The organism is Devosia sp. LC5, from assembly GCF_000735585.1.
Taxonomy (GTDB): Bacteria; Pseudomonadota; Alphaproteobacteria; order Rhizobiales; family Devosiaceae; genus Devosia.
In genome coordinates, this window is record NZ_JNNO01000013.1 from 1 (window position 1) to 56247 (window position 56247).

The 56247-nt window shown below is 63.1% G+C and carries 51 protein-coding genes and 1 tRNA gene (1 of these 52 only partly in view); 26 read left to right on the plus strand and 26 right to left on the minus strand.

Features of this window, described 5'->3' with window-relative positions; all coding sequences use genetic code 11:
* The coding region (locus tag FF80_RS08990; RefSeq protein ID WP_035099504.1) for a hypothetical protein at nt 1–404 on the minus strand (404 nt) is incomplete at its 3' end.
* Nucleotides 405–563: 159 nt separating this feature from the next.
* The gene (locus FF80_RS08995) at nt 564–1772 is read right to left on the minus strand and encodes an ROK family transcriptional regulator (RefSeq protein ID WP_035099506.1); all 1209 of its coding nucleotides are present in this window, start codon (nt 1770–1772) and stop codon (nt 564–566) included.
* 190 nt (nt 1773–1962) lie between these two features.
* Between FF80_RS08995 and FF80_RS09000 the strand changes: the two genes are divergently transcribed.
* Nucleotides 1963–3366, plus strand: a complete 1404-nt coding sequence (locus FF80_RS09000; RefSeq protein WP_035099508.1) for a sigma-54 dependent transcriptional regulator — start codon at nt 1963–1965, stop codon at nt 3364–3366.
* 9 nt (nt 3367–3375) lie between these two features.
* On the opposite strand, the gene FF80_RS09005 is transcribed toward FF80_RS09000, so the two are convergent.
* The 3 genes from FF80_RS09005 to FF80_RS09015 all read right to left on the minus strand — a co-directional run bounded on the left by FF80_RS09005 (nt 3376) and on the right by FF80_RS09015 (nt 5736).
* Entirely contained in the window at nt 3376–3618 is a 243-nt protein-coding gene (locus tag FF80_RS09005; protein WP_035099644.1) for a BrnA antitoxin family protein, read from the minus strand.
* A 135-nt stretch (nt 3619–3753) separates the two neighbouring features.
* The gene (groL, locus tag FF80_RS09010) at nt 3754–5397 is read right to left on the minus strand and encodes a chaperonin GroEL (RefSeq protein WP_035099511.1); all 1644 of its coding nucleotides are present in this window, start codon (nt 5395–5397) and stop codon (nt 3754–3756) included.
* Nucleotides 5398–5445: 48 nt separating this feature from the next.
* Nucleotides 5446–5736, minus strand: coding sequence for a co-chaperone GroES (locus tag FF80_RS09015; RefSeq protein WP_035099513.1), 291 nt, complete (start codon nt 5734–5736; stop codon nt 5446–5448).
* A gap of 331 nt (nt 5737–6067) precedes the next feature.
* Here FF80_RS09015 and FF80_RS09020 point away from each other — a divergent pair, with 331 nt between their 5' ends.
* From FF80_RS09020 to FF80_RS09035, 4 genes are all read left to right on the plus strand, one after another.
* Nucleotides 6068–7873 (plus strand): glycosyltransferase family 39 protein, encoded by a 1806-nt coding sequence (locus FF80_RS09020; protein ID WP_035099516.1) that lies wholly within the window; start codon nt 6068–6070, stop codon nt 7871–7873.
* A 70-nt stretch (nt 7874–7943) separates the two neighbouring features.
* Entirely contained in the window at nt 7944–8306 is a 363-nt protein-coding gene (locus tag FF80_RS09025; RefSeq protein WP_035099519.1) for a DUF427 domain-containing protein, read from the plus strand.
* Between the two features lie 58 nt (nt 8307–8364).
* Entirely contained in the window at nt 8365–8559 is a 195-nt protein-coding gene (locus FF80_RS09030; protein WP_035099521.1) for a hypothetical protein, read from the plus strand.
* Between the two features lie 39 nt (nt 8560–8598).
* The gene (locus FF80_RS09035) at nt 8599–9564 is read left to right on the plus strand and encodes a DMT family transporter (RefSeq protein ID WP_035099523.1); all 966 of its coding nucleotides are present in this window, start codon (nt 8599–8601) and stop codon (nt 9562–9564) included.
* Between the two features lie 92 nt (nt 9565–9656).
* On the opposite strand, the gene FF80_RS09040 is transcribed toward FF80_RS09035, so the two are convergent.
* The 7 genes from FF80_RS09040 to FF80_RS09070 all read right to left on the minus strand — a co-directional run bounded on the left by FF80_RS09040 (nt 9657) and on the right by FF80_RS09070 (nt 15612).
* Nucleotides 9657–10409 (minus strand): TSUP family transporter, encoded by a 753-nt coding sequence (locus FF80_RS09040; protein ID WP_035099526.1) that lies wholly within the window; start codon nt 10407–10409, stop codon nt 9657–9659.
* Nucleotides 10410–10475: 66 nt separating this feature from the next.
* Nucleotides 10476–10721 carry a hypothetical protein gene (locus tag FF80_RS09045; protein ID WP_035099529.1) on the minus strand — a complete coding sequence of 82 codons (246 nt, stop codon included), beginning with the start codon at nt 10719–10721 and terminating at the stop codon, nt 10476–10478.
* A 13-nt stretch (nt 10722–10734) separates the two neighbouring features.
* Nucleotides 10735–11442 (minus strand): ATP phosphoribosyltransferase, encoded by a 708-nt coding sequence (gene hisG, locus FF80_RS09050; RefSeq protein WP_035099531.1) that lies wholly within the window; start codon nt 11440–11442, stop codon nt 10735–10737.
* Complete coding sequence (locus FF80_RS09055; RefSeq protein WP_052153343.1) at nt 11439–12503, minus strand: ATP phosphoribosyltransferase regulatory subunit; 1065 nt, start codon at nt 12501–12503, stop codon at nt 11439–11441. The genes hisG and FF80_RS09055 overlap by 4 nt, the downstream gene beginning before the upstream one ends.
* Nucleotides 12504–12678: 175 nt before the next feature.
* The gene (gene hisS / locus FF80_RS09060) at nt 12679–14175 is read right to left on the minus strand and encodes a histidine--tRNA ligase (RefSeq protein WP_035099533.1); all 1497 of its coding nucleotides are present in this window, start codon (nt 14173–14175) and stop codon (nt 12679–12681) included.
* A 112-nt stretch (nt 14176–14287) separates the two neighbouring features.
* On the minus strand, nt 14288–14554 hold the full coding sequence (locus tag FF80_RS09065) for a hypothetical protein (RefSeq protein WP_035099535.1): 267 nt from the start codon (nt 14552–14554) through the stop codon (nt 14288–14290).
* Between the two features lie 428 nt (nt 14555–14982).
* The gene (locus FF80_RS09070; RefSeq protein WP_035099537.1) at nt 14983–15612 is read right to left on the minus strand and encodes a DNA-3-methyladenine glycosylase I; all 630 of its coding nucleotides are present in this window, start codon (nt 15610–15612) and stop codon (nt 14983–14985) included.
* Between the two features lie 253 nt (nt 15613–15865).
* Between FF80_RS09070 and FF80_RS09075 the strand changes: the two genes are divergently transcribed.
* A complete protein-coding gene (locus FF80_RS09075; RefSeq protein WP_052153344.1) occupies nt 15866–17692 on the plus strand; it encodes a TadE/TadG family type IV pilus assembly protein in 1827 nt (608 codons plus the stop codon).
* 17 nt (nt 17693–17709) lie between these two features.
* Here the strand turns inward: FF80_RS09075 and FF80_RS09080 are convergent.
* Nucleotides 17710–17786: transfer RNA gene (locus FF80_RS09080), tRNA-His, on the minus strand.
* Nucleotides 17787–18119: 333 nt separating this feature from the next.
* Between FF80_RS09080 and FF80_RS09085 the strand changes: the two genes are divergently transcribed.
* The 7 genes from FF80_RS09085 (at nt 18120) to FF80_RS09115 (ending at nt 28809) form a co-directional block, all read left to right on the plus strand.
* Entirely contained in the window at nt 18120–20708 is a 2589-nt protein-coding gene (locus tag FF80_RS09085) for a HAMP domain-containing sensor histidine kinase (RefSeq protein ID WP_035099542.1), read from the plus strand.
* Between the two features lie 214 nt (nt 20709–20922).
* Nucleotides 20923–21969: an extracellular solute-binding protein gene (locus FF80_RS09090; protein WP_035099545.1), complete on the plus strand. Its 1047-nt coding sequence runs from the start codon at nt 20923–20925 to the stop codon at nt 21967–21969.
* Between the two features lie 93 nt (nt 21970–22062).
* Entirely contained in the window at nt 22063–23694 is a 1632-nt protein-coding gene (locus FF80_RS09095; protein WP_035099546.1) for an iron ABC transporter permease, read from the plus strand.
* 128 nt (nt 23695–23822) lie between these two features.
* Nucleotides 23823–25307 (plus strand): ABC transporter substrate-binding protein, encoded by a 1485-nt coding sequence (locus FF80_RS09100; RefSeq protein ID WP_035099548.1) that lies wholly within the window; start codon nt 23823–23825, stop codon nt 25305–25307.
* A gap of 145 nt (nt 25308–25452) precedes the next feature.
* Nucleotides 25453–26406, plus strand: a complete 954-nt coding sequence (locus tag FF80_RS09105; RefSeq protein ID WP_035099549.1) for an ABC transporter permease — start codon at nt 25453–25455, stop codon at nt 26404–26406.
* Nucleotides 26403–27242, plus strand: a complete 840-nt coding sequence (locus FF80_RS09110; RefSeq protein ID WP_035099551.1) for an ABC transporter permease — start codon at nt 26403–26405, stop codon at nt 27240–27242. The genes FF80_RS09105 and FF80_RS09110 overlap by 4 nt, the downstream gene beginning before the upstream one ends.
* Nucleotides 27229–28809: an ABC transporter ATP-binding protein gene (locus FF80_RS09115; protein WP_035099553.1), complete on the plus strand. Its 1581-nt coding sequence runs from the start codon at nt 27229–27231 to the stop codon at nt 28807–28809. Before FF80_RS09110 ends, FF80_RS09115 begins: the two co-directional genes overlap by 14 nt.
* On the opposite strand, the gene FF80_RS09120 is transcribed toward FF80_RS09115, so the two are convergent.
* From FF80_RS09120 to FF80_RS09150, 7 genes are all read right to left on the minus strand, one after another.
* On the minus strand, nt 28789–29760 hold the full coding sequence (locus tag FF80_RS09120) for a tripartite tricarboxylate transporter substrate binding protein (protein WP_035099555.1): 972 nt from the start codon (nt 29758–29760) through the stop codon (nt 28789–28791). The two genes, FF80_RS09115 and FF80_RS09120, sit on opposite strands and share 21 nt — an antisense overlap.
* An 80-nt stretch (nt 29761–29840) precedes the next feature.
* A complete protein-coding gene (locus FF80_RS09125) occupies nt 29841–31514 on the minus strand; it encodes an alpha-glucosidase (RefSeq protein WP_081917342.1) in 1674 nt (557 codons plus the stop codon).
* A gap of 75 nt (nt 31515–31589) precedes the next feature.
* Nucleotides 31590–32666 (minus strand): Mrp/NBP35 family ATP-binding protein, encoded by a 1077-nt coding sequence (locus tag FF80_RS09130; RefSeq protein ID WP_035099557.1) that lies wholly within the window; start codon nt 32664–32666, stop codon nt 31590–31592.
* A 186-nt stretch (nt 32667–32852) separates the two neighbouring features.
* The gene (gene fsa / locus FF80_RS09135) at nt 32853–33506 is read right to left on the minus strand and encodes a fructose-6-phosphate aldolase (protein ID WP_035099559.1); all 654 of its coding nucleotides are present in this window, start codon (nt 33504–33506) and stop codon (nt 32853–32855) included.
* Between the two features lie 72 nt (nt 33507–33578).
* Nucleotides 33579–34763 (minus strand): amino acid aminotransferase, encoded by a 1185-nt coding sequence (locus FF80_RS09140; RefSeq protein ID WP_035099561.1) that lies wholly within the window; start codon nt 34761–34763, stop codon nt 33579–33581.
* Nucleotides 34764–34835: 72 nt separating this feature from the next.
* Nucleotides 34836–35780, minus strand: a complete 945-nt coding sequence (locus tag FF80_RS09145) for an electron transfer flavoprotein subunit alpha/FixB family protein (protein WP_035099563.1) — start codon at nt 35778–35780, stop codon at nt 34836–34838.
* The gene (locus FF80_RS09150) at nt 35780–36538 is read right to left on the minus strand and encodes an electron transfer flavoprotein subunit beta/FixA family protein (protein WP_035099564.1); all 759 of its coding nucleotides are present in this window, start codon (nt 36536–36538) and stop codon (nt 35780–35782) included. Before FF80_RS09150 ends, FF80_RS09145 begins: the two co-directional genes overlap by 1 nt.
* Nucleotides 36539–36906: 368 nt before the next feature.
* Between FF80_RS09150 and FF80_RS21655 the strand changes: the two genes are divergently transcribed.
* From FF80_RS21655 to FF80_RS09165, 4 genes are all read left to right on the plus strand, one after another.
* Complete coding sequence (locus tag FF80_RS21655; protein WP_152558319.1) at nt 36907–37095, plus strand: hypothetical protein; 189 nt, start codon at nt 36907–36909, stop codon at nt 37093–37095.
* Nucleotides 37061–38230, plus strand: a complete 1170-nt coding sequence (locus FF80_RS09155; RefSeq protein WP_035099565.1) for a M20 aminoacylase family protein — start codon at nt 37061–37063, stop codon at nt 38228–38230. Before FF80_RS21655 ends, FF80_RS09155 begins: the two co-directional genes overlap by 35 nt.
* A 253-nt stretch (nt 38231–38483) precedes the next feature.
* Entirely contained in the window at nt 38484–39545 is a 1062-nt protein-coding gene (locus tag FF80_RS09160; protein ID WP_081917343.1) for an AbrB family transcriptional regulator, read from the plus strand.
* A gap of 47 nt (nt 39546–39592) precedes the next feature.
* A complete protein-coding gene (locus FF80_RS09165) occupies nt 39593–39898 on the plus strand; it encodes a hypothetical protein (RefSeq protein WP_035099567.1) in 306 nt (101 codons plus the stop codon).
* 480 nt (nt 39899–40378) lie between these two features.
* Here FF80_RS09165 and FF80_RS09170 read toward each other — a convergent pair whose 3' ends face one another.
* Nucleotides 40379–42004 carry an alpha-glucosidase family protein gene (locus tag FF80_RS09170; protein WP_035099568.1) on the minus strand — a complete coding sequence of 542 codons (1626 nt, stop codon included), beginning with the start codon at nt 42002–42004 and terminating at the stop codon, nt 40379–40381.
* A gap of 149 nt (nt 42005–42153) precedes the next feature.
* Between FF80_RS09170 and FF80_RS09175 the strand changes: the two genes are divergently transcribed.
* Nucleotides 42154–42489, plus strand: a complete 336-nt coding sequence (locus tag FF80_RS09175) for a cupin domain-containing protein (protein ID WP_035099570.1) — start codon at nt 42154–42156, stop codon at nt 42487–42489.
* Nucleotides 42490–42555: 66 nt separating this feature from the next.
* On the opposite strand, the gene FF80_RS09180 is transcribed toward FF80_RS09175, so the two are convergent.
* A complete protein-coding gene (locus FF80_RS09180) occupies nt 42556–43488 on the minus strand; it encodes a 2-hydroxyacid dehydrogenase (RefSeq protein ID WP_035099571.1) in 933 nt (310 codons plus the stop codon).
* Nucleotides 43489–43686: 198 nt separating this feature from the next.
* Between FF80_RS09180 and FF80_RS09185 the strand changes: the two genes are divergently transcribed.
* The 3 genes from FF80_RS09185 to FF80_RS20930 all read left to right on the plus strand — a co-directional run bounded on the left by FF80_RS09185 (nt 43687) and on the right by FF80_RS20930 (nt 47295).
* Nucleotides 43687–45108 carry a circularly permuted type 2 ATP-grasp protein gene (locus FF80_RS09185; protein ID WP_035099573.1) on the plus strand — a complete coding sequence of 474 codons (1422 nt, stop codon included), beginning with the start codon at nt 43687–43689 and terminating at the stop codon, nt 45106–45108.
* A 283-nt stretch (nt 45109–45391) separates the two neighbouring features.
* The gene (locus FF80_RS09190) at nt 45392–46339 is read left to right on the plus strand and encodes an alpha-E domain-containing protein (RefSeq protein ID WP_035099575.1); all 948 of its coding nucleotides are present in this window, start codon (nt 45392–45394) and stop codon (nt 46337–46339) included.
* A gap of 152 nt (nt 46340–46491) precedes the next feature.
* Entirely contained in the window at nt 46492–47295 is an 804-nt protein-coding gene (locus FF80_RS20930; RefSeq protein WP_052153345.1) for a transglutaminase family protein, read from the plus strand.
* On the opposite strand, the gene FF80_RS09200 is transcribed toward FF80_RS20930, so the two are convergent.
* On the minus strand, nt 47292–48227 hold the full coding sequence (locus FF80_RS09200) for an AEC family transporter (RefSeq protein WP_035099577.1): 936 nt from the start codon (nt 48225–48227) through the stop codon (nt 47292–47294). The genes FF80_RS20930 and FF80_RS09200 overlap by 4 nt on opposite strands.
* 280 nt (nt 48228–48507) lie before the next feature.
* Here FF80_RS09200 and glpD point away from each other — a divergent pair, with 280 nt between their 5' ends.
* Nucleotides 48508–50004, plus strand: a complete 1497-nt coding sequence (glpD, locus tag FF80_RS09205; protein ID WP_035099579.1) for a glycerol-3-phosphate dehydrogenase — start codon at nt 48508–48510, stop codon at nt 50002–50004.
* Between the two features lie 172 nt (nt 50005–50176).
* A complete protein-coding gene (gene glpK, locus FF80_RS09210; RefSeq protein ID WP_035099581.1) occupies nt 50177–51664 on the plus strand; it encodes a glycerol kinase GlpK in 1488 nt (495 codons plus the stop codon).
* 363 nt (nt 51665–52027) lie between these two features.
* On the opposite strand, the gene FF80_RS09215 is transcribed toward glpK, so the two are convergent.
* Together FF80_RS09215 and FF80_RS09220 are read right to left on the minus strand one after the other, a co-directional pair.
* On the minus strand, nt 52028–52540 hold the full coding sequence (locus FF80_RS09215; protein ID WP_052153346.1) for a CAP domain-containing protein: 513 nt from the start codon (nt 52538–52540) through the stop codon (nt 52028–52030).
* A gap of 15 nt (nt 52541–52555) precedes the next feature.
* A complete protein-coding gene (locus FF80_RS09220; protein ID WP_052153347.1) occupies nt 52556–53407 on the minus strand; it encodes an aminoglycoside phosphotransferase family protein in 852 nt (283 codons plus the stop codon).
* Nucleotides 53408–53629: 222 nt separating this feature from the next.
* Between FF80_RS09220 and FF80_RS21870 the strand changes: the two genes are divergently transcribed.
* Nucleotides 53630–53803 carry a hypothetical protein gene (locus tag FF80_RS21870; protein ID WP_160172818.1) on the plus strand — a complete coding sequence of 58 codons (174 nt, stop codon included), beginning with the start codon at nt 53630–53632 and terminating at the stop codon, nt 53801–53803.
* A gap of 162 nt (nt 53804–53965) precedes the next feature.
* Here the strand turns inward: FF80_RS21870 and uxaC are convergent, their stop codons facing one another.
* Nucleotides 53966–55381, minus strand: a complete 1416-nt coding sequence (uxaC, locus tag FF80_RS09230; RefSeq protein WP_035099585.1) for a glucuronate isomerase — start codon at nt 55379–55381, stop codon at nt 53966–53968.
* 214 nt (nt 55382–55595) lie between these two features.
* On the opposite strand from uxaC, the gene FF80_RS21875 reads away from it, so the two are divergent.
* Together FF80_RS21875 and FF80_RS09235 are read left to right on the plus strand one after the other, a co-directional pair.
* The gene (locus tag FF80_RS21875) at nt 55596–55748 is read left to right on the plus strand and encodes a hypothetical protein (protein ID WP_160172819.1); all 153 of its coding nucleotides are present in this window, start codon (nt 55596–55598) and stop codon (nt 55746–55748) included.
* Nucleotides 55749–55941: 193 nt separating this feature from the next.
* Nucleotides 55942–56247 carry the beginning of a response regulator transcription factor gene (locus FF80_RS09235; RefSeq protein ID WP_035099587.1) on the plus strand. It continues 366 nt past the right edge of the window, so the window shows 306 of its 672 coding nt (coding positions 1–306); the start codon lies at nt 55942–55944; its stop codon lies beyond the right edge, outside the window.

Genomic DNA, 56247 nt, shown 5'->3' on the forward strand with positions numbered 1-56247 from the left:
GGGCCGATGTGGCGGCGGCCGGGACCGGGGCGGGCGGCGCGTTCCTCGATTTCAGCGACGGCCTCGGCGACCTGGCGGATGACGGTGCCCAGAACGGAAATATCGGCCTCGACGCCTTCAAGGCGCCCCCCGGCATCCAGATCTGTCAGCGCATTGATGCGCTGGCCCAGCACGGCGCCGGCCTGGGCGTCGGTGGCGAGGAGGCGCGAGAGATCTTCAATGGCTTTTTCGAGCCGGCGTTCGGCACGCTGGCGCAGGCTGCGTTCGAGCAGGACCACGCAGACGCAGCCAAAGACCACCGCGGCGAGAATTGCTTCGGCCGGGGTGAACGTCAGGCCGAAATAGGCGATGGCGCCAATGCCGGCCGCTGCAAACCCGATGAATGTGTAAACCAGTGCCTGCACGGGCGGACCTGAACCCTTTCCACGCGCCGGGATTCGGCTTCCCCTTCTAGCATCGCCCTCCCCCGGGCAAAAGCGGCATAGCTAGGTTTTGCAGGGGATACCCCCTCCTAACCTCCCCCTGATAGGGGGAGGGATCTCTCCGCGACCAGGGCCGACGCGTCAGGTAACCAGCAGATGCCAGCTGCGGGAGAAATAGCGGCGGTAGAGGTGGAGCTGGGCGGCGCCGGTGGCGGCGGCAGAACTGGCCTGGACGCCCGGCTCGACACGCGGGCGCGGACGCACCAGATTGGGAATCTGGGACAGATAATGCGTGGTCCGCTCGAGCAGGCGGGTCAGGATGGCGCGGGGAATGACCCCGTCGATCACGGCCTTTTCGATATCGATCATGGCGCGGGTGCTGAGCACGGCGGTGGCCAGGGCCCGGCCGGCCTCATCGATCCAGGCGGAGGCGACGGGCTCGAGCGCAGCCCAATCCCAATCCTGCGGGAAGCCGGGCGGGCGGCGCATTCCGGCCTCGATCAGGCGCCGATCCAGCGCATAGAGCGAGGCCACCATATGGGCATAGGTGGGGGCACCGTCGGGGCCGGCGACGATGACACTGCCCAGATCGGCGGCATTGCCGGAAGGGTCCTCCCACAATGCGCCATTCATGACGATGCCGGCACCGACAAAGGTGCCGACCTGGAAATAGGCAAAGGTGGTGGGGCGCGGCAGCGGCTGGGCCAGAATTTCGGCCCAGCAGGCGGCGCTGCCATCGTTGAACCAATTGGTGGGCAGGCCAGTGGCCGAGGCCAGGCGGGCGGCCGCATCGGTGCTGCGCCAGAGCTCGACCTGTTCGGGGGGACCGCCGATGCGGACGATACTGCCGTGGATGAAGGTGGGCGTGGCAAGGCCGATGCCGACCAGCCGGTCATGGTCCTGGGGGGCCATGGCGTCGCGCATGATTTGTATATCAGCCGCGATATCGGCGAAAATCGTGGTTGCGTCGGGATATTCGTAGCTGGACCGCAGGGTGGCGAGAGTGCGCCCGGCCAGATCGTAGAGCAGGACTTCGCGGTGGTGCCAGCCGATTTCCACGCCAATGCAATAGGCGCCGCGCGGATTGAGAAAAATGGGGGTGGCCGGCTGGCCGCGGCGGCCGCGCAGCACCTCGCCGCGCATCACCATGGAGCGGGCTTCGAGATCGGAGACAATGCGGGAGGTAGTTTGGGGCCCGAGCCCGGTGCGCCGGGCCAGATCGGCATTGGACAGACCGGGGAAAATGGCGACCAGCGTCAGCACCGCCCGTTCATTGGCGATGCGCACCCCGGCCTGGGCAACGCCGCGGCTGATGGGCTCGAACATATCGATGGGAGATTGGTCTTCCATGGCGGCGACTTAACCGTGTGTGCGTGCGGCGATCAAGCACCGAAACGACATGCTCGAATACGGTTTATTTACCCTGTTGACCAACAATCGGGGCAACACCGGAGATGGGCGCCATGCCGGCGCGCAGAAGCCGGGCGGATTTGACGTTTAAAGGACCGGCCGTATGGCGATGCACACTCGAAGCGACAGCATGTCGCAGGGCCGTTTGCTGCTGGTCGAGCGCGACGCGGCCGCCGCGCAGCTCACCGCCGAAGGCCTGGCGCAGAACCTGGTCACGGCACCGCGAATCACCCTGGCCGCATCCGGACGGCAGGCGGCCGAGGCCCTGCGTGAGGGACGTTTCGATATTGTATTGGCAGATCTGTCGAGCCTGGGCGACCTGGATGAGCGGAGCGATGAGGCCGTGGCGCGGATGACGCGGCTGGCCAATGGCGCGCTAATGCTGGCGCTATCGGACGGGGCATCTGTTTCGGCGGCGGTGGGCGCGATGCGTGCCGGGGCGCATGATTACATGGCCAAGCCCGTGACCGGGCCGGCGCTGGCCGCCAAGATCGGCGAATTGGCCGAGCGGCATGGCAAGGGCCGCGCGCTCAGCCTTGAGGCCAATAGTGGCGGGCGAATGGCCGATTATGCCGGATTTATCGGCGCCTCGAGCGCCATGCAGTTCGTTTATGAGCAGATCGGGCGGATCGCCACATCGTCAGCCCCGGTCTTCATCACTGGCGAAAGCGGCACGGGCAAGGATGTGTGCGCCGAGGCGCTGCACGCCGAAGGGCCGCGGGCCGGCAAACGCATGGTGGCGATCAATTGCGCGGCCATTCCGCGCGATCTGATGGAAAGCGAATTGTTCGGCGTGGCGCGGGGCGCCTTTACCGGCGCGCATGAGGACCGCAAGGGCGCGGCCGAACTGGCCGATGGCGGCACGCTGTTTCTCGATGAAATCGGGGAAATGGACCTGTCGTTGCAATCCAAGCTGCTGCGATTCCTGCAAACCGGGACCTTGAGCCGGGTCGGCGAATCGGGCGTGCGGCGGGTGGATGTGCGGGTGATCTGCGCCACCAATCGCAACCCGATGCAGCTGATTTCGGAGAAAAAGTTCCGCGAGGACCTGTTCTACCGGCTGCATGTGCTGCCTATTCATCTGCCGCCACTGCGGCAGCGGCCGACCGATATCATGGTGCTGGCGCGGCATTTCCTCGAGCATTACGGGCGGGAAGAGCACAAGGGCTTTTCGGGCTTTACGAGCGAGGCCGGTGCGGTGCTGGCGGCGGCGAACTGGCCGGGCAATGTGCGGCAATTGCAGAACCTGGTGCGGCGACTGGTGGTGATGTTCGACGGCGGGGAAATCACCGCCGCGATGCTGTCAGCGGCCGATGTGGAATCGCGCGGCACGATGGCCGTATCGACACCCTTGGTAGGGCGGCGGCCGGCGATCCTGCCGATGTGGCAGCAGGAACAGCGCATTATCGAAGACGCGATTGCCAGCTTTGGCGGCAATGTCTCGCTGGCAGCAGCGGCGCTGGAAATCAGCCCATCGACCATCTATCGCAAGCGGCAAGGCTGGGCGGAAATGGGCGTGGCCGGCGCGGCTTAGCGCCAAACGCTATTCCAGCCCAGCGCTCGCCCGCAGGGCGGCGTTGATGCGGTCTTGCCAGCCGGGACCGTCTTCCTGGAAATGCTCCAGCACATCGCGGTCGAGGCGCAGCGAGACCAGTTCCTTGCCGCTGGGCGGGGTTATCGTCTTTGGCGCGGGCGCGGCTTTGGCCGGCTTGCTGGTTACCGCCTTGAAGGCGGCTTCGGCCTGATCGAGGGCGCTGCCGCCGCGGCGCATGGGTGGTCGTGTCATGATCGGCTCCCTTTTCTCCGTTTTGCCATCGGGCGGCATTGCCGACAACGAAAAAGGCGCGGTGTTTCCACCGCGCCTCCTGCAAAGTCCGTGACTGGGAAGTAACGAGACTTCGTAGCTCGGGATGAGGCTGGATTAGAAATCCATGCCACCCATGCCGCCCATGCCGCCGCCGCCACCCGGCATTGCCGGTGCTGCGTCCTTGGGGGCTTCAACGATGAGCGCTTCGGTGGTGATCAGGAGCGACGCAACCGAAGCTGCGTCCTGGAGCGCGGTGCGAACCACCTTGACCGGATCGATAACGCCGAGGGCAACGAGATCACCATATTCGCCGGTCGCGGCATTGTAGCCGAAGGTCAGCGAGGCATTCTCGAGGATCTTGCCGACGACGACGGAGCCTTCGGCACCGGCATTGTTGGCGATCGTGCGCACGGGCTCCTGCAGAGCGCGCTTGACGATGGCGATACCAGCAGCCTGATCGGCATTGGCGCCCTTGACGGTCATGGCGTTCGAAGCACGCAGCAGCGCAACGCCACCACCAGCAACAATGCCTTCTTCAACGGCAGCGCGGGTGGCGTTCAGCGCATCGTCGACGCGGTCCTTGCGCTCCTTGACTTCGACTTCCGTCGAGCCGCCAACCTTGATCACTGCAACGCCACCGGCGAGCTTGGCCAGGCGTTCCTGCAGCTTTTCCTTGTCGTAGTCCGAAGTGGTTTCTTCGATCTGCGCCTTGATCTGGCCAACGCGACCCTGGATGTCTTCCTTGGTGCCGGCACCATCGACGATGGTGGTGTTTTCCTTGGTGATTTCAACGCGCTTGGCAGTGCCCAGCATGTCGATGGTCACGTTCTCGAGCTTGATGCCGAGATCTTCGGAAATCACCTGGCCACCGGTCAGGATGGCAATGTCTTCCAGCATGGCCTTGCGGCGATCGCCGAAACCCGGAGCCTTGACGGCAGCAACCTTGAGGCCGCCACGCAGACGGTTGACGACGAGGGTCGCAAGAGCCTCACCTTCAATGTCTTCGGCAATGATCAGCAGCGGGCGCTGGCTCTGCACAACCGATTCGAGGATCGGCAGGATGGCCTGGAGATTGCTCAGCTTCTTCTCGTGCAGAAGGATCACGGGATCTTCGAGAACCGCGGTCATCTTCTCGGCATTGGTCACGAAGTAGGGGCTGAGGTAGCCGCGGTCGAACTGCATGCCTTCAACGACATCGAGCTCGGTCTCGGCGGTCTTGGCTTCCTCGACGGTGATCACACCCTCGTTGCCGACCTTTTGCATGGCTTCGGCAATCATGTCGCCGATGGCGGATTCGCCGTTAGCCGAGATGGTGCCGACCTGAGCGACTTCCGAAGACGACTTGATCTTGGAGGAAGCAGCCTTGAGCGAAGCCACGACTTCGTCAACAGCCAGATCGATACCGCGCTTGAGGTCCATCGGGTTGAAGCCGGCGGCAACAGCCTTGACGCCTTCGACAACGATGGCCTGACCCAGAACGGTCGCGGTGGTGGTGCCGTCGCCGGCAATGTCATTGGTCTTGGAAGCGACCGAACGCAGCAGCTGGGCGCCCAGGTTTTCGAACTTGTCTTCCAGTTCGATTTCCTTGGCGACGGTCACGCCGTCCTTGGTGATGCGCGGGGCGCCGAAGGACTTTTCGATAACGACGTTACGACCCTTGGGGCCGAGCGTTACCTTGACGGCATTTGCCAGGATGTTGACGCCGCGCAGCATCTTGTCGCGGGCATCGGTCGAGAATTTGACTTCTTTAGCGGCCATGTGAGGCGCTCCTTAAATTCGGACAAAAAGAATGGGCAACAGAAGGGATTAGCCTTCGATGATGCCCATGATGTCGGATTCTTTCATGATCAGCAGGTCTTCGCCGTCGACCTTGACCTCGGTGCCGCTCCACTTGCCGAACAGCACGCGGTCGCCGGCCTTGACGTCGAGCGCCACGGTCTTGCCAGCGTCGTCACGGGCGCCGGGGCCTACGGAGACGATCACGCCCTCGGAGGGCTTTTCCTTGGCGGTGTCGGGGATGATGATCCCGCCTTTAGTCTTTTCTTCGCTGTCGAGGCGACGGACGACCACGCGGTCGTGCAGAGGACGGAAGCTCATGATTGCTCCTATGGCATCAATTTCAATGCAATATCGGACCTGTTAGCACTCGATATCGGAGAGTGCTAACAGGGTGCCGTGGATATAGGAGGGGGGCTTTGCGGAGTCAAGACAAACGCACCCGGCCGAAAGCAAACTTTGCCTAGTCCGCGACAGTGAATTTATCACGACAGCCATCCCAAAACTCGAAGTCACCCCGGCGCAGGCCGGGGTGACACCGTGGGCGTGTGAAATGTGGCCGTCAGCTCTGCCACCCTAAAATCAAACCATTGCCGCCTAGCCATCGCCGCTATACCACAAGGGCCGATTTTCCCAGGTATTTGGACGCGTCATGGCCAGCACCGATGTTTCTCCCCGCTCGTCCGCCAATCCAGCGGTTTGGGCGCTTGTTCTAATCGGCGTTGCGCTGGTGCTGCGGCTGTGGGGGGCGACGACCATCGGGCTGGGCACGGGGGAGGCCTATTATGTCAGCAGCGCCCGCGAGCTGCATCTGAGCTATTTCGACCAACCGCCGCTGTCGCTGTGGATCATCTGGGCGACCATGCAACTGACCGGCTCGGAAGCGGTGTGGGTGCTGCGGCTGCCGTTTGTGCTGATGTTCGTGGTGACCTCGTGGCTGGTGTACCGGCTGGGCGAGCGGGTGCATTCGGGCTGGGCAGGCTTTTATGCCGTGCTGATCCTGAATGCCTCGGCGATCTTTTCGCTCTCGGTGGGCAGCTGGCTGCAACCAGATGCGCCGATGATGCTGTTCTGGGCGGCCACGTGTCTGGTGCTGGTCGATATTTTCTGCGGGCAAGGTGGAGAGCGGCCCTGGCGCAGTTGGCTGCTGGCCGGGCTATGGCTGGGGCTGACGCTGCTGTCGAAATATCATGGCGCCTTTATCGGGCTGGGCGCGGCTATTTTCATGCTGGCCAACGCCAATGCGCGCCGCTGGTTTGCCCATCCGGCGCCCTATGCCGCAGCGCTCCTGGCGCTGGTCATCTTCCTGCCGGTGCCGATCTGGAATGCACAGAACCACTGGGTGTCCTTCGCCTTCCAGGGCGGGCGGGCGCTGGCCGAGGAAGGCTGGGACTGGGCGCGGCTGATCCGCATGATCGTGGGGCAATTGCTGTATATCGTGCCATGGCTGGCGCTGCCGGCTATCTGGGTTGGGCTGCGCGCCATTTTTGCCGGACCACGTGCGCAATATCCGGAAGGCAGTGTACCGGGCGCTGCCGCGCTGCTGGCCTATATCGGTGTGCCGCCGGTGATCTTCTTCACGCTCGTCGCCCTGTGGTCGGATACCCAGTTCCATTTTCACTGGCAGGCGCCAGGCTATATGTCGCTGTTCATCATCCTCGCAGCCGCCACCGCCGTCATCGCGCGCCGCCACGCATGGCTGATCCGCTCGTGGCTGGGCGCGACCGTGGCTGTTACCGTGCTGCTGATCGGGGCGCTGCTGAGCCATGCGGCGACGGGCTGGGCGCGGCAGGCATTTCCGGGCCAATGGGAGGACCCCACCGTGCCGCAAATGGCCTGGACCGAGGTGGGCGAAGCGCTCGACCGGCTCGGTGCCTTTGCCAATCCCGCTACGTTTGTGGGCAGCCTCAACTGGATCGATTGCGGGTATCTGGACGCGCAGACCGCCGGCCGCGTGCCGCTGCCCTGCATTGGCGAGGATCCGCGCAATATCGCCTTCAATGTGGACCTGGCGGACCTGGCCGGGCGGAGCGGCTATTTCGTCACCCGCACCAGTGATCCGCAGGCGGCGATTGCGTATCTGTCGCCATTGTTCGACAGCGTGACACTGGCCGAGAAGGTCGATATCCACCGCAATGGACTGGTGGAAATTCCCGACCTGCAAATCCTGGCGGCGACCAATTTCCATTTCGAGGGGCCAGTGCCCGGGGTTTCGGGCCGGAGTGTTTCGCTGCTGGAACTGCCACGTACCGCCATTACCCATGTCGAGGGGGAGTTGAGCGGCTCGGGCAATGTGGAGCTGTGGTTTGATGGCGCGCTGCTGGGCTCGGCCCAGGGCTCCGCGCCCTTCGCCTTCGACACCACTGCTGGCTGGAATGTCGGGGCGCGCAATGTGACGCTGGAAATCCGTGGTGACGAGGGTGTGCAATTCACCAACGTCTCGATCACCCGGCAGTAGGCCGGGGTGGTGCTTCTATCGCAACCCAGGCCAAATTGCTGCGTTGGGATAGGGTAACAGGAGACGCCTCATGGCAAGCCAATGCCTCGACAAGGATATCAAGATCAGACCGGCACAGGGCCGGGTGCATGTCATTTATGACGGCGCCGAGATTGCCAGTTCGCTCAATGCGCTTGAACTGGACGAGCCGGGTGCGCCGCTGCGGATCTATCTGCCGCGCGAGGATGTGCAGCCGGGGATTCTGGAAGCCTCGGAAACCAAGACGGTGTGCCCCTATAAGGGGGAAGCGTCCTATTATACGCTCAAGACACTGACCGCGACCGGGCCGGACCAAGCCTGGTATTATCCCGACCCTTGCCCGCTGGTCGAACCGATCCGCGACTATCTGGCCTTTTGGGGCGATCGCATCGAATACAGGCGCAGCGACGTGTAGAGGCCAAATCGCCAAAAACCCTCTTCCCCCTCGCCGCCACCTGCTGCATAAGACGGCCATGACCCAATTCACCGCACCCCTCGCCATCAAGCTGCGCCTCAAGGGCGGCAGCGGCCCCAATGCAAACTGGCACTGGGAGATTCACGACGCCGACGCCAAGGTCATCAAGACCGGTAGCGCTGTGGGCCCCGAGCACAAGGCTTTCGCTACCGCGCGTATCGCCAAGGAAAAGCTAGAGCAGACCGCCGGCTAAAAGGCCGGCCCAACGCTGCCCTGGCAGCACGAGAGTTTCGTGACCGTTCCGAAAGCCGCCAGTGCCCCTTCCGCTCACGCCGGTGGCACACGTCCGCTGCGCGGCATCGGGCTCAAGATCGCTTCGGTCTGCATTTTTGTCATCATGGCCACCTGCCTGAAGGCGGCCGAAGGCATTCCGGCCGGCCAGCTGGTGTTCTATCGCTCGCTCTTTGCCATTATTCCGGTGATCGGCTGGCTGGTGTGGAAACGCCAGCTCGTTGCCGGCCTCAAGACCGCCAATCCGCTGGGGCATGTGCTGCGGGGGCTGATCGGGGTGGCCTCGATGGGGCTGGGCTTTTTCGGGCTGACCAAGCTGCCGCTGCCCGAATCCACTGCCATTGGCTATGCCTCGCCGCTGCTGCTGGTCATTTTGGGCGCGCTGCTGCTCAAGGAACGCGTGTTCATCTATCGCTGGACGGCGGTCATTGTCGGGCTCGCGGGCGTCGGCATCATGCTGTGGCCGCGGCTGACGCTGTTGACCCATCCCGCAGGCCTGGGCGCCGAGGAAACGCTGGGTGTCATCGCGGCCCTCGGCGCGGCATTTCTCAGCGCCTTTGCCATGCTGCAGGTGCGCCGCCTGGTGCAGACCGAGCGCACCGAAGCCATTGTGCTATATTTCTTCGTCACGGCGAGCCTGCTCTCGCTGCTGACCGCGCCCTTTGGCTGGGTCTGGCCCAATCCGCAGCAGGCGGCATTGCTGGTCACGGCCGGGATAGCGGGCGGTATCGCACAGATTCTGCTCACGGCCTGCTATCGCTATGCGGACCTGTCGGTCATCGCGCCGTTTGAATATACCTCGCTGCTGCTGAGCCTGATTATCGGCTATGTGATTTTTGGTGATATTCCCACGCTGATGATGATGATCGGCGCCTCGATCGTGGTTTGCTCGGGCATATTCGTGGTGCTGCGCGAGCACTATCTGGGGCTCGACCGGATCAAGTCGCGCGAAGCTAATACACCTTAGGACCGGTCAATATTCAGGTGATGCTTGGCATGGGAAAGGCCCCCTCACCCGGCCAAAGGGGCCGACCTCTCCCCCAAAGGGAGAGGTGAAGATCAGCGGAAAAAGATCAGCTTCAGCGCCAGGGCGATCGACACTATTGCGACGACGGGCCGGATGACCTTGGCGCCGTAGCGGATGCCGGTGCGGGCGCCGATATAGCCGCCGGCCAATTGGCCGATCGCCATGGCGATGGCGGCGGGCCAGACCACGTCACCGGCCGGGATGAAAATGACCAGCGCCGCAAGATTGGACACCAGGTTCAGCGCCTTGGTGTGGCCCGAGGCGCGGGTGAGCCCGAGGCCGAACAGGGTGACGAAGCCGATAGTGAAGAACGAACCGGTGCCGGGGCCGAAAATGCCGTCGTAAAAGCCGATGACCAGGCCCATGAGCGGCACGAAGCGGGCAAAGGGCAGGCGCGCGGCCTTATCGGCATCGGACAGGTTTGGCGCGAAGACGAAGTAGAGCGCGATGCCGATCAGCGCGATGGGCACAGCCAGGGTCAGCAGGCTGGTATCGAGCTGCTTGACCGCCAAGGCGCCGCAGAAGCTGCCGGCGAAGGTGAGCGCGATGGCGGGGAGCAGCGTCTTGAACGCGATGAAGCCGCGGCGCCAATAGGTGAAGGTGGCCATGGCGGTGCCGACCACGCCCTGCAGCTTGTTGGTGGCAAGGGCCGCGACCGGCGGCAGGCCGGCTGCCAGGAGCGCGGGAATGCCGACCATGCCGCCGCCGCCGGCAATGGCATCGACAAAACCGGCCAGCATGCCGACCGCAGCCAGCGCGAGGAGAATCAGTGGGTCGGAAATCATGTCGGGCCTGGTGGGTCGGGAGCGGCGGCGTGTTGTGGGGCAAATAGCGGCAGCCGGCAAGCTGGCTTAGTCGCCGCCGCCCCCGCCATCTCCACCGCCACCACTATCTCCGCCGCTGTCGTAGCTGGAATGACCATCGCCGTGGTGGCGATCGCTGCCATCGGGGCTGGCTCCATTGTCGCCATAGCTTGAGCCGGAATCGCCGGAACTGCGCGAGAGGCGGCGCCGGTTGATACGGCCACGGCGCTTCCGGACGACGGACCAGGCCGAGAGGCCAATCAGGGCGAGCGGGAGGAGAAAGAGCCAATCCATCTGCCTGCCCCGATCAGAAACTGGTTTCCGCCGATAGGCGAGTCAGCAGCGATTGCATGCTGGCGCGGCGCTCGGGCGACCAGCCGGCAGTGCGCGAGACGATCAGGCAGGCCTGGCTTTGCAGCATGACGCCATCTTCGAGGACGCGCAGATTGTTGGCGGCCAGGGTCGAGCCGGTGGTGGTGATATCGACCACGATATCGGCAACGCCCGAAGCGGGGGCCGCTTCGGTGGCGCCCAGGCTTTCGACGGTACGATATTCGGCAATGCCGGCCTTGGCGAAATGCTGGCGGGTGATGGTGATATATTTGGTGGCAATGCGCAGCCAGCGGCCGTGGCGCGAGCGGAAATCGGACGCCACATCGGCCAGATCGTGCAGATGAGTGACATCGATCCAGGCATCGGGCACGGCGACGACGACATCGGCATGGCCGAAATCGAGCGTCTTGGCGAAGGCGACCGATTGGGGACCGGTTTCGCTGGTTTCGTGGATGAGATCGCGCCCGGTGACACCGATATCGATATTGCCGCGGATCAGTTCGCGGGCGATTTCGGAGGCGGGGAAGAAACGCACGGTGACGTCGGGCAGCCCCTCAATGGCCCCGAGATAGGAGCGCGCGCCGCCAGGGCGGGAAATGGTCAGGCCGTTTTGAGCGAACCAATCGCGGGTGAGTTCTTCAAGGCGGCCCTTGGAGGGGACGGCGAGGGTGATGCCGGTCATGAGCGGACCTCCTGCTCGAGGCGATCGACCCAGACGGCGCAGCCGGAAGCGGCGATGGGGGCTTTGGCGCCGAGGCGTTCGAGCAGGCGGTCATATTGGCCGCCCGAGGCCAGCACGTCGCCATTGGGCCCGGTCATTTCGAAAACGATGCCGGTGTAATAATCGAGCCGCGGGGAAAAGCTGGCATCGAAGCTGACGCGCGCTTCGCCCAGGCCATTGAGATGACGGCGAATGGCGCGGATGGGGGCCCCGAGCATGAGGCGGTGTTCAGCGGCAAGACCCTCAATGCGGGTTAGCGCCTGCAGGACCGGGCCAGAAATGGCCAGGTAATCGCGCAGCAATTTGAGCGTGCTGGCGGGCACGTGGGCGGCGTCCAGCGCCTGTTGTTCGAGATAGCGGTCGGCGATTTCTTCGGGGGTACGGCCCTCGGAAAGGCTGAGGCCGGCGGCAACCATTTGCTCGGTAACATCGGCCACGAGCGCGTCGCGGGACAGCTGCTGTTCGCGCGGAAGGTCGGGGGCCAGTTCGAGCCGGGTCAGCAGGCGATCGAGCGCTTCGGTATGGCCGAAACGGTGACGGATGCGCGAGCGCCATGGATCGGGCATGTCGGCCTGGGCCAGGAGCGCTTCGAAGAGCCCTACCCCGCCCAGACGGACGACGGGGCTGACGCCGAAAATGGAGAGCGCGGCGCGGGCGAAGGTGAGCACCTGATCGAGCGCCACATCGCCATCGCGCTGGGCGAGCAATTCAATGCCGCCCTGATCGAATTCGGCAGCGCCGGTTTCGCGCTGGCGGAAGATGGCACCGAGATAGGAGAAGGCCGCCGGTTCGCCCACGCCATTGGCGATGTAATCGGCCACGATGGGGAGGGTAAAATCGGGGCGCAGGCAATATTCGGCGCCGGAGGCATCCGTGGTGAGCAAGAGGCGGCGGCCGAATTCCTCGCCGGCGAGATCGAAATAGGGATCGGCCGAGAGCAGCAATGGCGGAGTGGCGCGGGTGGCGCCCTGGGCTTCGACCAGGGATTCGAGGTTAGCGCGGCGGAGGGCGGCGCCGGTCATGATGTGGCTCCCCTTGCCTCTCCCTGGGGGGAGAGGTCGGCGCAACGCGCCGGGTGAGGGGGCCTCCCGCGATCAGCGAACCAAGAAAAGGCCCCCTCACCCGACCCTGACGGGTCGACCTCTCCCCCAAAGGGAGAGGTGAAGGAGCGCAACGCCAGCGATAGAGTGATGAGCATCATTGTTCGCTCAGCAGTTTCTGGATGGCGGCCACCAAGTCACCGCGCTTGACTTCGAACTGGCCAGGCCTTGCGGCTTTCCATTCGGCGTTGTCGGTGATGGCGGCGGCGGCTTCTTTCCCGGCGATCAAATCCTTGATCTGGATGATGCCCTGGTCGCGCTCCTGGCTGCCTTCGATGATGACGGCGGGCGAATTGCGCTTATCGGCATAGGAGACCTGTTTGCCGAAATTCTTGGTATTGCCGAGGAACATTTCGGCGCGGATGCCGGCATTGCGCAACTCGGCCACCATGGCCTGGTAGGAGGGCGTCTGGTCCTTGTCCATGACGAGGACGACGACGGGGCCGACCGGCTCGCTCGAGGCGATATTGCCGGTGAGCTTGAGCGCGTTGAACAGGCGCGAGACGCCGACGGAAAAGCCGGTGGCGGGCACGGGTTCGCGACGGAAGCGGGAGACCAGGCCATCATAACGGCCACCGCCGCCCACCGAGCCGAAGACCACGTCCTGGCCCTTTTCGTTCTGGACCTTGAAGGTCAGTTCGATCTCGAAGACCGGGCCGGTGTAATATTCGAGGCCGCGCACGACGGAGGGGTCGAGAATGACGCGGCCACCAAAGCCGGCGGCACTGACCAGGCCAAAAATGGCGGCCAGTTCCTGCACGCCTTGCAGGCCCGTTTCCGAGCCGCCGATCAGGCCAGCAAGGGCATTGATAGTGGCGATGACATGGGCATTGCTGCCCTTTTCCACGCCATCGGCGGGTACGCCGCTTTCGATATAGCCGACAAGGGTCGCGATCTGGGCTTCGGTGAGGCCGGCACCTTTGGTGAAGTCGCCGCTTTCGTCCTTGCGCCCGGCCCCGAGCAGCAGCTTGACGCCATTGGTGCCGAACTTATCGAGCTTGTCGATGGCGCGGAGCACGGTGAGCTTTTGCTCGTCGGTGGTGACGCCGGCGGCGTCAAGCACGCCATCGAGCACTTTGCGATTGTTGACGCGGACCACGTATTTGCCGGCCAGGCCGAGCGCATCCATGACATCGGCCATCATCATGCACATTTCGGCATCGGCCTCGGGGCCACCGGCGCCGACCGTATCGGCATCGAATTGCATGAATTGACGGAAGCGGCCGGGGCCGGGCTTTTCGTTGCGGAAAACATAGCCCTGGCGATAGGAGCGGTAGGGCTTGGGCAGGGTTTCGAAATTTTCGGCAAAATAACGGGCGAGCGGCGCAGTGAGATCATAGCGCAGGCTCATCCACTGCTCGTCATCGTCCTGCAAGGAGAAGACGCCGGCATTGGGCCGGTCGGTATCGGGCAGGAACTTGCCGAGGGTTTCGGTGAGTTCGAGCAACGGGGTTTCGACCGGGTCGAAGCCATAACGCTCATAGACTTTCCTGATCGTGTCGATCATGGCGCCAACGGCAGCGATTTCGCCGGGCGTACGGTCCTCGAAGCCACGCGGCAGGCGCGGGGCGATGAGCTTGGCTTTTTCGGTCATTTTGGGCAGTCCTTCGGGAACGGGCCGTTGTTAGCGGATCGGGCATGGAGGGGCAACAGCAGAGCGGGGGAATGTGCCCCCTCGCTTTCGGGTAAAAGCGAGGGGGCTGGGGCTACAAGCCAGGCCTCCACAGGGGCGGTGGGATCTGGGGGCTGTCCCCAGGCTGCAGCCATTGGTCAAAGCCGTCGGCAGGCGGCAGGCCCACATCGGCCCGCAGGCGAGCGGGCAGATGGTCAGCCCGTGCGATGCGGGGCCGGTTCCACCAGGCCACAATTGCAGCGCGCAGAACGGAGAACAGGCCACGTTGATGGACGGCATCGGCGATGGAGAATTCAAGGCGCAGCACGACGCTGCCCTCATTGAGTGCATTGTAGGACATGGTTTTGTCCGGCAGCGCTGTTACGCGGACCGGCCTTCTGGGGTTGAGGAGCATCGGAGGGGGCGGAATCAGAGAGTCGGAAAGACCCTGGGCTTCAACCGATTACGATGCTGGTCTGGGGGGAAGTGTCCGCGACGGCAGAACCGGCGGAGGTGACAACAAGGAGGCGTTAACCTCGGGCCATTGGCCACGCATGTTCGCCCAGATGGAGATCACATACAGTATTCATGTAGCGCCTCCCTCTGGTCTGGCGTTGTTGGACAATTTGCTTCTAGCTCACGGCCCTGTGAGCCGCAATATGGGGTGTGGCGGGTTGTCGCAGAAAGTGTCGGGTGTTGCCGATGGGCAACAGGGTCGAGCGCAGCATTCACCGACGCGGGGCCATATCGTCCCCTCGCCCCTCAGGGGAGAGGTGAGACCGTCCGGTGCTATCTGACCGGGCGCTGCAAAGCCGCCCGCGCGGCTTCCACTTCGGGGCGGCAGAAGCAGGTTTCGATGTGGTCGTTGACCATGCCCATGGACTGCATGAAGGCATAACAGGTGGTAGGGCCGACAAAGTTGAAGCCGCGCTTGCGCAAATCCTTGGAGAGGGCGCGGGAGGCGTCGGTCTGGGCGACGGCGCTGAGGGCGGACCAGGAATAGTCATCGGCGCGATGGCCCGGCTGGGGCTCGAAGCGCCAGATATAGGCGGCGAGCGAGCCGAATTCCTGCTGGATTTCCAGCGTGCGCCGGGCATTGTTGATGGCAGCAGCGATCTTGCCGCGATGGCGGATGATGCCGGCATCAAGCAGGAGGTGCTCGATATCGGCCTGGGTCATGGCGGCGACCTTGGCGATATCGAAGCCATGGAAAACCTCGCGGAATCGGTCGCGCTTGCGCAGGATGGTGATCCAGGAGAGGCCCGACTGGAAGCCTTCGAGGCAGATCTTTTCGAAGAGGCGCGTGTCCGAGGTGACCGGGCGGCCCCATTCGTTGTCGTGATAATGGCGGTAGAGCGCGTCATCGCCCGGCCAGGGGCAACGCGGCAGGCCATCCTGGGGCGAGATTTCGGTGGGCATGGCGGGCTCCGCTGATCGAGGATGATTGGCGCATAGGGGTAGCGGGGTGGCGCGATTCGGGGAATTGGATGGATGGAATTCCATAGCGCCGAGTTATTTAGAGTATTGGGCAGGCGCGTAACTAACGCGATTGTGAGCGGTGCTTGCCGCCGGGTAAAACTTTATTGGCTCCTGGTGGTCTTTTAATAAGGAATATCACCGATATTCCGGCCTGCTCCGCTGTGGGGCGACAGATCCCACGGGTGCTTGCGTCATGCGTCCTTTCCTTCGGCTTGTCGCGCGATTTGGCCGCGACGAGAGCGGTGTGTTCGCAATCATGTTCGGCCTGATGGCCGTGGTGCTGATCGCCATGGGCGGCGCCGTGGTCGACTATGTGCGGCTGGAGCAGACGCGCAACCGGGCACAGATCGCACTGGATGCGGCGGCGCTGGCTTTGCACCACGAGATTTTCGAGGACGCTACGGAAGCGACGATCAAGAAGCTGGCGGGGGCACTGGTTGTCGAGCGCGTCGGCGACAGTGCGGTTTTTGCAAATGTCGATGTGGCCCACATCGATCTTGAAAAGGGATCGCTCTATCTCGAGGCCGAGATGAAAATGCCGACCTTGTTCGTGGGACTGGTCGGCGTAAACGAGCTTGGCGCGCGCATTGTCTCGGAATCGACCCGGCGCAGAAGCGAACTCGAAGTGGTCATGGTGCTCGATAATTCGGGCTCGATGGAGGACTATTTTCAGGGCCTGGACCAATTCCGCATGACCAATCTGGTCAATGCCGCGCAGAACGCCGTCAGTATCCTATATGGCGATGACGCGGCGCAGGCTCAGAAAAACGTCAAGATCGGCATCGTGCCGTTTACCCAGTTCGTCAATGTGGGTACGGCAAACGCCAACAAGCCATGGCTCAACCGCTCCGGCACCAATGCCATCATGCGCGACAATTTCGACAATGACGGCAATCCGGCAACCAGCTTCATCGACAGCTTCGACCGAATTGCCCTGTTTGATCAATTATCGGGAACATATAGCTGGGGCGGATGCGTCGAGGCCAGGCAGAGCCCGTACGATACCAACGACACGGCACCAACGACGCCCGAAACCAAATTCGTGCCGCTGTTCGCGCCGGATGAGCCTGACGCACAAGGCTTTGGCAACAATTACCTCAGCGACACGGGCGGTACTTGCACAGCCGCTGCGACCTGCACTGCTGTAACGACGTATAATAGCTGCAATTCCTGGAGGCAAACCTGCTCTGGGGAAATATCAACGAAGTACAGCTTCAAAGCGGCTAACGGCACCGTGACCAACAATCTCACCGCCTGTCCGCAGATGGCCGGTGAGCCCTGGGTAGCCCAGAGAAGTGAGATAAATTTTAGTGCACGCACCAAAACGACGCCCCAGGTGCTGGGACGGGCAATGCAGGAGCGCATCTGCAAATATGATGGTGGCGTGGTAACCAAAGCCAGCCGCACCCAAGCAACTGGCCCCAATGCGGACTGTCCCATTCACCCCGTCGTGCCACTGACGCTCACCAAGCAAACCGTTGTCGATGCCATCGAGGCGATGAGGCCACTGGACGAAGACAGCAACCAGCCTGAGGGTGGCACCAATATCGCGCAGGGCGCGGTGTGGGGGCTGCATGCCCTGACATCAGGCGAGCCACTTACCGAAGCCGCCCAACCGTCGCCCTATCTGCAAAAGGTGATGATCCTGATGACGGACGGCGATAACTTTCACAGGCCGAGCGACAATATGAATGGCTCGGCCTTCTTCCCGGCCTACGGTTATCCATACAATAATACCCGCATGAATGCAGGGCGACTGGGCACGCCCGGCCAGACCGAAGTAGAGCTGATGGACGAAATGAACCGGCGCACCCTGGCGACCTGTGCGGCGGCAAAAGCGGAACCGAACAATATCCAGATCTACACGATCGGGCTCTATTCGACTAACGAGACCACTATCCAGATGCTCAAAGATTGCTCAAGCGGGTCAGGATACTACTATCCGGCGACTGCAACCAATCTGTCGGCCGTGTTCCAGTCGATTGCTCAAAGGCTGCAAGCGCTCCGGGTGAGCCAGTGACCTGTGCCTGGAAAGAATGGTACCACCTCTCGGGATCGAACCGAGGACCTCTAGATCCACAATCTAGCGCTCTAACCAACTGAGCTAAGGCGGCAGGGGCCTGTCAAGGGACACCATCAAGGTCGTCCCGAAAGCGGGCGGAACATAGGTCGAGAATTTCTCGATGACAAGCACCCATTTTGCCTCATTCCACCGCTGAAGGCTGCGCATTTCCACAACAAGTGCATGACGGGCACGCAAACGTGACCATTCGTAAGGTTTTTGCACTTAACCATGGCGATCAAAGCGTACGGAAGCGTGTGCCACCCGCTCTGGACCATGCGACACGCGCACTATATTGAAGAAACCGTAAGGACTTTGGGCACATTTGTGCCGATCTGGCACAGCGCGGCGGAGCCCGCCCCTTCTCGACGGAATTTGGCTGTATATGGATGCCGACTGGATCACATCGCCGAGCGCCCGTCGCGTGCTGCAGCATGCCGATGATGCTCGTCCGGCCTGGCTGTGGTCGCGCGAGGGCGACCAGCTGATCTGGCAGAATGCCGCCGCCGGGCTATTCCTCGCCAAAATCAAGAAACATGGGCTCAAGCGCGCCCCGCTCGCCGCCCCGATCAAAGGGCAGGTGGCGCGCAATATCCGGCTCGGCTCGACCGGGCGGACCAGCCTGGCGCGAGTTCAGTTTCTGGCAGGCGACAAGCCGGCCTCGAGCACCTGTGCGACGACGCCACTGATCTGGCAGGACGGGCAGCCGGTTCTGCTGATTGTGGGGGTGGACCCGATCGCGGCGGAAATTCTGGCGGCAGGTGCGGCAGAGGATGATGCGGCGGAAGCGGAGGCCATGCGGCAGGACGATTCTGTCGCAGGATCCGTAACTGCCGATGGCGACGCGGATGCACCACCCGAATCTGTCACTGAGGTTCAGAGCAGCGACGCGCCGGATGAGGAGATGATCGCAAACGACGTGGTTGGCGATCTCATCGTCGCGGATGAACAGGCCTATGAGCAGGAATTAGCCAATTGGCACGCGGCCGAACAGGATACCGCGCCGGCCACCGAAACTGCGGGCGGAGAGCCTGAGGGGCCGGCAGCGTTTCGGGATGGGCCGGGGGCTGAATGGCACGAGAACGAGGATGATGTGGCGGCCGAATCGGTTAGCCGGCTCGCGGCGCTGGTCGATCGGCTGGCGGCGGATGAGGCGCTGTTTACCCCGCTGACGGCGGATGATGACGTAATGTATGCGGCGCAGGATCCGGATGAGCCTGAAGCGCCCGTACCAGAGCAGCTTTTCCGGGTGACGGGGCGCGGATTTGTGGCCAATGCAGGCGATGATGATGCGGAAGACGCAGAAGCGGCGGTGACAGAGCTGGCAGGCACGGATCCGGAAAGCGTGGCGGCGGCGGTGGCCGAGATTGCGCCGACCTTGCCAGAGGATCCCGAAGCTGTCGAGCGGGTGTCGCGCTATAATTTTGATGAATTGTCGCGGATTTTGAATGATCGGGTGGGTGCGGGCGAACCTGCCCAGCCGGCGACGCCGACCGCGGCGGGACCGCCAATGCCAGCGCCGCAGCCGCAGCGAGCGGCCGGGGCGCTGATCAATCTGGGCGGGGAAACGCTGGTACTCAACCGGCTGCCGCTGGGCATATTGGTGTTTCGCGACCAGCAGGTGCTGTTTGCCAATCGGGCCATTACCGAAATGGTGGGCTATGATTCGGTGGAGCAATTGCGCGCGGCGGGGCTGGCCTCGGTGTTTCCCTCGGCGGGACCGGATGAGCAGGAAGCCGGGCCGGTCAACCATTTGATGCAGCGTGACGGCACGCTGGTGCCGGTGACGGCGCGGCTGCAATCGATCTCCTGGCAGGGGCGCCCTGCCCTGATGCTGTCGGCCAGCGCCACCGAAGTGCGCACCGGGCACGAGGCGGCGGTGCGCGCCTTTGCCGAATCGTTTGCCGAGCTGCGCGGCGACGGCTTTTTCGACGCCAACCGGGCCGGGGTGATCAATCTGGCCAGTCCGCACGCCGTGACGCTATTGGCGGAACCGGGCGCGGGCCTGGCCGGTCGGCCGCTGAGCGGGCTGGTGGCGGAAGACGAATTGCCGGCTTTGCGCGAATTTCTGGAGCGGCCGGCCCGCTTTGCCGAGACGGCGCGTCCCTGCCTCGTGCTGGCCAGCGATGGCGGCAAGGCGGAAATGACGATTTTCGCGCAGGGCCAGGCGGGGATCGTCACCGGCTATTTCGGCTTTGTCAAAGAGCGCGGCACGGCTCCGGTCCGGCTGCCGGGTGCCGGCGAACCCGATCCGGCGCTGCTGGCACGGATCAGCCGCGGCGTGCGGCGGCCGCTCAATACGATTGTCGGATTCTCCGAACTGATCCGCTCGGAAGCCTTCGGGGCGCTGGGCAATGAGCGCTATGAAGAATATGCGCAGGACATTGCGGCGGCGGGGCAGGAAATCGCCGCGCTGGTCGATGAGCTGGACGATTATGCGCGGCTGCGCGACGGGCGCTATATGCCGCAGCGCGCCAGCATCGAGCTGACAAGCCTGCTGGAAAGCTGCGTGATGCGCATTCGCCAGCAGGCGAGCAATGCCCGCGTCATCGTGCGCAATGCGATTTCGGAGAGCCTGCCGCGGGTGACGGCGGATCGCGCGTCGCTGGCGCAGGCGGTGCTCAACCTGTTGGCTTCGGCGATCGACCAGACACCGACCGGTGGCGCGGTGGTGATTTCGGCGCAGCGCGAAGATGATGGCGGCATTGCCATTCATGTGCGCGATAGCTCGACCGCCCCGGTGGACATGGCGGAGCGCTTCGTGGTGTTTCGCGACGGGCTGAGCCGGGAGGGCCGCGCGCTGGCGCCGGTGCGCTCCAGCGTGGGCCTGGCGCTGACGCGTTCGCTGCTGGCGGTCAATGGCTTTGCGCTGTCGGTGGACCCGGCGGGGGCGACGGGCATGCTGTTTACGCTGGTGATCCCGTCGGACCTGGTGGACCGGCCCGCCCTGAAATCGGACCAGCCGAGCAGTTAAGCGCCTGCCTGCAGATCGGGCTGCGATGCCGCAGATTTTAATATGAATTCCGCGCTCAGCTAACGGCTTGTTTTCGCACCGGATTTGACACCTGAATTTGAATGATTCTAAGGTGCAAGCCTTTGTTATTATTGTATTTTATTGACATGGCGGAGCGCTGCCGACACAACGCCTCCATTAGCGGGCCTTTAACGCTCCGCCTTGGGAGAGAACCATGACAAAGACGACGCGCCTTGCCTTTGCCCTGCTGAGTTCAACATTCCTGTTGGGCCTGGGCACCCCCAGCTTTGCCCAGAGCGGCGAAGTCAATATTTACAGCTATCGCGAACAGGGTCTGCTGCAGCCGCTGCTGGACAAGTTCACCGCCGAGACCGGTATCGAGGCCAATGTGCTCTATGCCGGCGATGGCCTGCTGGAACGCGTGGCGGCCGAGGGCGAGCTGTCGCCCGCCGACGTGGTGCTGACCGTCGATATCGGCAATCTGGTGGGTGCCGAAGAGCAAGGCCTGACCCAGCCCATCACCACCGCCGCGCTGGCAGAGCGCGTGCCCGAAGCATTCCGCGATGACGATGCCAATTGGACTGCGCTGTCGCTGCGCGCCCGCGTGTTCTACGTCTCCAAGGATCGCGTCACCGAGACGGCGCTGACCTATGAGGACATCGCTGGACCCGAATGGAAGGGCCGCCTTTGCACCCGCCCGGGCGATCATGCTTACAATATCGGGCTGATCGCGCAGCGCATCGCCGCCACTGGGCTTGATGCGACCCGCACCTGGCTGGCCGCCGTGCGCGACAACATGGCCTATGCGCCATCGGGCAATGACCGTGAAGGCGTCAAGAATATCATGGCGGGGACGTGTGATCTGTCGATCACCAACACCTATTATATGGGCGCCATGCTGAACAACGAGGCTGAGCCGGAGCAGAAGGAATGGGCCAATTCGGCACGGATCATCTATCCCGATGCCGAGGGTGAAGGCACCCAGGTCAATGTCGCCGGCGGATTCATTGCCAAGCATGCGCCCAATGCTGAAAATGCCAATGCGCTGATCGCGTTCCTCTTGTCAGACGAAGCCCAGCAGATCTATGCCGACACCAATTACGAATTCCCGGTGGTGGCGTCGGTAGCGCCGGCCGAATTGACCCTGTCCTGGGGTGCGCTCAACCCGGTGGACACCCCGCTGGTCGAGGTCGCAGCGAACCGTGCGGCGGCGGCGGCACTTGTCGATGAGCTCAAGTTCAACGAAGGTGCGCAGAACTAGGCGCTGTCCAGCCCCGATGCCGCTGCAGCCTTTCAGCATGGATTCCGGCCTGCGCCGGAATGACACGGTGGTTGTTTGACGGCTCTGAAACGCGTGACCAAGAATCAGACCGGTGGGGTGAAAGCCCTGCCGGTCGTCGCGTTTGTGCTGGCCGTGGCGGCGGGGCTGCCGATTCTGTGGCTGGGCTGGGCGGCACTGGCGAGCGGCAGCAATGGGCTGACCGCAAACATGCTGCCGGCTGCGCTGCGGGAAACCGGCATTTTGATGGGATCGGTGGGGGTATTGACCGGCGTCGTGGGCCTGACCGCGGCGTGGCTGGTAACGCATTACGATTTTCCGCTGCGCCGGGTGTTCGACTGGATGCTGGTATTGCCACTGGCGGTGCCGACGTATCTGGCGGCCTATGGCTATGTGGAATTTCTGGGTTTTACCGGGCCGCTACAGACCGCCTTGCGCGGGGTGAGCGGGGCGCGGACGCTGCGGGATTACTGGTTTCCTGACATTCGCAGCCATTGGGGCGCGGCGATCGTGCTGTCCTCGGTGCTGTATCCATACGTCTATGTGGCCTGCCGCGGCTTTTTCCTGATGCAGTCAGCCTCGCTCAATATTGCGGCGCGTACACTGGGCGCGGGCGGCATGCGCACGTTTTTTGCCATCATCCTGCCGACCTCGCGGCCGGCGCTCGTCGTTGGCGTGACGCTGGCGATGATGGAAGTGGTCAACGATCTGGGGGCGGTGCAGTATTTCGGCGTCAATGCCATTACCGCCATCATCTATTCGACCTGGATCAACCGCTCGGACTTTGGCGGGGCAGCGCAATTGGCGGTGACAGTGGTGCTGGTCATTGGCCTCTTGATCGCGGCCGAACAGCGGGCGCGGCATAATCGGGTTTATCTGGCCAATCGGGATAGCCGGGTGCCGCCGGCGCGCGAGCAATTGAGCGGGGGGCGGGCCTGGGCGGCATTTGGATTCTGCGTGGTGCTGCTGGGCATGGGCTTTGGCATTCCGGTGGGAGAATTGAGCTATCTGGCGTTCCGGCTGGTGTTGCCTGAAACGATCAAGATGACGTTGGCGGCGCTGTGGCCGACGCTGATCCTGGCGTCAGCGGGAGCGGTCATCACGGTGATCCTGGGGCTGGTGGCGGCCAAGATCGGCCAGCATGCCGGCAGTATTTCGCGCGGCGCGATCCGGCTGGCGACTTTAGGCTATGCCATTCCCGGCACGGTGCTGGCGCTGGGGCTGCTGCAGCCGCTGGGACAGGCCGATCTATGGTTCAACCGCATGACAATGGCGCTGGCGGGCTGGCGGCCGGGGTTGATCCTGTCGGGCTCGATGGCGGCGCTGCTTTATGTCTATGCGATCCGGTTTCTGGCGGTGAGCCATTCAACGCTGGACGCTGCGATCAAGAAGCGCGGCGATTCCATGCTGCATGCCGGGCGGGTGCTGGGGCAGAGCGGGCTGGGGCTGTTGCTGCGGGTGGATTTGCCGACGCTGATGCCGGCCATTGTGAGCGCGGCGACGCTGGTTTTCGTCGAAATCGTCAAGGAATTGCCGGCGACTTTGCTGTTGCGGCCGCTGGGGGTGGATACGCTGGCAACGCTGGTCTATGGGCGGGCCAATGTGGGGCTATTTGCGCAGGCGGCCATGCCGGCGCTGTTCATTGTGCTGGCGGGGCTGGTTCCGGTGATCCTTGCTACGCGGCTGGGCGATCGGCGGAAAGTATAACTACACTTGCTACTGCCATATCGGCGCCATTGCCCTATACCATCGGGCGATGGGAGCTGGCGCCTCATGCGCCAGCACGCGCGATTCTTCCGGAGGGACGCCGGAAGCGCCGTTTTTGGAGCGAGTGAATGGGCAGGATTTTGACGGGCGCTGCGTTGGCGCTGGCCGTGGCGGGCGCACTGAGTGGCGCGGCTCTCGCGCAGCAGCCGACCGAAGTGCGGATCGGGGTGGCGCTGGAGCCACCAATTCTGGACCCGACAGCGGGCGCGGCTGAGGCCATCGACATCGTGGTCTACCAGAACATTTTCGAGGGCCTGACCGCCATCGACGAAAATGGCGCGGTGCAGCCAGGGCTGGCCAGTTCATGGACCATTTCGGACGACAGCCTGACCTATACGTTCAAACTGCATGAGGGGGTGACCTTTCATGACGGTACGGCTTTCGATGCCGACGACGTCAAATTCACCTTCGAGCGGATTCTGGCGGCTGACAGCGTCAATGCGCATAAGGAACTCTATACCGACATCGCTGAAGTTAGCGTGGTCGACCCGTTCACGGTCAGCTTCACGCTGAGCAAGCCAGTGGGGCTGTTCCTGTTCAATTTGGGCCGGGGTGACGCGGTGATCGTGGCGCCGGAAAGCGCCGGCAATAATGCGACCACACCGATCGGCACCGGGCCATTTGCCTTTGTGCAATGGGACAAGGGCAATCGCGTATTGCTCGAGCGTTATGAGCCCTATTGGGGCGAGTTGCCGGCGCTGACCAAGGCGAGCTACCGGTTCATTGGCGACACGGCGGCGATGACCAGTGCGCTATTGGCCGGGGATATCGACGGCACCAATAATTTTGCGCCGGATTCGCTGGCGGTGTTCGAGGGCAATCCGCAATTCAAGGTGCTGGTAGGCACGACCGAGGGCGAAACAATCCTGGGGACCAATAATCGCAAGCCACCGTTCGATAATCTGAAGGTACGGCAGGCCATGGCCCATGCCATCGATCGCCAGGCGATCATCGATGGGGCGACCTATGGCTATGGCACGCCAATCGGGGCGCCGTTTGCGCCGCATAATGCCTATTATACCGACCTGACCGGCACCTATCCCTATGACCCGGACGCGGCCAAGGCGCTATTGGCGGAAGCGGGTTATCCCGATGGGTTCAACGCCACGCTGAAACTGCCGCCCCTGGGTTATGCGCGGCTCTCCGGGCAGATCATTGCCAGCCAGTTCGCGGCAGTGGGCATCAAGCTCGAGCTGATCAATGTGGAGTTCGCGCAATGGCTGCAGGATGTCTATACCAATCATGATTTCGACCTGACCATCATCAGCCATGTCGAGCCGTTCGACATTGGAAATTATGCCAATCCGGACTACTACTTCGGCTATGACAATCCCGACTTCCAGGCGCTGATCAAGACACTCAATGAGACGGTTGACGACGCCAAACGCAAGGAACTGGCTATCGAGGCACAGACCATCCTGGCCAAGGATGCGGTCAATGGCTATCTGTTCGAGCTTGCCCAGACCGGCGTGTGGAACGCCAAGCTGGCGGGCATGTGGCAGAATTCGCCGATCGAGGGGCTGGTATTGCGGGGGATATACTGGGTGGAATAGCGCCCTCCCGTCGGTGGGCAGAAGGCAGATGCGACGATCCAGCGGCTCTATAGTCCTCTTGCCCCTCAGGGGAGAAGGTTAGGGTGAGCATCGCTGATTGGTCCGCCGCAATGCCGGAACCGGCCAACGGTTGGGGCAACGCATTATGATCCTCTTCGCCCTGCGCCGCTTTCTCGGTTTTGCCGCCACGCTACTGCTGGCGGCAGTGGTGATTTTCTATCTGCTCGATCTGCTGCCCGGCGATCCGGCGCGGTTCACCCTGGGCGTTACCGCCACGCCCGAGGCGGTGGCCAATTTGCGGGCGCAGATGGGGCTGGATGCGCCGGCGCATGAGCGGTTGCTGAGCTGGCTTGGGGGCATGCTGCGCGGGGATTTCGGCATGTCCTATACCCAGCGCGCGCCGGTGGCGGGCTTGCTGTGGGAGCGGCTGGCGGTGACGCTGCCGTTGACCGTCATGGCCATGATCATTTCGATGGTGATCGGGCTGCCGCTGGGGATCGTTTCGGCGCGGGCGCGCGGCAAGGCGCCGGATACGGCCATTATGGTGTTGGCGCAATTGGGAGTCGCAGTGCCCAATTTCTGGTTTGGCATGATGCTGACGCTGGTGTTTGCCGTGGGGCTGCGCTGGCTGCCGCCAGGCGGGTTTACGCCCTGGGACGAAGACCCATGGCTATCGCTGCGCGGGCTGATATTGCCGAGCCTGGCCCTGGCGCTGCCGCAGGCTTCGATCCTGGCGCGGGTGATGCGCACGGCGCTGGTGGATGTGCAGGGGCAGGATTTCATCCGCACGGCGCGGGCCAAGGGGCTGACCATGGGCGAGGCTGTGTGGCGGCATGGGGTGCGCAATGCATTGCTGCCGGTACTGACCATTCTGGGGCTGCAATTTGCCTTTCTCATCGCCGGCACGATCATCGTCGAGAATGTGTTCTACCTGCCGGGGCTGGGGCGGCTGGTTTTCACCGCGATTTCCGAGCGTGACCTGATCCTGGTGCGCGGGGCGATTGTGGTGCTGATCGTGGCGGTGACAGCGACGATGTTCGTGGTCGACCTGACTTATGGGCTGGTCGATCCACGCCTGCGGGGGCGCAGCACGCCATGAATTTCCTGAAGCGGCATCCCAATCTGACGATCGGCCTTGCCGGGACGATCCTGTTTGCCCTTTTGGGGCTGATCTCGCTGGTTTGGACCCCCTACCCCATCGCCCAGATCGATATTGCCCGGCGCTTCCTCGGGCCCGATGCCGCACACTGGCTGGGTACGGACAATCTGGGCCGAGACATGGCTTCACTGGTCATGTCGGGAACGCTGACGAGCTTTGTGGTGGCGGCTTTGGCCGTGACCATCGGGGCCGGCATTGGCGTGCCGCTGGGGCTGGCGGCGGCAGCCTGGGGCGGGCCGGTGGAATGGCTGGTGCTACGCTTTTCCGATTTCCTCTTTGCCTTCCCTGCCATCATTGTTGCGATTCTGGTGACGGCTTTGTTCGGGCCGGGGGCAATCAATGCCGTACTGGCGATCGGGCTGTTCAATATTCCGGTGTTTGCGCGGGTGGCGCGGGGCGGCGCATTGAGTATAGCAGTGCTGGATTTCGTGGCGGCGGGACGGCTGCCGGGGCTGGGGCCGGCCTCCATCGCCTATCGGCATCTGCTGCCCAATATCATGAGCCTGATCATCGTGCAGGGGACCATCCAGCTGTCGCTGGGCATATTGGCCGAGGCGGGGCTGAGCTATGTGGGGCTGGGCACCCAGCCGCCGGCCACCAGCCTGGGGCTGATGCTGCGCGATGCGCAATCGATGTTCCTGATCCACCCATGGCTGACGCTGGTGCCGGGGCTGTGCATCGTGCTGATCGTGATCGGTCTCAATATTGCCGGGGACGGATTGCGCGACGCCATCGATCCGCGGCTGCGGCAGGTGAATGCCAATGTCGTTGCTTGAGGTCAAAGGGCTTTCCGTGCGCTTCGGAAATAGCGAGGCGGTCAGCGATGTGAGCTTTACGCTCGAGCGCGGCGAGCGGTTCGGCATTGTCGGGGAGAGCGGGTCGGGCAAGACGCTGACCGCCCTGGCGGTGACGGGGCTCTTGCCCGAGGGCGCCGTGATGGGCGGCAGCATCAGCATTGATGGAATGCCCCTGCCCGCCAATGAGCGCGAGATGGCGCGGCTGCGTGGCAAGCGGATCGGCATGGTGTTTCAGGAGCCGATGACGGCGCTGAACCCGCTGATGCGAGTGACCGAGCAGATCAAGGAGGCCATCACTCTCAACCGCAGCGACAGCGCGCAGCTGGATGTGCCCTACCTGCTTGAGGAAGTGGGGCTGGAACTGCGCCATGGCGAGCGGTTTCCGCATGAGCTGTCGGGCGGGCAGCGGCAGCGCGTGATGATCGCCATGGCGCTGGCGAGCCAGCCGGACATCCTGATTGCGGATGAGCCGACTTCGGCGCTGGACCTGATCACCCAGAAGCGCGTGCTGGATCTGATTGCCGAGATCTGTACGCGGCGGCATATGGCGCTGCTGTTTATCAGCCATGACCTGAAAGCCGTGAACGTGCTGTGCAGCCGGGTGGCGGTGATGCATCGCGGGCGGCTGGTGGAGACTGGCCCGGCGGCCAGCGTGTTCTCGAGCCCGCAGCAGGATTATACGCGGCGGCTGGTGGCGTCGTCGCGGTTCGAGGTCACGCGGGAGGACCACCAGTCCGGCGGCGCGCCATTGCTGGTGGTGGACGACGTGGTGCGCGACTATCGGCAGGGCGGGATTTGGCTATGGCGGGAGAAGCCGTTGCGGGCGGTGGCCGGGGTGGGCCTCGCCATCGGGAATGGCGAATGCGTGGCGCTGGTGGGGCCTTCGGGTTGCGGCAAGACCACGCTGGCCAAGATCATTGTCGGGCTCGACAGCGCGACCTCGGGCCAGGTGCGGCTAGACGGGACGGCGTATCGCGGTACGGACCTGCCGCGGGAGCAAAGGCGCGACGTTTCTCTGGTGTTTCAGGATCCATTTGGCAGCTTCAATCCGCGATTGACCATCGCCCAATCGCTGGGCGAGCCATTGCGGCTGGAAGAGAATCTGGACCTGGTGGAAAAGCAGCGCCGGCTGGTCGAAGCCATTGAGGCGGTGGGGCTGCGCAGCGACATGCTGGCGCGGTATCCGCATGAATTTTCGGGCGGGCAGCGGCAGCGGCTGGCCATTGCGCGGGCGCTGGTGACGCGGCCCAAGCTGGTGGTGCTGGACGAGCCGGTTTCGGCACTGGACGTGTCGGTTCGCGGCGAAGTGCTGGCGCTGTTGGCGCGGCTGCAGGCGGAGTTCGGGCTGACCTACCTGATCATCAGCCACGATATCGACATGGTGCGCGCCGTGGCCGATCGGGTACTGGTGATGGAGGCGGGGCGGATCGTCGAGGAAGGTTCGCCGGAGACGATATTTGCCGAGCCGCAGCACAGGCTGACGCGCGAACTGATGGCCGCGCGCCTGCCGGATGTGGGCGAGCCGCTACTGGATCGTCGCGCCTGAGGCCTCGACCACTGGAGCCCAGCGCTCGACTTCGGTGGCGACATGGGTGGCCAGCTCTTCCGGCGTTGAGCCGATAACGATGGCGCCGACTTCGGCAAGCCGTTCATGGACCGCTGGATCGTGCACGGCGGCGACGGCGGCTTCGTTGAGCTTGGCGACCACTTCGGGCGGAGTGCCCGCCGGCGCAAAGAGGGCATTCCAGGTGTTGGTTTCGTAGCCGGGAACGCCGGCTTCATCCATGGTGGGCACATCGGGGAAGCTGGCGGCGCGTTCGAGCGTTGTGACGGCCAGCGGACGCAGCGTGCCACCCTTCATATGCTCGGTGGCCGAGGGCAGATTGTCGAAGATGATCGGCACGGCGCCGCTCAGCGCATCGACCAAAGCGGGGCCGGACCCCTGATAGGGCACGTGGACCATGTCGACGCCGGCCATGGACTTGAATAATTCGCCGGACAGATGCAGCGGGGTGCCATTGCCCGAAGACGCATAGGCATGGGCTTCGGGCTCGGCCTTGAGCAGAGCGATCAGTTCTTCGACATTGGTTGCGGGAAATTCAGGGTTGACCAACAGCACATTGGGCACGGTCACCAGCAGCGAGATCGGGGTGAAATCGGCGGAGGGATCGAAGGGCGGCGTGGCGTAGAGCGAAGCGCTGAGCGCGTGGGTGGCGATGGTGCCCATCAGGATGGTGTAGCCATCGGGAGACGCATCGGCCACTGCAGTGGCGCCGAGTACGCCGCCGGCGCCGGCCTGGTTGACCACCAGGACCTGCTGGCCCAATTGGGCGCTCATGGCCTCCGCGACGATGCGGCCGACCAGATCGGTTGACCCGCCGGCGGCGAAGGGGACGATCAGATTGATGGATTTACTGGGAAAATCCTGCGCCATGGCAGGCAAGGACACGGCAAGCGCCCCGGCCGCAATGGCCAGGGTTGATAGAAGCGACTTCATCAATGGGTTCCTCCCCGGGGTGACGGGGAGGCAATTGCGGGTGGGTGGGTTTGGTTCCATCCGAGCGGCAAAATAATCGCTCAGTTCAGAACACCGATATAGGCGCCGAAGGGTTCCAGATCGAGTTCGCCATCGATCGGCGCGGCGATAACGCCGGGGCATTCGGCATGGTGGGGATCAAGCCCGGTGGGAATGGCGAACTCGGCGGCGCGGTCGCCCATGTTGAAGACGCAGAGCAGGCGGTCGTCCCCCTCCTCGCGCGTAAAAGCGAGGATATCGCCGGTGGAGTCGAGCAGGGTGATCTTGCCCTTGGCGAGGGCCGGATGGGTTTTGCGGAAGGCCAGCAGAGCGCGGTAGAATTCGAGCACGGAGCCATCGACACCGTGCTGGGTATCGACGGCATGGGTCAGGTGTTCGGCGGGGACGGGCAGCCAGGTGCGTTCGGCTGTGGAGAAGGCGCCGTTGCGAACATGGGCCTGCCAGACCATGGGCGTACGGCAGCCGTCGCGGCCCTTGAACTCGGGCCAGAATTCAAGGCCATAGGGGTCGACCAGATCGGCAAAGGAAAGTTCGGCTTCCTTGAGGCCCAGTTCCTCGCCCTGATAGAGGCAGACCGAGCCGCGCATGGCCAGAATCAGCGTGGCAGCAAGGCGGGTGAAGGCGGCTTCCTGCCCATGTACGGCCCAGCGGCTGACATGGCGCACCACATCGTGGTTGGAGAAGGCAAGGCAGATCCAGCCATCGGGGGCCTGGCTTTCGGCGGCGGCAATCGAGGTCTTGAAGTGCCTGGCGGAAAATTCGCCGCCCAGATAGTCGAATGTGTAGGCCATGTGCAGGTGGTCATCGCCCGAAGTGTATTGGGCCATGAGATCGAGCTGGTGCTGGCTGTCCCCGATCTCCCCCACCGTGGTGGTGCCGGGATATTGGTCCATCAAGGCGCGCAGGCGGGTGAGGAAGGCGAGATTTTCCGGGCGGGACTTATCGTAGATATGTTCCTGGAAATTATAGGGATTTACCGCGGGGGCAGTCGAGGCGTTGAAATCCTCGGGGCGGACCACTGGATTGTCCTCAAAGCCCAGCGAGCAGAAATAGAAGTTGACCGTGTCGAGGCGGAAGCCATCGACGCCCCGCTCGAGCCAGAAGCGCATTTCGGCCAGCACGGCATCCTGCACTTCAGGATTGTGGAAATTCAGATCGGGCTGGGAGACCAGGAAATTGTGCAGGTAATATTGCATGCGCCGGCTATCCCAGGACCAGGCGGAACCACCGAAGATGGACAGCCAATTATTGGGCGGGGTGCCATCGGGCTTGGGATCGGCCCAGACATACCAGTCGGATTTGGCATTGGTGCGGGACTGGCGGCTCTCCGAGAACCAGGCATGCTTGTCCGATGAATGGGAAATCACCTGATCGATGATGACTTTGAGGCCCAAAGAATGGGCCTTTTGCACGAGGCGATCGAAGTCCTCGAGCGTGCCGAAGCTGGGATCGATGTCACGATAATTGGAGACGTCGTAGCCGAAATCCTTCATCGGGGAGGTAAAAACCGGCGACAGCCAGATGGCGTCGACGCCCAGATCGGCAACGTAATCGAGCCGGCTGGTAATGCCGACGAGATCCCCCACGCCATCCCCATTCTGGTCCTGATAGGAGCGCGGATAGATCTGGTAGATCACCGCACCACGCCACCAATCGCGGTCGCGAGAGGCTTCGTCCGGGTGCTTCTGCTCGGTCATCAGGGAAGTGGCGGTCATTGAGGGCTCCGGGACACGCGGGTTTGCGCCGCATGTCCTAGAGTGCTGACACGGCGCAGCTATGGCAAGAGATCGCTAGCGCCGCAACGTGGGCGAGCCTTGCAGGATTCTTGTGGCGATGGCGCGGAAAGCCTGGGCTTCGGGACCATTGGGGGCGGAGACGACGGGGGGCTGGCCGATGTCGGAGTTTTCGCGGATCGACATGACCAGCGGCACGGCGCCGAGGAAGGGCATGTCGAGTGACCTGGCCGCATTTTCGGCGCCGCCAGTGCCGAAAATATCGTAGCGGGTGCCGGTATCGGGGGCGATGAAATAGCTCATATTCTCGATCAGGCCGAGCAGCGGCACACCCATGCGGCGCAGCATGTCGACGGCTTTTTTGGCATCGATCAGCGCCAATTCCTGCGGGGTGGAGACGATGACGACACCATCGACTTCGGACTGCTGGAACAGGGAAATATGGATATCGCCCGTGCCGGGGGGCAGGTCTACGACGAGAATGTCGAGATCGCCCCAATCGGTTTCGCGCAGCAATTGGCGGAGCGCGGAGGTCGCCATGGGGCCGCGCCAGACCACGGCCTGGTCGGGATTGAGCATGGAGCCGATCGACATAGCCTTGAGGCCGAAGGCGCTATGGGGCGTGAAAATGCCGTCTTCCCGCACGGCCGGCTTGCCTTCGAGGCCCAGGAGTTTGGGAATGGAGGGGCCGTAGAGATCGGCATCGAGAATACCGACGCGCAAGCCTTCGGCGGCGAAGGCCAGGGCCAGATTGACCGCGGTGGTGGATTTGCCGACGCCGCCCTTGCCCGAACCGACAGCGATGATGGCCTTGACGCCGGGCACGGCTTGTTTAGGTGCGGGGCCGGGGCGCCCCTGGGCCGCTGCCTGGCCGGTGGCGGGGGCTTTGCCGGAGGTCAGCGACACCATGATCTTGCGGCCGGGCGCGACGGCTTGAGCGGCCTGCTGGGCCGCGTCGCGGGCGGGACCGAAGGCGGCCTCCATACCGGGCGCAACGGCGATGGCGAAGGCCACGGCACTGGGGGTGACGATGATTTCGGAGAGCCCGGCATAGCCGGACAGCATGCCGCCGCCGGGGATTTCGACGGCGTCGAGCGCGGATTTGATGGCTGCGGCGAGTTCGGTATCGGCCATTGGGGACCTTTGCTGCGCTTGGCCCCTGCCCTTGCCCTCACCCGTTGCGGGCGAAAGCGGATCGGCCGCAGGCCGAGACGGTGAGGGGCTAACCACCCCTCACGCGATTATCATATGGGTCGTAGACCCCTCATCCGCCCCTGTGGGGCACCTTCTCCCATGGGAGAAGGAAGAGCAGAGCGCTCCTTAGACGATCGTCTGGCCCGTGGCTTTCCAATCCTTGAGGAAGCCTTCGATGCCCGCATTGGTCAGCGGGTGATTGGCCAGCTTGCGGATCACGTCGGGCGGGATGGTGGCGACGTCGGCGCCAGCCAAAGCGACCTGGGTCACGTGGTTGGGCGAGCGGATCGAGGCGGCCAGGATCTGGGTTTCGAACTGGTAGTTGTCGTAGATCTGGCGGATGTTTTCGATCAGCTCGACGCCATCGAGATTGATGTCATCGAGGCGGCCCAGGAAGGGCGAGATATAGGTTGCGCCAGCCTTGGCTGCGAGCAGGGCCTGATTGGCCGAGAAGCAGAGCGTGACATTGGTCTTGATGCCGCGTTCCTTGAAGGTCTTGGCGGCCTTGAGGCCATTGAGCGTCAGGGGGAGCTTGACCACGACATTATCGGCCAGCTTGGCCAGCACTTCGCCTTCGGCAATCATGCCGTCATATTCGAGCGAAGCGACTTCGGCCGAGACCGGGCCGGGAACGATGCCGCAGATTTCCTTGACGACTTCCTTGAAATCGCGGCCGGACTTGGCAATCAGCGACGGATTGGTGGTGACACCATCGAGCAGGCCTGTATCGTACAGCTCCTTGATGTCCTTGATTTCTGCAGTGTCGACGAAGAACTTCATGGTTCCCTCCTAAGAGCTGTTCAGCAAAATGTGTAGCACGGCGGGGCCGGGCTGCAAGGCGAATGGACTGGCTTATTTGATCGCCGAGAGCATGGCTTCCGCCAAGTCGCCGACCCGATCCTCCGGGATGCCGGCGACATTGATGCGACTGTCACCAATCATATAAACACCATTGGCGGCTTTTAAATGTTCGACAACGTCATTGGGCAGTCCAAGCAGCGAAAACATGCCGCGATGGGCGGCGATGAAGTCGAAATCCTTGGAATTTGAGCGCTGGCGGATAGCTTCGGCCAGCTTTTCGCGCAGCGTGATCATGCGGCCGCGCATCTGATTGAGCTCGGTTTCCCACTCGGCGCGCAAACCCTTGTCTTCAAGGATGACGCGGATGATCTCGGCACCATGATCGGGCGGCTGCGAATAGGCGCCGCGGATGATGTTGAGGAGCTGAGAATTGGTGACATCGGCCTGTTCCGCATCCCTGGCGATGAGGATGGCGGCGCCGATGCGTTCGCGATAAAGGCCGAAATTCTTGGAACCCGAGAAGGCGATCAGCGCTTCGGGGACCGAGGCGATCACCTTGCGGGTACCATAGGCGTCTTCGAGCAGGCCATCGCCGAAGCCCAGATAGGCCAGGTCGATGAAGGGCAAAGCACCGGTGCGGGCCAGGCTCTGCGCGACCTGATCCCATTGTTCATTGGTGAGATTGGCGCCGGTCGGGTTATGGCAGCAGCCATGCAGCAGAACGACGTCATCCTTGCCCAATTTATCAAGTGCGGCAAGCATTTGCGCGAATTTGACGCCACGGGTTTCGGTGTCAAAATAGGGGTATTTCTCGACCTTGAGACCGGAATTTTCGGCGATCGGATTGTGGTTGGGCCAGGTCGGATCGGAGACCCAGACCGTGGCGCCGGGCTTGGCGCGGTTGATCAACTGCATCAGAACCCAGAGCGAGCCGGTGCCGCCGGGGGCCTGGGCGATGCGGACGCGGGAGCGGTCGACGCTATCGGCCAAGGCCAGGTCGAGCACGGCGGCACCGAACCCCTTATTGCCTGCAATGCCCAGATAAGTCTTGGTTTTTTCGTTTTCGAGAATGCGCTGCTCGGCCTTGCGGACGGCGGACATGACGGGCGTGACGCCCTTTTCGTCCTTGTAGACGCCGACGCCGAGGTCGATCTTGGTGGAGCGCGGGTCGGCCGCGTATTCGCCCATGAGCGCCAGGATCTTGTCGCCGGGGGCCTTGGTGAGGGTCTCGAACATTTTGTGGAGCAGTTCCGGTGGGAAGGCGGGGTCTTTATAGGCGGCGGAGGATTTTTTGCAATTGGTATCGGTTCAGCGTTTAAGGCCGGTCTTGTCCAGCTCGGAGATCAATTGCGGAATGATTTCAAAGAGATCGCCGATCAAAGCAATGTCGGCCAGCTTGACCAGCGGGGCTTCGGCATCGCTATTGATGGCGATGATCTTCTTGGCGCCCTGGATGCCGGCAAGGTGTTGCAGCGCCCCGGAAATACCGATGGCGATGTAGAGATCGGGGGCGATGATCTTGCCGGTCTGGCCGACTTGCCAATCATTGGGAGCGTAACCGGCATCGACCGCGGCGCGGGTGGCGCCGATGGCGGCCCCGAGCTTTTTGGCAAGGGATTCAATGAGTTGGAAGCCCTCGGCCGAGCCGACGGCAATGCCGCCGCCGACCACGATCTGGGCGGTGGCGAGATCGGGGGTGTCGCTTTGGGTGCGATGCGATGCGATGACCTTGGCGGCAGAGGAAATGCCTGAAACATCAATGGGTTCGATGGGGGCGGCATTGCCCGATGCGGCGGCGCGGAAGGCCGAGGCGCGCAGGGTGAGGATGTGCTTGGGCTGGTTCGAGGTGACCGTTTGCAGGGCATTGCCGGCATAGATCGGGCGCTCGAAGCGGTTGGGGCCGAGTATGGCGACGACATCGGTGACCGGCATGAGGTCGAGCCTGGCGGCCAGACGGGGCATTAACTCACGACCCGATGCGCCAGCGCTCATGACCACGTAGTGATAACGTTCGGCCAGCGTTTCGAGCAACGCAGCGCTCGCATCGGCGACAGGCGCGGCAAAGCCAGCACCCTGCCCCACCAGCACTTTTGCGACTCCAGCAATGGTTGCAGCTGCTTCGGCCACCTGGCCGATGCCTTCGCCCAGCACCAGCACATCGACCGGGCCCAGTTCGGCGACCGCATGGACGATGCGGGGGGCCGATGGCGAGAGCGTGCCGAGGTCATGGTCGGCAAGGATCAGGACAGCCATTACAGCGCCTCCATCTGCGAAACATCGCCGGCGATGAAGGCGGCCAGTTCGGCAACCGACCCTACAGTCTTTCCTGCCATACGTTCGAGCGGCGGGGATATCTTTTCGACGGTCAGGCGCGGGGCGAGGTCGACGCCGAAATCGGCGGCGGAGCGGGTGACCAAGGGCTTGGAGCGAGCCTTCATGACTTGCGGCAGGGCGGCGTTGCGCGGGGTATTGAGGCGGAGGTCCGCGGTGACCACGGCGGGTAGCGGCAGGGAAAGGGTCTGGCGGCCGGAATCGACCTCGCGGGTGACTTCGAGCCCTGTTCCGGTGACCTTGATTTCGGAGGCGAAAGTGGCCTGGGGGCGGCCGGTGAGGGCGGCGAGCATCTGGCCGACATGGTTGGAATCGTCGTCTACGGCCTGCTTGCCGAGGAGGACCAGGCCGGGATTTTCCTCAGCGACGATCTTGGCCAGGAGCTTGGCAATGGCGAGGGTTTCGAGCTCGGCATCGGTTTCGACCAGGATGCCGCGATGGGCACCCATGGCGAGTGCGGTGAGGATGACGTCAGTCGCCGGCTTGGGGCCGATGGAGACGACGACGATTTCCTCGGCCTGACCGGCTTCGGCAAGCTGGACAGCGGCTTCCACCGCGTGCTTGCAGAAGGGGTTCATCGACATGCGCACACCATTGGTCTCGACGCCCGAACCATCGGGGCGGACGCGAATGCGAACGTTGTGATCGACGACGCGCTTGACGGCGACAAGTATTTTCATGGGTGTTCTGCAAATCCCTCGAAGCTCGGCCTGTCATGGCAAAGTTGGGCGAGGCCGACAAGGCTGGCAGGGGAAATTCTGACCAGCGGGGGCGGGATTTTTGGAAAAGGGTGCTGGGGTGGTACTTCCAGCAGACCTCATCCTGAGCTTGTCGAAGGGTGGGGTCGTGGCGGGATGGTGCCACGACCTCGTGGTTCGCCCTTCGGCGAGCTCAGGAGACCCACCATGAGGTCTACTTGGGAGCTCTCGCCAAACGCCGCTGTCTCGGTGCAAGCGAAGAGTGGCCCTCGGGTCGAGCCCGAGGGAGAGCGGTGGGGAGGAGGGATCGGGGACGGGTCGCGCCATGCAGTGTATGGATGGCCTTCAGCATGGATTCCGGCCTGCGCCGGAATGACATTGTGGGTGGGGTGTGGTTGGGAGCCAGGAACACGACATGGTTTGCGGCGGACAGCGTGGGCAAGGTTGACGGCGGGCTTTGGGGCAGCGACATTGACGTTAGCTTTGCCTGTTTTGGACGTTTTGATGCCCGTATTGAACCGAATTGCCGAATTTCATGACGAGATTGCCGCCTGGCGACGGGATTTCCACACGCATCCGGAAATCCTGTTCGATGTGGAGCGGACGGCGGGCAAGGTTGCGGGGCTGCTGGCCGAATTCGGGGTCGATGAAATCGTGACCGGGCTGGGCCGGACCGGGGTGGTGGGAATCATCAATGGGCGCAGCAATGGCAGCGGCAAGACGATCGGGCTGCGTGCGGATATGGATGCGCTGCCGGTGACGGAAAAGACCGGGAAGGATTATGCCAGCAGCGTGGCGGGCCGCATGCATGCCTGCGGGCATGACGGGCACACGGCCATGCTGCTGGGCGCGACAAAATATCTGGCTGAGACGCGCAATTTCGATGGCCGCGTGGCGGTGATTTTCCAGCCGGCGGAAGAAGGCGGCGGCGGCGGCAAGGAAATGGTGCAGGACGGGCTGATGGAGCGCTTCGGCATTTCCGAAGTCTATGGCATGCACAATTGGCCGGGCATGCCGGTGGGGCATTTCGGCATCCGGGTCGGCGGCATCATGGCGGCGACCGACAGGTTTTATATCGACATTACGGGCGTGGGCGGGCATGCGGCGCGGCCGCAGCAGACGATCGATCCGATCATGGTGGCGGCGCATCTGGTGACGGCGCTGCAGACAATTGTGTCGCGCAATGTCGATCCGCTCAAAAGCGCCGTTGTGTCGGTGACGATGGTCGAGGCCGGGGAAGCCGACAATGTGATTTCCCGGACGGCCAAGATTACCGGGACGGTGCGCACGCTGGATAGCGAAGTGCAGGATTTTATCGAAGCGCGGCTGGGCGAGATGGTGCCGCAGTTTGCTGCGAGCTTTGGCGCAACGGCGAGCATTCGCTATGCGCGGGGCTATCCGGTGACGGTGAATGAGCCGGGGCGGACGGCCTTTGCGGCGGAGGTGGCGAGTGAGATCGCCGGGCCGGATCGGGTGGATGCGGATGTGCCGCCTTCGATGGGCGGGGAGGATTTTTCCTTCATGCTGGAGGAGCGGCCGGGGGCCTATATATTCCTGGGCAATGGGGACAGCTCGGAACTGCATACCGATACGTATGATTTCAACGATGCGGCTATTCCGGTGGGCGCGAGCTATTGGGTGCGGCTGGCGGAACGGGCAATGCCGGTGGGGTGACCACACCCTGTTCCTTACCACCGGGTCATTCCGGCGCTGGATGGTGCTGATGGCCTTCAGCATGGATCCCGGCCTGCGCCGGGATGACATTGTGGCTGGGAGAGTTCGGGGCCACAAAAACGGAGGTTCCCGCTTTCGCGGGAATGACATTGTGGGGGTGAAATGACCCTGTGCGGGCTGATGGTCCTATGAAGGGTCGACACCCGGGTGGCGTGGACGACGCCCTGAATTGCAAGAAACTCGTATTGGCCAAATGACTGCTTCTCCCTCCCGATCATTGCTGCAAGCGGCATACCCTACCCTGCTGACCCTGGCCGTTTCGGCGGGCGGGGGTGCGGTTGCGACCGCGCTCAGCATGCCGGCGGGGTGGTTGATGGGCGGGGCGCTGGCGGTGACGACGGCGGCGATGGCGGGACTGCCGATGCGCATTCCCAACCGGTTGCGCGATGTGGTGTTCGTGCTGGTGGGCATGATGATGGGGGCGAGTGTCGCCCCCGACAGTTTGAGCCTGATCGCCAGCTGGCCGGTGAGCCTGGCGGCGCTGGCGCTGGAATTAGTGCTGATCATTTCGCTGACTGGCTGGATGCTGTCGGCGGTGTTCAAGCTGGACCGGGGAACGGCCTATATGAGCTCGTTTCCGGGGCATTTGTCGTTTGTGATGGGCATTGCCTCGGCGGGAGTGGGCGAGCCGCGGCAGATCGCCATTATCCAGGTGATCCGCATTTTGATGCTGACCATTGTGGTGCCGATCGGGGCGATGTTTTTGCCGATCGATCATTTCCCGCCGCCGGTGGCGGGCGAGTTCCTGAACGTCTGGCAATTGCTGGCGCTGGCCGCGGGGTGCATTGCGGTGGGGTTGGTGTTTATCCGGCTCAAAGTGCCGGCGGGGCTGGTGCTGGGATCGATGGCGGCGGCGACGGCGGCCAAGCTGGGCGGGCTTTATAGCGAGGCCATGCCGGGGCCGCTGGTGGTGCTGACCTTTATCCTGGTGGGGGCACAGATCGGCTCGCGCTTTGCCGGCATCACGGCTCGCGAATTCATCACTGCGGCCAAGGGCGGCATCGTGGCGACGGCAATGACAGTGGGCATCGTGACAATCATGGCATGGATCGTCAGCCTGCTCGTCGACATGCCCTATGGGCAGATCTGGCTGGGGCTATCGCCCGGGGCGCTGGAGGGCATGGGCGCGCTGGGGATTGCGCTGGGCTATGACACGGCGTTTATTGCGGCACACCATGTGATCCGGCTGTTGATGCTGAGCTTTGCCATTCCGGCGGTGGTGGTATTGATCCGGCGGCGGGAAAAGCCGGCGTGACTCTGCCACAATCGCCCTTCACATGAAGGCGGAATGAGGAGATTTCCATGTCCAAGAAATTGATGAGTGTTTTCGCGCTGGCCTTGCTGGTGGCGACGCCCGCCACGGCAGCGCCGTTTTGCAGCGGGGGCGATTGGGGCTCGGGCGGCATCCGCATCAGCGGGGGAATCCGTATCGGCACGATAGATTCGGATGACCGCCACGAGCTCAACCTGATGCGGCTGCGCCGGATCGGGGTGGATGCCACGCGCGCCGAGGAATGGAATGGCTGTATCCGCGCCTTTGTGCGCCAGCCGGGCGGCGGGGAAATCATGCAATTCTTCGATCCGAACACGCTCGAGCAGGTTTATTGAGATTACCGGCCTGTCCGAAGCGTAATGCAGGTCACGGCAGCCAGACCGTGGCGTTTTTTGACCCGCTGACGCTCAAGCCGGTCGGCCCGAACGCGGCGAAAGGATAAGCCGGCGCTGCATTGGCACATGCAAAGAGCCCCTCGGGAGCGCCCGGGGGTCTTTTTTTGTTTGCGGGGGAGTTATGCCTTCCGGGAGAGGGCTATCGCGTGTGCCCCGGCTCACCTCGCCCCTCAGGGGAGAGGTCGGCGCGTAGCGCCGGGTGAGGGGTGCGATGCTACAGCAGGTGTGATGCCCCAGCATCGCACCCCTCACCCTGGCCCTCTCCCCTCAGGGGAGAGGGGGCGATAGAACCGACGCGCCGGTGGGTATGCGGTTCGCCCAGTGCAGCGGTGGCTCGCCTAGTGGGTGCCACGACCTCGTAGTTCGTCCTTCGACAAGCTCAGGAGGCTCACCATGAGGTCTGCTGCAAGGGCCTCGGGCTTAGCTCAGTTTTATCTTGCCGTCGGGTATGGCGATGAAGGCGTAGCCGTTGGGGCCGAGGGTTAGCGCACCATTGTCGAGATTGGCGTGTTGGGAGATGGGCTCGGGCGTGGCGGTTGCGCCAGTCAGGGTGAGCTGGTGCGGTTCGGGGGAGAGGTTGAAGACGCAGAGCATGGTGGCGGCGGGGCCGGTGCGGCGGAAGGCCAGGATGGGTTCGGGGGTTTTGAGGAAATCGATGTCGCCGCCGCTGAGGACCGGATGGGTGCGGCGCCAGGCGAGGATGGCGCGGTAGAAGGCCAGTGTGGAGTTTGCGTCGGCGTTTTGCAGGGCGATGTTGAGGGCGGATTGGGGCGGCTTGACCGGGAGCCATGGGGTGCCGGTGGTGAAGCCGTTGGGCGCCTCGCCGTCGTCCCAGGGCATGGGGGTGCGGCAGCCGTCGCGGCCCTTGTCTTCGGGCCAGAAGCGGATGCCGCGCGGGTCGGTCAGTTCCTCGAACAATAGATCGGTTTCGGGCAGGCCCAGCTCCTCCCCCTGATAGAGGCAGACCGAGCCCTTGAGACTGAGCAGGAGCGCGGCGGCCTGCCGGCCCAGGGCTGCGGGATCGAGACTATGGGGCGCCCAGCGGGTGATGTGGCGGGGCACGTCGTGGTTGGAAAAGCTCCAGCAGGGCCAGCCGTCGGTGCTGTGCTTGAAGAATTGCTCGATGCGGGTGCGGAAGTGTTTGGCGGTGAACTGGGGGCCCAGGAACTCGAAGGAATAGCACATATGCAGCTTGTCGCCGCCCGAAGTGTATTCGGCCATCAATTCCACGGCCTTGTGGCTGTCGCCCACTTCGCCCACTGAAGTCGTGCCGGGGAATTGGTCGAGCAGGGCGCGGACGCGCTGGAGGAAAGCGACGTTTTCGGGCCGGCTCTTGGAATATTTGTGCTCCTGCATGTCATAGGGATTGACCGCATAGGGCAGATGCTCGTCGCGCTTGTTGGGCGGGTTGGAGCGCAGCTTCTTGTCGTGGAAATAGTAATTTACGGTGTCGAGGCGGAAGCCATCGACGCCGCGCTCGAGCCAGAAGCGCATGATATCGAGCACCGCGTCCTGCACTTCGGGATTGTGGAAGTTGAGGTCGGGCTGGCTGGTGAGGAAATTGTGCAGGTAATATTGCCCGCGGGTGGGGTTCCACTCCCAGGCGCGGCCGCCGAACACTGCGGGCCAATTGTTGGGCGGGGAGCCATCGGGGAGCGGATCGGCCCAGACATACCAATCGGCGCGGGCATTATCGCGCGAGAGGCGGGATTCGCGGAACCAGGGGTGCTGGTCGGAGGTGTGGCTGACCACCTGATCCATGATGACCTTGAGGCCAAGGGCATGGGCGCGCTCGATCAGGCTATCGAAATCTTCCATCGTGCCAAAGAGCGGATCGACATCGATATAGTTGGAGACGTCGTAGCCCATATCCTCTTGCGGGGATTGGGTGATGGGGGAGAGCCAGATGCAATCAACGCCCAGGCCCGCGATGTGATCGAGCCGGCGGAGGATGCCGGGCAGATCGCCGACGCCATCGCCATCGCTGTCCTGGAACGAGCGGGGATAAACCTGGTAGATCACGCCGCCGCGCCACCAATCAGCCATGTCGTCGTCTCCTGTTTGCTGGCGTGAGGCTAGCCTGTTGCAGCGGATATGGGAATCGCCCCGGAATGCAATTGGCCAATGCAAGGAAGGCGTGTCGAAACCGGCAAGGCTGGTCCGTCGTGTGGTCAGAGAGGCAGAGGAGACAGGCGATGCATGTATTGCGGGCGGCGGAAAGACCGCCGAGCAAAAGCCGGACGATCCGGTTCGAGGGGGATGGCTATGGCGCGGGCATTTCGTTTTTCTCGGTGGACAATGATCCGGGGCAAGGGCCGGGACTGCATGTGCATCCCTATGCCGAAACCTGGATCGTCAAATCGGGCCGGGCGCGCGTGGTGGCGGGGGATGAGGTGATCGAGGTGGGGCCGAACGACATTGCGGTGGTGCCGGGCGGGGTGCCGCATAAATTCACCAATATCGGGCCGGGGCGGCTGGAGATCGTGTGTATCCATGCTGCCGGGACGATGGTGCAGACGGATTTGGAGTGAGGGGCCTCGCGCAAGCGGGGAGTGGCCCTCGGGTCGAGCCCGAGGGAGAGCGGTGGGTGGGGGAGCCTAGACCACCTGGCTAAGGAGGGGTTCGCCGGCGAAGTGGGCGTCGAGATTGGCGACGAGCATGGCGCCCATCGCGTCGCGGGTTTGTACCGTGGCGCTGCCCTGGTGGGGGGAGAGGACGACATTGTCGAGGGCGAAAAAGGCCTCTGGCACCTGGGGCTCGTTTTCGAAGACGTCGAGCGCGGCGCCGCCCAGGCCGCCATTCTGCAGTAGCTCGAGCATGGCCGGCTCGTCGACCAGCGTGCCGCGGGCGACATTGACCAGCATGCCCTTGGGGCCCAGAGCGGTGAGGACGTCGCGCGACACGATGCGTTCGGTGCCTTTGCCGCCGGGGGCGATGATCACCAGCCAATCGCTGTCGCGGGCCATGTCGACCAAGTTGTCGTAATAGATATGCGGCTCGGAAAGCTGGCGATGGCGGCCGTGATAGACGACGCGCATCTTCATGGCCTGGGCGCGGGACGCGATTTCCTTGCCGATGCGGCCGAGGCCCAGAATGCCCAAGGTCTTGCCGGTGAGTTCGGTAAACAGCGGCATGCTGGCGCCGGGCTGCCACTTGCCCTGGCGGACATATTGATCGGCCTGGGGGATGCGGCGAGCCAAGGCGATCATCAGGCCGATGGTGAGTTCGGCCACGGCGTCGTTGAGCACGTCGGGGGTGTTGGTGACGCGGATATTGCGGGCCTTGGCGGCCCTGGTGTCGATATTGTCATAGCCGACGCCGAAGCTGGCGATGATTTCCAGATTAGGCAGCGCGTCCATCAGATCGGCCTGCACCCCCGAGCCGGCATGGGCGCGAATGCGGGCGCCGTTTTGGGCAAGCCAGGTTTTGGGATCGGCCTGTTCGTGCAACTTATGGACGGTGTAGCGGGCGGCGAGCGCGGCTTCGCAGGAGGCGAGGAGCTTGCCGGTTTGCAGGATTTCGATGGTCATGAATGGGGCTCCTCCGGGTGATGCTGGCGACACCATAATGGGCATGGGCCGCATCGCAAGCCCTGTGGGGAGCGATCCGTCAGGTGGGGTTCTCGCGATGAAGTCTTGCGATTGTCGCGCTGACCGGCTGGACGGCTGCGTACAAATGTGTAGCAATGTGAAGGCGATGGGCTAAGCCGTAACACCACGCGGAGCATAATGGCCGAAACTGCGCCGTTCGATGAAATGTACAATGCGGATGGTTCTGTCCGCGAACCTTATCGGGCCCTGAACGCCTGGCTGGAGGAACAGCCCGACAAAGCCCTGACCCTGATGCAATCGGATGCCGAAGCGATTTTTCGCAAGCTGGGCATTACCTTTGCGGTTTACGGGTCGGAGGAAGGCACCGAAAAGGTCATCCCCTTCGATGTGATCCCGCGTATTATCGCGGCACAGGAATGGCGCAAGCTCTCCAAGGGGATCGAGCAGCGCGTCAAGGCGCTCAACGCGTTTTTGTATGACATCTATCACCGCCAGGAAATTCTGAAGGCGGGACGAATCCCCGAAAAGCTGATCCTGCAGAATGCCGCTTTCGCGCCCGAAATGATGGGGCTGGAGCCGGCCAAGGGCGTTTATGCCCATATTATCGGGGTCGATATCGTGCGGGTGGGACCGGACGAATATTATGTGCTGGAAGACAATCTGCGCACGCCTTCGGGGGTCAGCTATATGCTGGAAGACCGCGAGGCGATGATGCAGCTGGCGCCCGACCTGTTCCACCGCTGCAAGGTGGCGCCGGTGGAAACTTACCCCGAAAACCTGCGGCGGACGCTGGAAAGCGTGGCGCCGGCCGGCGCTGGGCAATCGCCCAATATCGCGGTGCTGACGCCGGGCATTTATAATTCGGCCTATTTCGAACATTCGTTCCTGGCCGACCAGATGGGCGCACAGCTCTGCGAGGGACCCGATCTGTTTGTCGATGGCGGCAAGGTTTATATGCGCACCACGACCGGGCCGGAGCGGGTGGATGTGATCTATCGCCGGATCGACGACGATTATCTCGATCCCCTCACCTTCCGGCCTGATTCCATGCTGGGGGTGCCGGGCCTGTTCAACGCCTATCGGGCGGGCAATGTGACGCTGGTCAATGCGCCGGGCACCGGGATTGCCGATGACAAGGCCGTCTATACCTATGTGCCCGAAATCGTGGAATTCTATCTCGGAGAAAAAGCACTGCTGAGCAATGTGCCGACCTATAATTGCACCGATGAGGAACAGCGCAATTGGGTGCTGGCCAATATCGCTGACCTGGTCGTCAAGGAAGTGCATGGCTCGGGCGGCTATGGGATGATGGTGGGGCCGACCTCGACCAAGGCCATGCATGCCGAATTCCGCCGGAAAATCGAGGCGCGGCCGGATAATTACATCGTGCAGCCGACCTTGGCGCTCAGCACCTGCCCCACTTATGTCAATGCCGGGGTGGCGCCGCGGCATGTGGATTTGCGGCCCTATGTGCTGGTAGGCGATAGGGTGCGGATCACGCCGGGCGGGTTGACGCGAGTGGCGCTGAAGAAGGGCTCGCTAGTGGTCAATTCGAGCCAGGGCGGCGGGACCAAGGATACGTGGGTGCTGGAAGATTGATGATGGATTCCGGTATTTCGCGCGTGTTGAGAGACACCCCCACCCTAGGCCATTCGAGCGTAGCTCTCATGGCCTTGATCGCTCAAATCGCTCCACTGGAGCGATTTGCCCCTAACGGGTCGCTCACAAGCCCCACAAGGGGGAGGGTGACATCGAGTTTTTGGCATAATAGCGCCATACCTGCCGGCTTCACCTCCCCCCTTGTGGGGGAGGCAAGCAGAGCTTGGCGCGCAGCGCCTAGCGGCGCTCGGAGGGGGGGTGCCGCCGCGCACTCGATCTGCTCATGATGCTCGGGCGGACGGCACAAAATCTGTTCTGGCTCAGCCGCTATGTGGAGCGGGCCGAGAATATGGCGCGGCTGCTCGAGGTGGGCTATCGCATGAGCCTGACCAGCCGGCGCGAGGGTGGGTCGAGCGAGCATTTGATGTCGATGATGCAGGCGGCGGAGGTCGATGAGGCTTTTGCGGCCAAGCACAAGACGGCCGATGTGGATACGGTCGCCCATTTCATGATGTTCGACCCGGATAATTCGAGCTCGGTCTATTCGTGCCTGTTGGCGGCACGGACCAATGCGCGCTCGGTGCGCACCGCCATCACCACCGATATGTGGGAGAGCATGAACGGGGCGTGGCTGGAATATTCCCAGATCAAGCCGCGCGATGTGCGCGGGGCCAAGCTGCTTGGTTTGCTGCAATGGGTGAAGCAGCGCAGCCATGAATTCCGCGGGGCGCTGCTCGGCACGATCCTGCGCGATGACGGGTTTGCGTTCTTGCAGGCGGGCAATTTCGTGGAGCGGGCGGATAATACCGCCCGCATCCTGGACATGAAATATTATGTGCTGCTGCCCCGCGCCACGCTGGTGGGGGGCGAACTCGACATCCAGCAATGGACGCTGATCTTGCGGGCGGCATCGGCGCATCGCAGCTATCGCCATGTCTATCACGACCGCTACAAGGCACAGAACATCGCCGACTTCCTGATCCTGCGGCCGGAAATGCCGCGCTCGCTGAATTTCTGTGCGCAATTCGTGCAGCAGAATCTGGATCTGCTGGCAGATTTTTACGGGCGCAAGCAGGAATGCCAGGAGGCGGCGAGCCAATTGCTGGCCATGGTGGAAGATACCAGCATGGAAAAGATCTTCAGCCATGGGCTGCATGAATTTCTCACCGAATTCATTGCCCGGAACAATCGGGTCACCGATGCCTTGTCCGAAAGCTACAATTTCTACTAGGTGTGTGGACATTTAGGTGATGGAGGTCTGCAAATGGCGATTTTCTGCGCTTCCGGTGCTCACGTACCCGAACGTACGCTGCGCGCCGGTTCTCAAAAACCACCATTTTCGCCTCTCCCTGACCTAACTGTCCACACACCGTAAGGAAGTCGATGCGCATTGCCATACGCCACCAGCTCAGCGTGACGCCGCCGGCCGGCACGGCCAATGCCGTGCTGCAATTGCTGCTGACGCCGCAGGGTGGGCCGACACAGAGCATAGAAAGCTGGAGCGTGGAAATGGCGGGGATCGGCAATGCCGGCCGCTTTATCGACGCCTATGGCAATATCGCCCATCTGGTGAACCAGAGCCGGCCCGAGGGCGAACTGGTGGTGACGGTCAAGGGCGTGATCGAGACGACCGACCGGCATGGCGTGCTCGGAAGGATCGGAGGCGAACCGGTGCCCGCGCTCTATCGACGGGTAACGCCACTGACCAAGGCGCCGGTGGCGCTGTATGGCAAATATCGCAATGCCAAGGAAACCAGGCTCGACATCTTGCACGGGCTGATGGCGCGGGTGGGCGAGGCGCTGGGCGTGGATGCCCCGGGCCAGAGCCAGATGCAGGCCGATGGCGGGCAGAGCCAGGGCCAGGGCGGGGTGGCAAAGCCCCTGCCCCCGGCCAGTGATTATGCGCATAGCTTTGTGGGCGGCGCGCGGGCGCTCGATATTCCGGCGCGCTATGTGACAGGCTACCTGATGGGCGCCGAGGGTGGCGTGGCCGCGTTCCATGCCTGGGCGGAGGCGTTTGACGATGGTTTGGGCTGGATCGGGTTTGATCCAAGGCTGCAGATATGTCCCACCGACCGGCATGTGCGGCTGGCAGCGGGGCTGGACGGGCTCTCGACACAACCGCTACGGCTGGTGCCGGCGGAGGATGGCGTGCGCGAGCTTGAGGTGAGCGTGGCGGCGGCCTAAAGGCTCAGAATATAGAGCCAGCCCGAAATGGTGACGGCGGATGCGAGGGTCGTGATCAGCACCGTATTGGTGGCAACGCTGACGCTGCGATTGTAATAGGTGGCAAAGATATAGGCGTTGACGCCGACCGGCATGGCGGAGAGCAGGATGCCGTAGCGGGCAATGGCCATGTCGACATGGAACACCCAGATCATCAGTCCATAGGCGATGGCGGGGTGGAGGATCAGCTTGATGGAGGAAGCGACCAATGCGTGCTTCCAGCTGTCGCTGAGCTTATATTCATTGAGCGCGCCGCCGACGCCGAACAGGGCTGCCGGGACCACGGCCTGGCTCATCATGACGAAAAAGGCTTCGGCCGGCTCGATCAGGGTGACGCCGGCGAAGGAGGCGATCATGCCAGCGGCAATGCCCCAAATCAGCGGATTGGAGCCGACGCGCTTGCCCGCGACGATCAGCGTCTTGCCCAGGGACTGGCCATCGCGGCGGACCAGTTCCATGGTGAGCATGCCGATGGTGAGCAGGATCGCGCCATGAAGGCCAATGATGGAGAGCGTGACCGGGAGCGCTTCGGGGCCATAGGCGCGCTGGATGATGGGCAGGCCGACCAGCACCGTATTGGTGAAAGTGCCGGAAAAGGCGGCCGAGACGCCTTCGCCGGGACGATTGCGGAAGAATTTGATGGCGATGAAAATGCCCAGGGCGAAGCAGATCAGCGCGCCGGCATAAAAGGGCACGATGATGGATAGGTTGAACGCCGAGCGGAAATCGCTGGTGAGCAGGGAATGAAACAGCAGGCAGGGCGTCGCGAAATTGTTCACGAAGGCGATTAGGCTCTTGATGCCATCGGCGGGGAACAGGCGGAAGCGCACGGCGCCGTAGCCGAGCGCCATCAGGGCGAAAACCGGGGCAATGACAGTGATAATGGCGAGCATGGCCGGGACCCGGGGCCGAAGGACACCCCTGCCCTAGCCTGTCACGCCATATGGGTCAACTTGGATCTTGTATGGAAGATAGACCGGGGTCCGGTTTCACCTCGCCCCTCAGGGGGAGGTCGGCCCGCAGGGCCGGGTGAGGGGCGAGGGACGAAAGAGCCGCTGGATCAGTTCATAGGCGATATGCTGTTCCGCACATTGGAATTTGCAACGCTTGACGGCCTTTCAAAACGAAAACATTTCGCGTAGAAACGAAAGCATAACGAAAGAGGCTGAAGCGATGACCGAGCAAGTCGATGTCTTTGTGATTGGCGGAGGCATTAATGGGGCCAGCGTCGCCCGCGATGCGGTGGGGCGCGGCTATTCGGTAATGCTGGCCGAGATGCATGATCTGGCATCGGGCACCTCATCGGCGGCGACCAAGCTCGTGCATGGCGGGCTGCGCTATCTCGAGCATTATGAATTCCGGCTGGTGCATGAAGCCCTGGCGGAGCGCGAAGTGCTGTGGGCCAATGCGCCCCATATCATCAAGCCGCTGCGGTTCGTGCTGCCGCACCACAAGGGGCTGCGGCCGGCAATGGTGCTGCGGGCGGGGCTGGCCATGTATGATTATATGGGCGGCCGCCGGCTATTGCCGCCGACCAAGACGCTGGACCTGACGCGGAACGAGGTGGGCAAGCCGCTGAAACCCGGCTACCGGCTGGGGTTTGAATATTCCGATTGCTGGGTGGACGATGCGCGCTTTGTGGTGCTGAACGCGCGCGATGCGGCGGATCGGGGCGCTATTGTGCAGGTGCGGACCAAGGTGACGAGTGCGCGGCGGGATGCCGGCGGCTGGACCGTGGAACTGGATGGCGAAGGCGGGCGGCAGAGTGTACGGGCCAAGCTGGTTGTGAATGCGGCGGGGCCGTGGGTGGACAGTGTCATCAACGGCACGATGGGCAAGAACGGTGCGCATAATGTGCGGCTGGTCAAGGGCAGCCATATCGTGGTGAACAAGCTCTATGACCATGACCGTTGCTATATTTTTCAGAATGCGGACGGGCGGATCATTTTCGCCATTCCCTATGAAGGCGATTTCACGCTGATCGGCACGACCGACGAGGACTATTCCGGCGACCCCAAGGATGTGGCGATTTCGGACCGGGAGACGGATTATCTCTGCGCGGCGGCGAGCGAATATTTCGCCAAGCCGGTGACACGGGGCGATATCGTCTGGACCTATTCGGGGGTGCGGCCGCTGTTCGATGATGGGGCGAGCGCGGCGCAGGAAGCGACGCGGGATTATGTGCTCAAGGTCGATGGCGACGCCCAGAGCGGGGCGGCAATCAATGTGTTTGGCGGCAAGCTGACCACCTCGCGGCGGTTGGCCGAGTCGGTGCTGGACAAGATCGAGGGCGTGCTGGGCAAGAAGGGGCCGGCCTGGACCAAGGTGAGCAAGCTGCCGGGCGGAGACTTCGAGCCGCTGTCGTTCGAGGCCGAAGTGCGGCGGCTGCACAAGGATTATGCCGGCATGCCCGATGGGCTGGTGCGGCGGCTGATGCGGCTTTATGGCACCAAGGCGCGGGTGATCTTGGGCGATGCCAGCGATGTCGGCGGGCTGGGGCGGCATTTCGGGGCGGATTTGTATCAGGCCGAGGTGGATTATCTGATGGCGCACGAATGGGCGCGGGTGGGGCAGGACGTGCTGTGGCGGCGGACCAAGCTGGGGCTGCGGGTGAGTGCGGATGAGGCGGTGGAGCTGGATGGGTATATGGCGGGGCGCGTGAGCCACTGACATTGAGGCTGGATCGAGGCTTGATACCTCGCAATCGTCATCACCCGGCTGTCCGGGTGATCCATACGATGCGATCACGATTGCTGAAGCATGGATTGCCCGGACAAGCCAGGCAATGACGGCGGGTGAGAGCTAGGAGGGGAACCACAGAGTTCCTGCGGAGGAGACTTTAATGAGCGGATATATTCTGGCGATTGATCAGGGGACGACGTCGAGCCGGGCGATCGTGTTTGGCGCGGACCGCCGGATTGCCGGGTCGGGGCAGAAGGAATTTACCCAGATTTTTCCGCGCGACGGCTGGGTGGAGCATGACCCCGAGGAAATCTGGGAGAGTGTGGTCTGGGCGGTCCAGGAGGCGCTGAAGGCGGCCGGGATCGGCGCGAAGGATGTAGCGGCAATCGGCATTACCAACCAGCGCGAGACGACGCTGATCTGGGACCGGCAGACGGGCAAGCCCATTCACAATGCCATTGTGTGGCAGGACCGGCGGACGGCGGCGTTTTGCGCCAAGCTCAAGGCGGCGGGCCATGAAAAGGCGATCACCAAAAAGACCGGGCTGCTGCTCGACCCCTATTTTGCCGGCACGAAAGTGCGCTGGCTGCTGGACAATGTGAAGGGCGCCCGCAAGCGCGCGGAAAAGGGCGAACTGGCGTTCGGCACGGTGGATAGCTTCCTGATCTGGCGGCTGACGGGCGGCAAGCGGCATGTGACCGACGCGACCAATGCGGGGCGCACGCTGCTGTTCGATATTGGCAAGAACCGTTGGGACAAGGGGCTGCTGGAACTGTTCGAGGTGCCGGCGGCGCTGTTGCCGGAGGTGGAAGATTGCGCGGCCGATTTCGGGGTGACCGAGCCGGAATTGTTTGGCGCGGCGATCCCCATTCTGGGGGTGGCGGGCGACCAGCATGCGGCGACGATCGGGCAGGCTTGCTTTGAGCCGGGCATGCTTAAATCGACCTATGGCACGGGGTGTTTTGCGCTGCTCAATACCGGCAAGGACATGGTGGCGAGCAAGAACAGGCTGCTCACGACCATCGCCTATCGGCTGGATGGCCAGACCACCTATGCGCTGGAAGGCTCGATCTTCATCGCCGGGGCGGCAGTGCAGTGGATTCGCGATGGGCTGAAGCTGGTCAAACATGCCAGCGAGACCGGACCGCTGGCGCAAAGCGCCGATCCCAGCCAGCATGTCTATATGGTGCCCGCCTTTGTGGGGCTGGGGGCGCCCTGGTGGGATGCCGAGGCGCGCGGGGCGATTTATGGACTGACGCGCAATTCGGGGCCGGCGGAAATTGCCCGGGCGGCACTGGAGGCGGTTTGCTACCAGACGCTGGACCTGCTGGCAGCGATGCGCAAGGACTGGAAGGGCGGACAGGACACGGTGTTGCGGGTGGATGGCGGCATGGTGGCATCGGACTGGACCATGCAGTTCCTGGCCGATGTGCTGGACGCACCGGTGGACCGGCCGGTGATTCTGGAAACCACGGCGCTGGGCGCGGCGTGGCTGGCCGGATCGCGGGCCGGAGTATGGCCGGGCATGGCCGAGTTTGCGGCGAGCTGGGCCCGGGATCGCCGGTTTGAGCCCAAAATGGCGGCGGCCGAGCGCAAGGGCAAGATCAAGGGCTGGGACATGGCGGTGCGGCGGACGCTGAGTTCGTAGCGGGAGATCGCCCTTTTCCCCTTGAGGGAGAAGATGCCCGAAGGGCGGATGAGGGGTCTCTTTCTGCGTTTCTGGCATGGGAGAGCGCAGAACCCCTCACCCTGTAATTTCTTCTGGACGAAGAAATTACTGTCCTAGCCATTCGAGCATAGCTCTCATGGCCTTCTCCCCTCAAATCGCTCCACTGGAGCGATTTGCCCTGCGGGACGGCTCGAAGTCCCTCAAGGGGCGAGGGGGGCCGGTGGGTGCTGGAGATGGTGCCACGACCTCGTGGTTCGACGGGCTCACCATGAGGTCTACTTAGACCGCCGCTATAGCAGTAGACCTCATCCTGAGCTTGTCGAAGGACGAGGTCGTGCCCCGCTATTGATATACCCGCCAGGCGTCGAAGCTGCCGCCGGCGATCAGGGCCCAGTAGAGGCGGCCGGCTTGGGTGCGGGTGACGGCGAGGCCGAATTCGGTGAATTTGGGGCTGAGCAGGGTGCCGCGATGGCCGGCGGAATTCATCCAGCCCTGCAGGGCCGCTTCGAGCGAGATGTGGCCACGGGCCAGGTTCTCCCCGACTGCGCCGATATAGCCGGCCTCGGTGACGCGTTCGCGCAGGGTGACGCCCAGATCGTGGCTGAGCGTGTCGCGCTGGGCCATGAGGCGAGCCTGGGAGCGGGCGGCGTCTTCGAGGCGCTGGCTATAGCTCCAGGGCGGGGCGCCATTGGCCCGGCGCACGGCATTGACCGCCGCCATGATCTGATCGCCGGTGAGGGTTTCGGGCGTGGGGGTTGCCACAGCCGGTGCCAAAGCCGGCATGGTGGAGGCGCAGGCCGAAAGCGTCAGGGCCGCGCCCAACATGAGCAGGCCGCGGCGCGAAGTAGTCAGCATCGTGGATGATTCCATTTAGACGGCCTGGTCGTAGGCGCTGAGCAGATTGGGCAGGACGGCGAGTTGATGGGTGATGGAGCGTCCTTCGGCAAGCTCCCAGCAGGCCGAGAGCGCCGCATGGGCGGCGGCCCAGCCCAGGATGCGCTTGCGCGGATAGGCCAGGCGCTCGGAGAGGATATCAGCGCGGGCGGCGATGCGGCGGGGGTCGGCGGCGATGTGGCCGGCACCCTTGGGGTTGATGAACACATTGGCCACATCATAGGCCGGATCGCCGAGCAGGCCCTTGGGATCGATAGCCAGCCAGCCGCGATCCGAACTCAGCACATTATCGTGGTGCATATCGCCATGCAGCGGAATCTGGGCGCTGGGCCGGTCGAACAAGCGGAGCGCGATGCCGCTGGCGCGGGCATAGAGATCGCGCGCCGTATGCGGCCAACTCCGCACATCAGTGTCGAACAGAGTCTGGAAACGGTCGCGCAGCGGCTCGAGGCCCTCAGGAGCGCCCTCGCGGGGGCGATGCAGACTGGCAATGACCGTAGCGATAGCGATGGTGCCCTCATCATCATGGCCGGCGCGGACGGCGTCGCCCAGCGTCTTGCCCTCGAGCCATTCCATGAAAATGGTATTGCCGTGAATGTCGAAGACCGTGGCGGCCCCCTCCCCGCCATACCAGTTCAGCAACTGGGCGCCGCGGCTTTCCTCTTCCAAAGCCAGGGGCTTGAGGATTTTGAGGGCGGCGAAGTTGCGGCCATTCTGCTCGACGCGGAAGACCCAACTGGTGGCGGTTTCCGCCACGGGCATCGACTTGGTCAGGGACCAGCGGATCATGGCGCGGCTCAGCGCGGTTTCGGCGGGAGACTGATTCATGTCAGCCATTAGATCAGAAGGCGGGCTTGCTTTCGACATTAACTGCGCTTGGCAAAAGAACTTGATCGAAATGCGGCGCGGTAGCTTTTTGGTAAGCAAGACGCTTTGCACGATGGCAACCTTAACGCCAGCAAACCGGGCCACGGCAAGTTTTGATAAAGTTGGCCGGAGTTAGACTGATCGCGACGCAGAAGACAGCGCCCAATGCAGGGGAACTGGACCATGACGTATCGAGGCATGAACGGGGACGACCCCCACAAACTCTCCGACATCATTGCGGCCGACGAGGCGACGCCCAGCCTGGGGCGGCAGGTGTTCAACGGGGTGACCGGGACACTGGTGCTGCTGGTGACGGGGATTTTGGTATTGCTGGTGGTGTTGTGGAAGTCGCCGTGAGGGACGACGGGCTTCTGGCAGACAGCATTTCTTCGTCCCACCCACCGCTCTCCCTCGGGCTTGACCCGAGGGTCGCTGGGGCCAAGCACCGTATTTGGTGCGGCGGAGAATGGCCCTCGGGTCAAGCCCGAGGGAGAGCGGTGGGTGGGGATGGATTGAGGCCTAGCTGATCTTGTAGGCGTCTTTCGCGGCTTGATAGCTCAAATGCTTGGCCAGCTCTTCGGCGGTGCGCTTGCTGAGGCGGTTTTCGGCGACCCAGGTGGCGAGGAACCCGCAGACTTCGCGGCGCCAGACGTCGTGGCGGGCGGGGATGGAGAGCAGGGCGCGGGTGTCGTCGTTGAAACCGGCGAGATTGTAGAAGCCGGCGGTTTCAACGACCTGGTCGAGATAGCGGCGGATGCCTTGCGGGCTATCGTGGAACCACCAGGGCGGACCGATCATCAGGCTCGGCCAATAGCCGGCCATGGGGCCCAGCTCGCGGGCATAGGTGGTTTCGTCCAACACGAACATGATCAGCCGCAGGTTTGGCTCATTGCCGCAGCGGGCGAGCAAAGCGCGCAGGCCGTTGACATAGTCGGTGGTGCCGGGGATGTCGGCGCCCAGATCCGGGCCGCGCTCGGCAAAGAGCAAGGGATCGGTATTGCGGCGCGAACCGGCATGGAGCTGCATGACCATGCCGTCTTCGACGGACAGCAGGGCCATTTCGGTCATCATCTGGGCGCGGAACAGCTCGGCATCGGCGGCGTCGTGCTTGCCGGCGAGAATCTTGTCGAGCAGAGCCTGCTTTTCGATCAGCGGCAGATCAGCCGTGTTGGCCGAGGGCACACCATGGTCGGTGGCGACGGCGCCGTAGCGGCGGAAATATTCGCGGCGAGCCCGGTGGGCGTTGATCAGCCCACCCCAATTGGTGACGTCCTCGCCGGTCAGTTCGGCGAATTTCCTGAGATTGTCGACAATGGCGGGGCGGCTCGGATCGGTCACGTCATCGGGGCGGTAGGTGGTGCGGACGCGACCCAGAATACCGGTTTCGGCCATTTTCTGGTGATGGACCAGGGGATCGAGGGCGAATTCGGTGGTGGCGATGACTTCGACCCTGGCGCGGTCGAGCAAAGCCAGCGGCAGCAGGTCGGGCGTGGCGAGGGCGGCGTCGATCGTGTCGTAGATGGCGTCGGCCGTGGCGGGGGACAGCTCATCGGTGATGCCGAAGGCCCAGTGCAGGGAATGGTCGATCCAGGTCTTGGATGGGGTGCCAGCAAAGAGGTGATAATTGGCGGCAAAGAGACGCCAGGCGGTGCGCCCATCGGCAACGGGCTTGCCATCCTTACGGGGGACGCCCAGCGCATCGTAATCGAGCCCGCGGCTGCGCAGCATGCGCAGGACATAGTGGTCGGGCGTGAGGAAGAGCGCAGCCGGATCGGAGAAGCGCCCATTGTTGGCGAACCAGGACGGATCGGTATGACCATGCGGGCAAATCAGCGGCAGGCCGGCTACGGCGGGATAAAGCTCGCGGGCAATCGACTGGGCCGGTTGGGAGGCAGGGAACAAACGATCGGGGTGGAGATGGGCTGAATGGGTCATGGGCAATGTTCTGCCACGACGCGCGGGCGGGATCAAGCATCTACCATACAAGATCAGGATAGATCGGATTTTATGTAAATTAACCGCTTTGGCAGGGAGGCTTTCGCGCAATGGGCGCGGCGAGGTTAGCTTTTCCGCGTGGGTGAGAAGAGCCTAATGGCGGCAAACTCCGACAAATCGCTGGCGCAGTGGCCGGCACTATAAGGGGCGGCATATGACACATCTGGATACATCGGACATCAAGGCGACACGGCTTGCGGCGCATCGCTCGGCGCAGATGCAGCGCATGCAGGCCATGTTGATGGCGGCAGGGCTGGCGGCGCTGGGTATCGTGGCGGTGGCGGCTTCGATGATGGCGGTGTTTTAGGAGCATCCTTCAGTAGACCTCATCCTGAGCTTGTCGAAGGAGGAGGTCGCGACTGAATAGTGCCACGACCTCGTGGTTCGACAGGCTCACCATGCGGTCTACTGGGGCGAGGGATGATGGGGGCTTCCCAGCGCTGGTGCTGACACGCAAGGCGAAACTCCATACTGTGCCGGCAGGGAGACCATCGGCGCTGATGCGAATATTGCTTGTCGAAGATAATGAAGACCTGGGCGAGGCCATCGAGAAGCGGCTGCGTACGGCGGGGCATTCGGTGGAATGGGTGCGGGACGGCAATGACGTGGTGCCGGCCGCCGAGGGTGATGTTTTCGATGCGGTGGCGCTCGATCTGATGCTGCCCAATCGCGACGGGATCGGGCTGATCGCCGAATTGCGCAAGCGCAAGTTCAATGCGCCGATCCTGGTGATTACGGCGCGCTCGGAAATCGACGACAAGGTGAGCCTGCTCGATCTGGGGGCCGATGATTATCTGGTGAAACCC

What these genes read in the sequence shown, in the direction of transcription:
- FF80_RS08995 (WP_035099506.1), bottom strand. Translation starts at nt 1,772, where the DNA reads ATGGAAGACCAATCTCCCATCGATATGTTCGAGCCCATCAGCCGCGGC.
- FF80_RS09000 (WP_035099508.1), top strand. Translation starts at nt 1,963, where the DNA reads ATGTCGCAGGGCCGTTTGCTGCTGGTCGAGCGCGACGCGGCCGCCGCG.
- FF80_RS09005 (WP_035099644.1), bottom strand. Translation starts at nt 3,618, where the DNA reads ATGACACGACCACCCATGCGCCGCGGCGGCAGCGCCCTCGATCAGGCC.
- groL (WP_035099511.1), bottom strand. Translation starts at nt 5,397, where the DNA reads ATGGCCGCTAAAGAAGTCAAATTCTCGACCGATGCCCGCGACAAGATG.
- FF80_RS09015 (WP_035099513.1), bottom strand. Translation starts at nt 5,736, where the DNA reads ATGAGCTTCCGTCCTCTGCACGACCGCGTGGTCGTCCGTCGCCTCGAC.
- FF80_RS09020 (WP_035099516.1), top strand. Translation starts at nt 6,068, where the DNA reads ATGGCCAGCACCGATGTTTCTCCCCGCTCGTCCGCCAATCCAGCGGTT.
- FF80_RS09025 (WP_035099519.1), top strand. Translation starts at nt 7,944, where the DNA reads ATGGCAAGCCAATGCCTCGACAAGGATATCAAGATCAGACCGGCACAG.
- FF80_RS09030 (WP_035099521.1), top strand. Translation starts at nt 8,365, where the DNA reads ATGACCCAATTCACCGCACCCCTCGCCATCAAGCTGCGCCTCAAGGGC.
- FF80_RS09040 (WP_035099526.1), bottom strand. Translation starts at nt 10,409, where the DNA reads ATGATTTCCGACCCACTGATTCTCCTCGCGCTGGCTGCGGTCGGCATG.
- FF80_RS09045 (WP_035099529.1), bottom strand. Translation starts at nt 10,721, where the DNA reads ATGGATTGGCTCTTTCTCCTCCCGCTCGCCCTGATTGGCCTCTCGGCC.
- hisG (WP_035099531.1), bottom strand. Translation starts at nt 11,442, where the DNA reads ATGACCGGCATCACCCTCGCCGTCCCCTCCAAGGGCCGCCTTGAAGAA.
- FF80_RS09055 (WP_052153343.1), bottom strand. Translation starts at nt 12,503, where the DNA reads ATGACCGGCGCCGCCCTCCGCCGCGCTAACCTCGAATCCCTGGTCGAA.
- hisS (WP_035099533.1), bottom strand. Translation starts at nt 14,175, where the DNA reads ATGACCGAAAAAGCCAAGCTCATCGCCCCGCGCCTGCCGCGTGGCTTC.
- FF80_RS09065 (WP_035099535.1), bottom strand. Translation starts at nt 14,554, where the DNA reads ATGTCCTACAATGCACTCAATGAGGGCAGCGTCGTGCTGCGCCTTGAA.
- FF80_RS09070 (WP_035099537.1), bottom strand. Translation starts at nt 15,612, where the DNA reads ATGCCCACCGAAATCTCGCCCCAGGATGGCCTGCCGCGTTGCCCCTGG.
- FF80_RS09075 (WP_052153344.1), top strand. Translation starts at nt 15,866, where the DNA reads ATGCGTCCTTTCCTTCGGCTTGTCGCGCGATTTGGCCGCGACGAGAGC.
- FF80_RS09085 (WP_035099542.1), top strand. Translation starts at nt 18,120, where the DNA reads ATGGATGCCGACTGGATCACATCGCCGAGCGCCCGTCGCGTGCTGCAG.
- FF80_RS09090 (WP_035099545.1), top strand. Translation starts at nt 20,923, where the DNA reads ATGACAAAGACGACGCGCCTTGCCTTTGCCCTGCTGAGTTCAACATTC.
- FF80_RS09100 (WP_035099548.1), top strand. Translation starts at nt 23,823, where the DNA reads ATGGGCAGGATTTTGACGGGCGCTGCGTTGGCGCTGGCCGTGGCGGGC.
- FF80_RS09105 (WP_035099549.1), top strand. Translation starts at nt 25,453, where the DNA reads ATGATCCTCTTCGCCCTGCGCCGCTTTCTCGGTTTTGCCGCCACGCTA.
- FF80_RS09110 (WP_035099551.1), top strand. Translation starts at nt 26,403, where the DNA reads ATGAATTTCCTGAAGCGGCATCCCAATCTGACGATCGGCCTTGCCGGG.
- FF80_RS09115 (WP_035099553.1), top strand. Translation starts at nt 27,229, where the DNA reads ATGTCGTTGCTTGAGGTCAAAGGGCTTTCCGTGCGCTTCGGAAATAGC.
- FF80_RS09120 (WP_035099555.1), bottom strand. Translation starts at nt 29,760, where the DNA reads ATGAAGTCGCTTCTATCAACCCTGGCCATTGCGGCCGGGGCGCTTGCC.
- FF80_RS09125 (WP_081917342.1), bottom strand. Translation starts at nt 31,514, where the DNA reads ATGACCGCCACTTCCCTGATGACCGAGCAGAAGCACCCGGACGAAGCC.
- FF80_RS09130 (WP_035099557.1), bottom strand. Translation starts at nt 32,666, where the DNA reads ATGGCCGATACCGAACTCGCCGCAGCCATCAAATCCGCGCTCGACGCC.
- fsa (WP_035099559.1), bottom strand. Translation starts at nt 33,506, where the DNA reads ATGAAGTTCTTCGTCGACACTGCAGAAATCAAGGACATCAAGGAGCTG.
- FF80_RS09140 (WP_035099561.1), bottom strand. Translation starts at nt 34,763, where the DNA reads ATGTTCGAGACCCTCACCAAGGCCCCCGGCGACAAGATCCTGGCGCTC.
- FF80_RS09145 (WP_035099563.1), bottom strand. Translation starts at nt 35,780, where the DNA reads ATGGCTGTCCTGATCCTTGCCGACCATGACCTCGGCACGCTCTCGCCA.
- FF80_RS09150 (WP_035099564.1), bottom strand. Translation starts at nt 36,538, where the DNA reads ATGAAAATACTTGTCGCCGTCAAGCGCGTCGTCGATCACAACGTTCGC.
- FF80_RS21655 (WP_152558319.1), top strand. Translation starts at nt 36,907, where the DNA reads ATGGATTCCGGCCTGCGCCGGAATGACATTGTGGGTGGGGTGTGGTTG.
- FF80_RS09155 (WP_035099565.1), top strand. Translation starts at nt 37,061, where the DNA reads ATGCCCGTATTGAACCGAATTGCCGAATTTCATGACGAGATTGCCGCC.
- FF80_RS09160 (WP_081917343.1), top strand. Translation starts at nt 38,484, where the DNA reads ATGACTGCTTCTCCCTCCCGATCATTGCTGCAAGCGGCATACCCTACC.
- FF80_RS09165 (WP_035099567.1), top strand. Translation starts at nt 39,593, where the DNA reads ATGTCCAAGAAATTGATGAGTGTTTTCGCGCTGGCCTTGCTGGTGGCG.
- FF80_RS09170 (WP_035099568.1), bottom strand. Translation starts at nt 42,004, where the DNA reads ATGGCTGATTGGTGGCGCGGCGGCGTGATCTACCAGGTTTATCCCCGC.
- FF80_RS09175 (WP_035099570.1), top strand. Translation starts at nt 42,154, where the DNA reads ATGCATGTATTGCGGGCGGCGGAAAGACCGCCGAGCAAAAGCCGGACG.
- FF80_RS09180 (WP_035099571.1), bottom strand. Translation starts at nt 43,488, where the DNA reads ATGACCATCGAAATCCTGCAAACCGGCAAGCTCCTCGCCTCCTGCGAA.
- FF80_RS09185 (WP_035099573.1), top strand. Translation starts at nt 43,687, where the DNA reads ATGGCCGAAACTGCGCCGTTCGATGAAATGTACAATGCGGATGGTTCT.
- FF80_RS09190 (WP_035099575.1), top strand. Translation starts at nt 45,392, where the DNA reads ATGATGCTCGGGCGGACGGCACAAAATCTGTTCTGGCTCAGCCGCTAT.
- FF80_RS20930 (WP_052153345.1), top strand. Translation starts at nt 46,492, where the DNA reads ATGCGCATTGCCATACGCCACCAGCTCAGCGTGACGCCGCCGGCCGGC.
- FF80_RS09200 (WP_035099577.1), bottom strand. Translation starts at nt 48,227, where the DNA reads ATGCTCGCCATTATCACTGTCATTGCCCCGGTTTTCGCCCTGATGGCG.
- glpD (WP_035099579.1), top strand. Translation starts at nt 48,508, where the DNA reads ATGACCGAGCAAGTCGATGTCTTTGTGATTGGCGGAGGCATTAATGGG.
- glpK (WP_035099581.1), top strand. Translation starts at nt 50,177, where the DNA reads ATGAGCGGATATATTCTGGCGATTGATCAGGGGACGACGTCGAGCCGG.
- FF80_RS09215 (WP_052153346.1), bottom strand. Translation starts at nt 52,540, where the DNA reads ATGCTGACTACTTCGCGCCGCGGCCTGCTCATGTTGGGCGCGGCCCTG.
- FF80_RS09220 (WP_052153347.1), bottom strand. Translation starts at nt 53,407, where the DNA reads ATGAATCAGTCTCCCGCCGAAACCGCGCTGAGCCGCGCCATGATCCGC.
- FF80_RS21870 (WP_160172818.1), top strand. Translation starts at nt 53,630, where the DNA reads ATGACGTATCGAGGCATGAACGGGGACGACCCCCACAAACTCTCCGAC.
- uxaC (WP_035099585.1), bottom strand. Translation starts at nt 55,381, where the DNA reads ATGACCCATTCAGCCCATCTCCACCCCGATCGTTTGTTCCCTGCCTCC.
- FF80_RS21875 (WP_160172819.1), top strand. Translation starts at nt 55,596, where the DNA reads ATGACACATCTGGATACATCGGACATCAAGGCGACACGGCTTGCGGCG.